The 57,671-nt window shown below is 66.1% G+C and carries 45 protein-coding genes (1 of these 45 running past the window's edge); 31 read left to right on the top strand and 14 right to left on the bottom strand.

What is annotated here, in order from left to right; translation table 11 throughout:
* On the bottom strand, nucleotides 1–492 hold the beginning of the coding sequence (gene aroA, locus LX81_RS04310; protein WP_111536074.1) for a 3-phosphoshikimate 1-carboxyvinyltransferase. Its footprint begins 861 nt before the window's first position; the window shows 492 of its 1,353 coding nt (coding positions 1–492); the start codon lies at nucleotides 490–492; its stop codon lies beyond the left edge, outside the window.
* A gap of 366 nt (nucleotides 493–858) precedes the next feature.
* Here aroA and LX81_RS04305 point away from each other — a divergent pair, with 366 nt between their 5' ends.
* Nucleotides 859–1,569: a VPLPA-CTERM sorting domain-containing protein gene (locus LX81_RS04305; protein WP_211322706.1), complete on the top strand. Its 711-nt coding sequence runs from the start codon at nucleotides 859–861 to the stop codon at nucleotides 1,567–1,569.
* Between the two features lie 354 nt (nucleotides 1,570–1,923).
* Here the strand turns inward: LX81_RS04305 and LX81_RS04300 are convergent, their stop codons facing one another.
* The 5 genes from LX81_RS04300 to LX81_RS04280 all read right to left on the bottom strand — a co-directional run bounded on the left by LX81_RS04300 (nucleotide 1,924) and on the right by LX81_RS04280 (nucleotide 10,067).
* On the bottom strand, nucleotides 1,924–4,527 hold the full coding sequence (locus LX81_RS04300; protein WP_170133844.1) for an aminotransferase class III-fold pyridoxal phosphate-dependent enzyme: 2,604 nt from the start codon (nucleotides 4,525–4,527) through the stop codon (nucleotides 1,924–1,926).
* 458 nt (nucleotides 4,528–4,985) lie between these two features.
* A complete protein-coding gene (locus tag LX81_RS04295; RefSeq protein ID WP_111536071.1) occupies nucleotides 4,986–6,614 on the bottom strand; it encodes an ABC transporter ATP-binding protein in 1,629 nt (542 codons plus the stop codon).
* On the bottom strand, nucleotides 6,614–7,435 hold the full coding sequence (locus tag LX81_RS04290; protein ID WP_111536070.1) for an ABC transporter permease: 822 nt from the start codon (nucleotides 7,433–7,435) through the stop codon (nucleotides 6,614–6,616). The genes LX81_RS04295 and LX81_RS04290 overlap by 1 nt, the downstream gene beginning before the upstream one ends.
* Entirely contained in the window at nucleotides 7,432–8,478 is a 1,047-nt protein-coding gene (locus tag LX81_RS04285) for an ABC transporter permease (RefSeq protein WP_111536069.1), read from the bottom strand. Before LX81_RS04285 ends, LX81_RS04290 begins: the two co-directional genes overlap by 4 nt.
* Nucleotides 8,478–10,067, bottom strand: coding sequence for an ABC transporter substrate-binding protein (locus LX81_RS04280; RefSeq protein ID WP_111536068.1), 1,590 nt, complete (start codon nucleotides 10,065–10,067; stop codon nucleotides 8,478–8,480). The genes LX81_RS04285 and LX81_RS04280 overlap by 1 nt, the downstream gene beginning before the upstream one ends.
* A gap of 225 nt (nucleotides 10,068–10,292) precedes the next feature.
* On the opposite strand from LX81_RS04280, the gene sucC reads away from it, so the two are divergent.
* From sucC to LX81_RS04230, 10 genes are all read left to right on the top strand, one after another.
* The gene (gene sucC, locus LX81_RS04275) at nucleotides 10,293–11,486 is read left to right on the top strand and encodes an ADP-forming succinate--CoA ligase subunit beta (RefSeq protein WP_111536067.1); all 1,194 of its coding nucleotides are present in this window, start codon (nucleotides 10,293–10,295) and stop codon (nucleotides 11,484–11,486) included.
* Nucleotides 11,487–11,528: 42 nt separating this feature from the next.
* Nucleotides 11,529–11,825, top strand: a complete 297-nt coding sequence (locus LX81_RS04270) for a hypothetical protein (protein ID WP_111536066.1) — start codon at nucleotides 11,529–11,531, stop codon at nucleotides 11,823–11,825.
* Nucleotides 11,826–11,870: 45 nt separating this feature from the next.
* The gene (gene sucD / locus LX81_RS04265; RefSeq protein ID WP_111536065.1) at nucleotides 11,871–12,752 is read left to right on the top strand and encodes a succinate--CoA ligase subunit alpha; all 882 of its coding nucleotides are present in this window, start codon (nucleotides 11,871–11,873) and stop codon (nucleotides 12,750–12,752) included.
* A gap of 48 nt (nucleotides 12,753–12,800) precedes the next feature.
* Nucleotides 12,801–13,949, top strand: coding sequence for a glycosyltransferase family A protein (locus LX81_RS04260; RefSeq protein ID WP_111536064.1), 1,149 nt, complete (start codon nucleotides 12,801–12,803; stop codon nucleotides 13,947–13,949).
* The gene (locus tag LX81_RS04255) at nucleotides 13,950–15,194 is read left to right on the top strand and encodes a glycosyltransferase family 4 protein (protein ID WP_146259387.1); all 1,245 of its coding nucleotides are present in this window, start codon (nucleotides 13,950–13,952) and stop codon (nucleotides 15,192–15,194) included.
* Nucleotides 15,191–16,270 (top strand): glycosyltransferase family A protein, encoded by a 1,080-nt coding sequence (locus tag LX81_RS04250; protein WP_111536062.1) that lies wholly within the window; start codon nucleotides 15,191–15,193, stop codon nucleotides 16,268–16,270. Before LX81_RS04255 ends, LX81_RS04250 begins: the two co-directional genes overlap by 4 nt.
* A gap of 166 nt (nucleotides 16,271–16,436) precedes the next feature.
* The gene (locus LX81_RS04245) at nucleotides 16,437–16,961 is read left to right on the top strand and encodes a DUF805 domain-containing protein (protein ID WP_111536061.1); all 525 of its coding nucleotides are present in this window, start codon (nucleotides 16,437–16,439) and stop codon (nucleotides 16,959–16,961) included.
* Nucleotides 16,958–19,918: a 2-oxoglutarate dehydrogenase E1 component gene (locus LX81_RS04240; RefSeq protein WP_111536060.1), complete on the top strand. Its 2,961-nt coding sequence runs from the start codon at nucleotides 16,958–16,960 to the stop codon at nucleotides 19,916–19,918. Before LX81_RS04245 ends, LX81_RS04240 begins: the two co-directional genes overlap by 4 nt.
* A 3-nt stretch (nucleotides 19,919–19,921) precedes the next feature.
* A complete protein-coding gene (gene odhB / locus LX81_RS04235) occupies nucleotides 19,922–21,484 on the top strand; it encodes a 2-oxoglutarate dehydrogenase complex dihydrolipoyllysine-residue succinyltransferase (RefSeq protein WP_111536059.1) in 1,563 nt (520 codons plus the stop codon).
* A gap of 84 nt (nucleotides 21,485–21,568) precedes the next feature.
* Nucleotides 21,569–22,351, top strand: coding sequence for a cyclase family protein (locus LX81_RS04230; RefSeq protein ID WP_111536058.1), 783 nt, complete (start codon nucleotides 21,569–21,571; stop codon nucleotides 22,349–22,351).
* A gap of 34 nt (nucleotides 22,352–22,385) precedes the next feature.
* Here the strand turns inward: LX81_RS04230 and LX81_RS04225 are convergent, their stop codons facing one another.
* Complete coding sequence (locus LX81_RS04225) at nucleotides 22,386–22,751, bottom strand: hypothetical protein (RefSeq protein ID WP_111536057.1); 366 nt, start codon at nucleotides 22,749–22,751, stop codon at nucleotides 22,386–22,388.
* Between the two features lie 61 nt (nucleotides 22,752–22,812).
* Between LX81_RS04225 and LX81_RS04220 the strand changes: the two genes are divergently transcribed.
* The 4 genes from LX81_RS04220 to lpdA all read left to right on the top strand — a co-directional run bounded on the left by LX81_RS04220 (nucleotide 22,813) and on the right by lpdA (nucleotide 25,448).
* Nucleotides 22,813–23,112, top strand: a complete 300-nt coding sequence (locus tag LX81_RS04220) for a hypothetical protein (protein WP_111536056.1) — start codon at nucleotides 22,813–22,815, stop codon at nucleotides 23,110–23,112.
* Nucleotide 23,113: 1 nt separating this feature from the next.
* Nucleotides 23,114–23,362 (top strand): hypothetical protein, encoded by a 249-nt coding sequence (locus LX81_RS04215; protein ID WP_111536055.1) that lies wholly within the window; start codon nucleotides 23,114–23,116, stop codon nucleotides 23,360–23,362.
* Nucleotides 23,363–23,507: 145 nt separating this feature from the next.
* On the top strand, nucleotides 23,508–23,903 hold the full coding sequence (locus tag LX81_RS04210) for an MAPEG family protein (protein WP_111536054.1): 396 nt from the start codon (nucleotides 23,508–23,510) through the stop codon (nucleotides 23,901–23,903).
* Between the two features lie 156 nt (nucleotides 23,904–24,059).
* A complete protein-coding gene (gene lpdA, locus LX81_RS04205) occupies nucleotides 24,060–25,448 on the top strand; it encodes a dihydrolipoyl dehydrogenase (RefSeq protein ID WP_111536053.1) in 1,389 nt (462 codons plus the stop codon).
* 12 nt (nucleotides 25,449–25,460) lie between these two features.
* Here lpdA and LX81_RS04200 read toward each other — a convergent pair whose 3' ends face one another.
* Nucleotides 25,461–26,159 carry a M48 family metallopeptidase gene (locus LX81_RS04200; RefSeq protein WP_234822486.1) on the bottom strand — a complete coding sequence of 233 codons (699 nt, stop codon included), beginning with the start codon at nucleotides 26,157–26,159 and terminating at the stop codon, nucleotides 25,461–25,463.
* A gap of 121 nt (nucleotides 26,160–26,280) precedes the next feature.
* On the opposite strand from LX81_RS04200, the gene LX81_RS04195 reads away from it, so the two are divergent.
* Nucleotides 26,281–26,613 carry a TIGR02300 family protein gene (locus LX81_RS04195; RefSeq protein ID WP_111536052.1) on the top strand — a complete coding sequence of 111 codons (333 nt, stop codon included), beginning with the start codon at nucleotides 26,281–26,283 and terminating at the stop codon, nucleotides 26,611–26,613.
* A 393-nt stretch (nucleotides 26,614–27,006) separates the two neighbouring features.
* Here LX81_RS04195 and LX81_RS04190 read toward each other — a convergent pair whose 3' ends face one another.
* The gene (locus tag LX81_RS04190; RefSeq protein ID WP_111536051.1) at nucleotides 27,007–30,750 is read right to left on the bottom strand and encodes a calcium-binding protein; all 3,744 of its coding nucleotides are present in this window, start codon (nucleotides 30,748–30,750) and stop codon (nucleotides 27,007–27,009) included.
* 593 nt (nucleotides 30,751–31,343) lie between these two features.
* Complete coding sequence (locus LX81_RS21840; RefSeq protein ID WP_146259386.1) at nucleotides 31,344–31,559, bottom strand: hypothetical protein; 216 nt, start codon at nucleotides 31,557–31,559, stop codon at nucleotides 31,344–31,346.
* A gap of 21 nt (nucleotides 31,560–31,580) precedes the next feature.
* Between LX81_RS21840 and LX81_RS04185 the strand changes: the two genes are divergently transcribed.
* Complete coding sequence (locus LX81_RS04185) at nucleotides 31,581–33,074, top strand: fused MFS/spermidine synthase (RefSeq protein ID WP_170133842.1); 1,494 nt, start codon at nucleotides 31,581–31,583, stop codon at nucleotides 33,072–33,074.
* Between the two features lie 13 nt (nucleotides 33,075–33,087).
* On the opposite strand, the gene LX81_RS04180 is transcribed toward LX81_RS04185, so the two are convergent.
* The 3 genes from LX81_RS04180 to LX81_RS04170 are packed head-to-tail and all read right to left on the bottom strand — an operon-like array spanning nucleotide 33,088 to nucleotide 37,190.
* Nucleotides 33,088–35,319 carry a xanthine dehydrogenase family protein molybdopterin-binding subunit gene (locus LX81_RS04180; RefSeq protein WP_111536050.1) on the bottom strand — a complete coding sequence of 744 codons (2,232 nt, stop codon included), beginning with the start codon at nucleotides 35,317–35,319 and terminating at the stop codon, nucleotides 33,088–33,090.
* A gap of 3 nt (nucleotides 35,320–35,322) precedes the next feature.
* Nucleotides 35,323–35,802 (bottom strand): (2Fe-2S)-binding protein, encoded by a 480-nt coding sequence (locus tag LX81_RS04175; protein ID WP_111536049.1) that lies wholly within the window; start codon nucleotides 35,800–35,802, stop codon nucleotides 35,323–35,325.
* The gene (locus LX81_RS04170; protein ID WP_111536363.1) at nucleotides 35,787–37,190 is read right to left on the bottom strand and encodes a cytochrome c; all 1,404 of its coding nucleotides are present in this window, start codon (nucleotides 37,188–37,190) and stop codon (nucleotides 35,787–35,789) included. Before LX81_RS04170 ends, LX81_RS04175 begins: the two co-directional genes overlap by 16 nt.
* Nucleotides 37,191–37,660: 470 nt before the next feature.
* Here LX81_RS04170 and LX81_RS04165 point away from each other — a divergent pair, with 470 nt between their 5' ends.
* Nucleotides 37,661–39,973 carry a PAS domain S-box protein gene (locus LX81_RS04165; RefSeq protein WP_111536048.1) on the top strand — a complete coding sequence of 771 codons (2,313 nt, stop codon included), beginning with the start codon at nucleotides 37,661–37,663 and terminating at the stop codon, nucleotides 39,971–39,973.
* A 16-nt stretch (nucleotides 39,974–39,989) separates the two neighbouring features.
* The gene (locus LX81_RS04160) at nucleotides 39,990–40,379 is read left to right on the top strand and encodes a response regulator (protein ID WP_111536047.1); all 390 of its coding nucleotides are present in this window, start codon (nucleotides 39,990–39,992) and stop codon (nucleotides 40,377–40,379) included.
* A gap of 240 nt (nucleotides 40,380–40,619) precedes the next feature.
* Here LX81_RS04160 and LX81_RS04155 read toward each other — a convergent pair whose 3' ends face one another.
* A complete protein-coding gene (locus tag LX81_RS04155) occupies nucleotides 40,620–41,507 on the bottom strand; it encodes a LysR family transcriptional regulator (protein WP_111536046.1) in 888 nt (295 codons plus the stop codon).
* Between the two features lie 92 nt (nucleotides 41,508–41,599).
* Between LX81_RS04155 and LX81_RS04150 the strand changes: the two genes are divergently transcribed.
* The 12 genes from LX81_RS04150 (at nucleotide 41,600) to LX81_RS04095 (ending at nucleotide 57,339) form a co-directional block, all read left to right on the top strand.
* Entirely contained in the window at nucleotides 41,600–42,685 is a 1,086-nt protein-coding gene (locus LX81_RS04150) for an aldo/keto reductase (protein WP_111536045.1), read from the top strand.
* 463 nt (nucleotides 42,686–43,148) lie between these two features.
* Complete coding sequence (locus tag LX81_RS04145; RefSeq protein ID WP_111536044.1) at nucleotides 43,149–44,213, top strand: glycosyltransferase family 4 protein; 1,065 nt, start codon at nucleotides 43,149–43,151, stop codon at nucleotides 44,211–44,213.
* A 924-nt stretch (nucleotides 44,214–45,137) separates the two neighbouring features.
* Nucleotides 45,138–46,094 carry a zinc-dependent alcohol dehydrogenase gene (locus LX81_RS04140; RefSeq protein WP_234822485.1) on the top strand — a complete coding sequence of 319 codons (957 nt, stop codon included), beginning with the start codon at nucleotides 45,138–45,140 and terminating at the stop codon, nucleotides 46,092–46,094.
* Between the two features lie 9 nt (nucleotides 46,095–46,103).
* The gene (locus tag LX81_RS04135; RefSeq protein WP_111536043.1) at nucleotides 46,104–46,499 is read left to right on the top strand and encodes a 6-pyruvoyl trahydropterin synthase family protein; all 396 of its coding nucleotides are present in this window, start codon (nucleotides 46,104–46,106) and stop codon (nucleotides 46,497–46,499) included.
* A 3-nt stretch (nucleotides 46,500–46,502) separates the two neighbouring features.
* Nucleotides 46,503–47,285, top strand: coding sequence for a class I SAM-dependent methyltransferase (locus LX81_RS04130; RefSeq protein ID WP_111536042.1), 783 nt, complete (start codon nucleotides 46,503–46,505; stop codon nucleotides 47,283–47,285).
* Nucleotides 47,278–48,114, top strand: a complete 837-nt coding sequence (locus LX81_RS04125) for a RibD family protein (RefSeq protein WP_111536041.1) — start codon at nucleotides 47,278–47,280, stop codon at nucleotides 48,112–48,114. The genes LX81_RS04130 and LX81_RS04125 overlap by 8 nt, the downstream gene beginning before the upstream one ends.
* Before the next feature lie 539 nt (nucleotides 48,115–48,653).
* The gene (locus tag LX81_RS04120) at nucleotides 48,654–49,568 is read left to right on the top strand and encodes a fatty acid desaturase (protein WP_373280267.1); all 915 of its coding nucleotides are present in this window, start codon (nucleotides 48,654–48,656) and stop codon (nucleotides 49,566–49,568) included.
* A 526-nt stretch (nucleotides 49,569–50,094) separates the two neighbouring features.
* Nucleotides 50,095–50,916 (top strand): transglutaminase-like domain-containing protein, encoded by an 822-nt coding sequence (locus LX81_RS04115; protein WP_111536360.1) that lies wholly within the window; start codon nucleotides 50,095–50,097, stop codon nucleotides 50,914–50,916.
* Between the two features lie 461 nt (nucleotides 50,917–51,377).
* A complete protein-coding gene (gene cls / locus LX81_RS04110; RefSeq protein ID WP_111536040.1) occupies nucleotides 51,378–52,811 on the top strand; it encodes a cardiolipin synthase in 1,434 nt (477 codons plus the stop codon).
* A 128-nt stretch (nucleotides 52,812–52,939) separates the two neighbouring features.
* Nucleotides 52,940–53,836, top strand: a complete 897-nt coding sequence (locus LX81_RS04105; RefSeq protein ID WP_111536039.1) for a mechanosensitive ion channel family protein — start codon at nucleotides 52,940–52,942, stop codon at nucleotides 53,834–53,836.
* A gap of 411 nt (nucleotides 53,837–54,247) precedes the next feature.
* Nucleotides 54,248–54,658, top strand: coding sequence for a hypothetical protein (locus LX81_RS21835; RefSeq protein ID WP_146259385.1), 411 nt, complete (start codon nucleotides 54,248–54,250; stop codon nucleotides 54,656–54,658).
* Nucleotides 54,655–57,339, top strand: a complete 2,685-nt coding sequence (locus tag LX81_RS04095; RefSeq protein ID WP_111536359.1) for an MGH1-like glycoside hydrolase domain-containing protein — start codon at nucleotides 54,655–54,657, stop codon at nucleotides 57,337–57,339. Before LX81_RS21835 ends, LX81_RS04095 begins: the two co-directional genes overlap by 4 nt.
* Nucleotides 57,340–57,671 lie beyond the last annotated feature (332 nt).

The following is a 57,671-nucleotide window of genomic DNA, read 5'->3' as shown; positions in this document are numbered from 1 at the left end:
AACGGGATCGCGCGCGCCGGCGAGCGTCATCGGCAGCTTTCCACCCCGACGGCCGATGGCCCGTGCCCCGAAGAGCGACAGCGGCTCCGTGACCCGCCCCATCGGACGCGAGGCGAGCGACCTGTCTCCCGTGAAGGTCACGGACATGTCGTGGGTCGCGACGGCCCCCATCAGAAGACGCACGCCGGTTCCGGCATTGCCGCAATCGATGACGTGGTCGGGCTCCGAGAAACCGCCCACCCCTACGCCGTGGACCGACCAGGCATTGTCCCCGTGCGAGGCCACCTCCGCACCAAGGGAAGCCATGGCCCGTGCCGTCGCGAGGACGTCCTCTCCGCCGAGTAGCCCGGTGATCCTCGTCTCCCCGACCGACATGGCGCCTAAAATCAAGGCACGATGACTGACCGATTTGTCACCGGGGACGTTGGCGATTCCCGAAAGGGGGCCGCCTGAGCGTGCAATAATCGTGAAAGTCTTACCACTAACGGACATTTCGCCTCGCGCCTTCCGGGTCACGTGACGTTACATACCCGCTCGCCGGGTGCAAGCAGGGCCAAAGAAGAGGCCATGCCGTCGCGAGCAACGCGGAATTGTCACACGGGGAATGGTTGATGAGGGACCGGCAAGCCCATGATCCGTTGGGACTAATCGGGAACATAGCCGAACATGGTCCGGGATCGGGACACCGGCCGCGCCCCTCTCCGACCATATCAGGGGTGAAATCCGCCTGTCGGTCGCGAGACCCCGCTCACGTTCGATCGATCCATAAACTCAATGTTATTTCGGCGAATGCCCATCTTGCCGCTCTGCAGCAGCTTCGTTAAGAAAGTCTCAATGCCAGTAAACGGAGACTTATCCATGCGTACAAAAATGTTTGCTTCTGTTGTCGGTACGGCTCTTGCGGTTTCGGCCGCTCCGGCCCTCGCCGCCACCCTTACGATCGATAACTTCGACACCAACCAGCGCGTCACCGACGTCCCCTCGGGTTCGTTCGTGAACTCTTCCGAGGTCACCGGTTCCGACATCCTCGGCGGTGCGCGTGATCTGAGCGTGACGAACACCGCGTTCAACGGCGACTCCACCGACGCGACCGAGCTTCGCGTCGCGGGCAGCGCGCTGTCGTTCTCGAACATCACCGATGCGCGCGGCGAAGGCACGATCACCTATGACGGTGTCGGCAATGCCGGTCTGGGCGGTATCGACCTGATCATCGGCGACAACCCGTCCTTCTTCTTCGAGGTCGGCGACTTCGACCGTGAGGTCAACATCACCGCGACGGTCATGGACACGATGGGCGGCACCTCGTCCTATTCGGAACTCCTGACCCTCGGCTTCAACCCGAACCTGGGCTTTGCCGAGTTCACCGGCAATGCCGATTTCGGGTCGATCGACTCGATCGAGTTCTTCGTCTCCTCGACGGACACGCAGACGGCGGTCGACGGCTCGATCCTGTCGATCAGCGTGCAGGCCGACGACATGGCCCCGATCCCGCTGCCGGCCTCCGGCCTGCTGCTTCTCGGTGGTCTTGGCGGTCTGACGGTCCTGCGCTCGCGTCGCAAGAAGGCCTGATCCAGAAAAGTACGGACCCGCACCCTGCGGGTCCGCTACGGTACGAATTCAGAATGGCCGCGCACGAAAGTGCGCGGCCATTTTTGTTCTCTCGAATGGTTCGAGGGATATCGTCAACAGGTTCGCAGAACCATCGACACCACGACCCCGACCGATGTGCTCTCAGGTGATATGTGGAAAGTCAGGCGTATAAGCGCTCAAGGACCCACATACGTTTGAATCGATGCCCGTGGCCGTCCCGCGAGAACTTCGAACTGAGGTCCGTGACGCCCGCCCGGAATCGAAAGACGGGCGATCGTGTCGCCCGTCTCGTGTCTATTATCCGCAGAGAGGTCGAGGGCCGTTGATCGGCCCCTACTGAAGCTGCGCCAAGGGAAGGACGGTGGGCGAGGCCAGCCGGTTCGCCGGGATGTCGCCGACGTGAGCCGCGAACCGGTCGAGCTCGTCATCCGACCATGCCGTCCCGTACCATTGGGGCGCGGCGGGCTCGAAACCGTGCCGCTCGGCAAGTTCCGCGACAAGGTCGGCATCCTCCAGCGGAAGGCGCGATCCGATGCTGAAATCGCCTTCCTGGCGGGCGAGGGTGAGAAGGATCGTCTCGCCGAGGCAGCCCCAGCAGAGATCCGTGGGCAGGGTCTGGAAGACGCCCAGATCGACCGTGGAGGGGGGCCGGACGAGGCCGCCGTCGAAGACCATCACGCCGCAATCCGAGATATCCTCGTGTGCGACATTGGGCGGGCGGGCCACGTCGCAGACAAGCGTGCCGGGGCGCAGGGTCCGCGGATCGACGAGGACGGTTTCCGAACTCGTGGCGACGACGACAATGTCGGCCGTGCTCAGGGCTGCGTCGATATCGGTGGTCCATTCGATCGGCGAGGCCTGGCCAGTGCTGCGGAATGCCGTCGCGAAACGCTCCGCCAACCCCTTGCCCGCGGAGATGCCGGTAAGCCCGAACCGGCGCGATGCCGAGGCATATTGCAGCGCGAGCGCCCCGCGCCGGATTTTCCTGGAGGGGGCCCGCAGGCTCGCGCAAACCTCATCGGCCACGTTCGACAGAAGCCGCGGGGAGAACGGGTTGCCGGCATTGCCGACGAGGCTGAGACGGCCTGCCCGGCGCGCGAGCATCAGGCTCGCGAGGCGACCAATCGCGCCCGACGCCCCGACGACGGCGACATGTGCCGTCTCGAGCTCGATCCCGGACCGCTCCGCGACCCGCTCTATGCCCTTCACCGCCGCCACGGTCGTCAACGTGTTGCCGCTGGTGATCGGAACGTCACGTCCCGTGACCATTTCGCCGCCGCGCGTGACGATCGAGGTGAAGGCGCCGAGGCCCAGTCGGGAGACACCGTCGGCAGCCGCCATGTCGACCGCATGCGTGATCATTCCGGCCGCGACGCCACGTCCACGACCCCGCATGTCGTGGGGCAGCATCGGCACGGACATGATCCAGCCCTCCGCGACGGCACCCGTTTTCGAGGTGATCTTCGGCACGCGCCGCGCGAAGCCCGGCCCGAACTGCTTGACCCAGTTGCACCAGTTGGTGAGCTCCGCGTCGGTGAACTGCCGGAACGAGGGGTCGGAGCGGAAGATATCCTCTTCTTCGGTGTAGTGGACGAGGAACGCGAACTTGCCATCGTCGGCCGCGCATTCGGGGCGCCCGATGGCTTCGCCGACGCGCGGCGCCTCCCCGGAGGCGATGGGTCGCGCGACGAGATGGCGAACGAGCGCATAGTAGTTTCGGGTCGAGATGATCTCGCAGACCGCACGCAGCGCCGCGACGGCACGGTCGATCTCCGCCCGCCCCGCGACGAGGGGGGGCTGGAGCCGCAGGACATGCGTCTCGTTGAAGAGCGGCGCGGTCACCACGCCCTCCACGTTCATCAGATAGGAACTGATGAGGGGGGTGATCCCGCCATTGAGGCTCGAGAAGGCCATCAGCGCCGAATCCCGGCGCTCGTCGAAGCGCTCAAAGTCCAGACCGAGCATGTAGCCGCGGCCGCGGACCTCCCGAATGACCTCAGGATAGTTCATCTGCAGATCGAGAAGCGCTTCCTTGAGGTAGGCGCCGTTCTCGGCCACGTCGCGGATCAACGCCTCGTCGTCCTCGAGCAAGAGGTCGAGCGCGACATTGGCCGCGCGGCAGGCGAGGTTGTTGTTGGCGAAGGTGGAGCTGTGCAGGCGGCCGAACCGGTCGTCCCAGGCGGAGGGGCGGCAGATGCAGGCGCCGATCGGCATCATTCCGCCGCCCAGCGCCTTGGCGAGAAGCAGCATGTCGGGCGTCTCGCGACCGTCCGAACAGGCGAAGAGCTTGCCCGTGCGGCCGAGCCCGGTCTGGATCTCGTCCACGATCACGAGCACATCCCGCGCCCGGCAGATCGCGATGGCGCCGTCGATATAGCCCTCGGGCGGGCAGACGACACCGCCCTCGCCCTGGATCGGCTCGACGATGAACGCGGCGATCTGGTCGGCGGCCGCGTCGATCTGTGCCTCGAGCGCCTCGAGATCGCCGAAGGGCACGTAGTCGAAACCCGGGGCCGGCGCGGAGAAGCCCTGCTGGTAGAGCGGCTTGCCGGTCGCGGAAAGCGCGCCGAGCGTCTTGCCGTGGAAGCCGTTCTTCGTCGACAGAATTCCGTGCTTTCCTGTGCGAACCCGTGCGAGCTTGATCGCCGCCTCGACGGTCTCGGCCCCGCTATTGGCGAAGGTCGTAATGGCGAGATCGCCGGGAGTGATGTCCGCGAGACGTTCCGCGAGGCGCTCGGCCTCGATCGCGCGCAGCGGTTGGACGAGGGATGGAAGCGCTTCCTCCTGGGCACGGTTCAGCCCTTCCCAGACACGAGCCGGGTTGTGCCCGAAGGGCAAAGCACCGTATTGCGCGAGAAAGTCGAGATATTCCCGGCCGGATTCGTCGAAAAGGCGAACCCCCGTTCCTCGGACAATCGGCGTATCCAGGGCGAACATCTTCAAGAGCTCGGCGCGAGTCGGATTCAAGGCAGACATTGATATTCCTCTCCGTCCCAGGCGGACATCTTTGGGTCGAGATCACCGGGCTTTCCATGCGGGAGCGGCAGCTCTCCGGCACAACCCCGGCTTCGATGCAACAAATTCGCACGAATGCCGTTAAAATTTGTTGAAAGCCTTTCAGGGCTGGCAGCGCCCCTGGGGACATCCCGACGGATCTTCGTGCCGCAGATGTGCGGCACATGCAGTTTCGAGACAATGGCCGATGCGTAGCGGCGCGCCTGCCAAGCCGTTTCTCGCCGAAATTGCGATGATTTGGCGAAAACTCGCCAAGATGCCGCGGCGCCCCTTTGACTTTGCGTCATTTCTCGGAACGGACCCCGCCGCGAACCGCACTCACGGCGTTGTCCGCAACCTTCCGCCTCGTGTCATCCGTCGCACCTTGTGCTGCACCGTCATCAATGTCCGGCGCTCCCCATACGGCGGGTGCGGAGCACGCTCTCGAGCCAGCCCGTCCGCAGTTCCGGAACCGATTCCAGCAGCAGGTCGGTATAGTCGTCGAAGGGCGGTGCGAGCACCTCGCGTTTCGGTCCGAACCGCACGACCCGGCCCCGATGTAGGACCGCCACGGAATCGGCGATGGCGCGGACGATGGCGATGTCGTGCGTGATGAAGAGATAGGAGGTCCCCGTCTCGGCCTGCAGGCGCAGGAGGAGCTTGAGGATCCCATCGGCGACGAGCGGGTCGAGCGCCGAGGTCGGCTCGTCGCAAAGGATGATCTCGGGCTCCGCGGCGAGGGCGCGGGCGATCGCCACGCGCTGCTTCTGACCGCCCGAAAGTTCCGCCGGGTAGCGATGCGCGAGGCTTGGGTCGAGCTCGATCTGGTGCAGGAGTTCCGCCACCCGGTCCCGGCGTCTTCGACTGCGCAGGCCGAAATAGAAGCGGAGCGGCCGGCCGATGATCTGGGCCACCGTATGGCGCGGGTTCATCGCGGTGTCGGCCATCTGGGAAATCATCTGGATCGCGCGCAGATCGTCCCGCGTGCGGTGACGCAGCGCGGGAGGCAGCGGCCGGCCACGATAGAAGACGCGACCTCCGGCAGGCGGCAGGAGGCCGGTGACGACCCGCGCGAGCGTCGACTTGCCCGACCCGGATTCACCCACGACCGCGAGCGTCTGCCCGCGCGGCAGGTGCATGGTCACGTCGGAGAGAACCGTCAGTTCCCCGTAGCGTGCCGTCACGCCGTCGATATCGAGAAGCCGGTCCGACTGATCCTCGGCCTCCGCACCTTCGGCCGTACGGACGGTCACGAGCCGGCGCGTATACGCGGCCTCGGGGTCCGTGATGATCTTCTCCGCCGGGCCATGCTCGACCATCCGTCCCTGCCGCAGAACCATGATGTCGTCGGCCACCTGCGCCACGACGGCAAGGTCGTGGGTGACGTAGATCGCCGCCGTTCCGGTCTCCGCGATCGCGGCCTTGATCGCGGCGAGCACGTCGATCTGCGTCGTGACGTCGAGCGCGGTCGTGGGTTCGTCGAAGACCACGAGCTCCGGGCCGGGCAGCAGCGCCATCGCGGTCATCGCCCGCTGCAACTGGCCGCCGGAGACCTGGTGCGGATAGCGCGCGCCGAACCGCTCAGGATCGGGCAGACCCAGAACCTCGAAGAGATGCGCGGCGCGGCGTCTCGCCGCGGCCCGGTCGAGAATCCCGTGCCGGATCGCGGCCTCGATCACCTGATCGCCGATCCGGTGGGCGGGATTGAAGGCGGCGGCGGCCGATTGCGCGACATAGGCCACCCGCGCGCCCCGCACCGAGCGAAGCCCACCGCGGCCGAGCGACAGGATGTCCTGCCCGTCGAGCCGGACTTCGCCGCCCGTGATCCGCACGCCGCCGCGCCCGTAGCCCAGCGCGGCGAGCCCGATCGTGGACTTGCCCGCGCCCGATTCGCCGATGAGCCCGATCACCTTTCCCCGCGCGAGGGTGAAGGAGATGTCATCGACGATCGGCACGTCGCGCGCTGCCTCGCCCGGCGGCCAGATCGTCGCCTCGATCCTGAGGTTCCGGATCTCGAGAAGCTCCGCCATCAGCTGCGCCCGCCCTTGAGGCTCGCCGTGCGGTTCGAGAGCCAGTCCACGACGAGGTTGATCGACACCGTGAGGACCGCGATCGCCGCCCCGGGGATGAGCGCCGCGGGAATGCCGAAGATGATGCCGTCCTTATTGTCGCGCACCATCCCGCCCCAATCGGCGGCGGGCGGCTGAATGCCGAGCCCCAGGAAGGACAGCGTGGAGAGGAAAAGGATCGAGAAGGCGAAGCGCAATCCGAATTCCGCGAGGAGCGGCGTGAGCGCGTTGGGCAGGATCTCGCGGAAGATGATCCAGACCGTCCCCTCCCCGCGCAGCCGCGCCGCCTCGACGAAATCCATTACCGCGATATCGACGGCGACGGCGCGCCCGAGACGGAAGACCCGCGTCGAATCGAGGACCGCCATGACGAGGATCAGGATCCACATCTCCTGCGGCAGGACGGCGAGCACGACGAGCGCGAAGATCAGCGTGGGGATCGACATCATCAGGTCGTTGAGCCGCGACAGCGCCTGGTCCGGCCATCCGCGCAGCACGGCGGCGGTGAAGGACAGCAGAGTGCCGAGCGAGAACGACAGGAGCGTCGCCGCCATCGCGACGAAGATGGTGGTCCGCGCCCCGTAGATCATCCGCGAGAGCAGGTCGCGGCCGATATTGTCGGTGCCGAGGACGAAGTCGCCCCCCACGGGCTGCCAGATGTCGCCGACGATCTCGCTCTCGCCGTAGGGGGCGAGCCACGGGGCGAAAGCCGCGCAGACGAGCGCGAGCCCCACGCCCGCGAGGCCGATCCAGGCGCCGACGGGAATTCCGCGCGCCGTCATCGCGGATGCCTCAGCCGCGGATTGGCGAGGATGCCGAGGATGTCGGCCACCATGTTGAGCACGATGTAGACGGAGGCGAAGATCAGCCCGCAGGCCTGCACGACCGGCATGTCGCGCACGCTCACGGCGTCGACCATGTATTGCCCCATGCCGGGATAGACGAAGACGACCTCGACCACGACGACGCCCACCACGAGATAGGCGAGGTTCAGCGCCACGACGTTGATGATGGGCGCGAGCGCGTTCGGGGCGGCGTGATGGGCGATGATCCGCATCGCAGAGAGCCCCTTCAGCTCGGCCGTCTCGATATAGGCCTGCGACATGACGTTGAGGATCGCGGCCCGCGTCATCCGCATCATGTGCGCGAGGACGACGAGGACGAGCGTGGCCACCGGGAGCGCCACCGCCTGCAACCGCGCCCCGAAGGGCATCCCCGCATAGACGGTCGACGGGAAGGAGACCCAGCCGAGCTGGATGCCGAAGACGAGGATCAGCAGGTAGCCCACGAAGAATTCGGGCAGCGAGATCGCCCCGAGCGACAGTACATTGATGAAGCGGTCGGCGAAGCGGTCGCGGTAGAGCACGGAGAGCATGCCGAGGCCCACGGCGAGCGGCACCGCGACGATGGCGGCGCAGAAGGCCAGGAAAAGCGTATTGCCAAGGCGCCCGGCGATCTGGTCCGACACCGACAGGCGGCTTGCCCAGGACTGGCCGAAATCACCCCGGAGCACGCCGCCGAGCCAGTCGAGGTAGCGGGAAACGGCCGGCTGGTCGAGGCCGAGCTCGGCGCGGATATTGGCCACCGCCTGAGGCGTCGCCGACTGGCCGAGATAGGTCTGCGCGAAATCGCCCGGCAACGCCTCGACCCCCAGGAAGATCATCAGCGAGACGGCGAGCAGCAGCCCGGCACTCAGCGCGATCCGCTGGCCCAGGAGGACGAGGAGCGGATACCGGGCGCGAAGCGACCGGACCGGGCCGCCCGAGATGCGGGCCGTCACGATCCCGCCGATGCCGGATGCCCGCCCCTTGCGCGGCTCGGCCATCAGCTTGCGAGCCAGACCCGCGTGGCGACATAGCCGTTCGACATGTCGTTGCCGATATCCGGGACGAAGCCCCGCACCTCCTTCGTCGAGGCGTTCACGAAATCGTTGAACATCGGCAGGATGAGCCCGCCGTCGTCGCGCACCATCATCGCCATATCCCGGTACATCTCGCGCCGGCGCTGCTCGTCGAGCTCGGCTCGTGCGGCGAGGAGCAGCCGGTCGAAATCGTCGCGGAAGAACCGCGTGTCGTTCCAGTCGGCCTTCGAATAATAGGCGGTCGTGTACATCTGGTCCTGCGTCGGGCGACCGCCCCAGTAGGATGTGCAGAAGGGCTGCGTGTTCCAGACGTTCGACCAGTACCCGTCGCCGGGCTCGCGGCGGACCTCGATCTGGATCCCCGCGGCCGCGGCGCTCGCCTGGTAGAGTTGCGCCGCGTCGACCGCGCCCGGAAACGCCACGTCGGAGGTGCGGAGCAGAATTGAACCGTCATGTCCCGACTTGCGGAAATGGAATTTCGCCTGGTCGGGATCGTAGCCGCGCTGCTCGATCCCCTCGGGAAAGAGCGCATAGGTCTCGTTGATCGGGAAGTCGTTGCCCACCTGCCCGTAGCCGCGCAGGATCGTGTTCACCATCGTCTCCCGGTCCATCGCGTATTTGAGCGCGAGGCGCAGGTCGGGATTGTCGAAGGGCGCCGTGTTGCAATGCATGATGAAGACGTAGTGGCCCCGCCCGGAACTCGAGAGGATCTCGATGTTCGGCCCCCGCGCGAGCAGGTCGACGGTCTTCGGATCGACGCGGTTAATGAAGTGGACCTGTCCCGAGGAGAGCGCGGCGACGCGGGCCGTCGCGTCGTTGATGACGATGATCTCGACCGACGCGACGTGGCCGCGGTCGTCGCGCCAGTCGTTCTCGTTCTTTTCGAAGCCCGCGCGCACGCCGGCCTCCCATTCCGTCAGGCGGTAGGGCCCGGTCCCGATCGCGGCGTTCGGATCCTCGACCCCGCCGCCCGGCTGGATGATGAGGTGGTAATCCGACAGAAGAAGCGGCAGGTCGGCATTGCCCTCTTCGAGAGAGACCACGAGATTGCCGCCATCGGCCTGGATGTCGGAAATCGTCTGCATCACGCCGAGCGCGCCCGATTCCGACTGCTCATCGGAATGGCGGCGCAGCGTCGCCACGCAATCCTCGACGCTGAGCGTGCGGCCGTCGTGAAACTCCACGCCCTCGCGGATCGTGAAAGTCCAGGTGCGCGCGTCGTCCGACGCCTCCCACGACGCGGCGAGCGCGGGCAGCGCCTCGCCCGTCTCCGGGTGCGTCTCGATGAGCGTGTCGCCCCAGGTGCGGCCGACGCAGAAGCAGACCTGCGAGAGATATTTCGCGGGATCGAGCACGTCGGTCGCCGAGCCGCCCTCGAGCCCGAGCTTCAGGTGCCCGCCCGGCTGAGGCGTCTGCGCCGTGGCCTGCCCGGAGAAGATCGTGCCGGCCGTCGCGGACGCGACGCCCATCGCGGCCGCGCGGGCGAGGAAATCCCGTCGGCTCAGCCCTTCTTGGACCGCGAGCCGGGCCAATCGTCTCATCGCATCGTTCATCGTCGTTCCTTTCCGCACCCCCCGGATCCGCGTCTTTCCGCGGGCCGTACCCGCCACGTTAGGAATTTGCGGCCCGCGCGACAATCCGGCGCGGCGCCGCGCCTCGATCCTGTCGTCTCGCGGATGCATGGCGCTAACAGGCCGGATGACGCAGCAAACGGCTTTAACTCCGCGGCGATATGCGGCATCCACGTGCCGAACGAACCCAGACGAGGGACTGTGCCGATGAACATCCACGAATATCAGGCCAAGGCCCTGCTCCGCGATTACGGCGCCCCGGTCTCCGACGGCCGCGTCGTCACCCGGGCCGAGGAAGCCAAGTCCGCCGCCGGAGAGCTCGACGGCCCGCTCTGGGTGGTCAAGGCGCAGATCCATGCGGGCGGCCGCGGCAAGGGCAGCTTCAAGGAAGCCGATAGCGGCGAGAAGGGCGGCGTCCGCCTCGCCAAGTCGGTGGAAGAGGCGGCGGCGGAGGCCAAGAAGATGCTTGGCCGCACGCTCGTCACGCACCAGACGGGCCCCGCGGGCAAGCAGGTCAACCGCATCTACATCGAGGACGGCTCGGGGATCGAGCGCGAACTCTACCTCGCTCTGCTCGTCGACCGGCAGACGAGCCGGATCAGCTTCGTCTGCTCGACCGAGGGCGGCATGGACATCGAGGAGGTCGCCTCCTCCACGCCCGAGCGGATCCTGTCGTTCTCCGTCGATCCCGCCACCGGCTATCAGCCCTATCACGGCCGCCGCGTCGCCTTCGCCCTCGGGCTCAAGGGCGGACAGGTCAAGCAATGCGTGGGTTTGATGGCCACGCTCTACCGTCTCTTCGTCGACAAGGACATGGAGATGCTGGAGATCAACCCGCTCATCGTCACCGATGGCGGCGATCTGAAGGTGCTCGACGCCAAGTTCGGCTTCGACGGCAACGCGCTCTACCGCCACAACGACATCGCGCAGCTCCGCGACGAGACCGAAGAGGATTCGAAGGAGCTGCAGGCGTCGAAGTACGACCTCAACTACATCGCGCTCGACGGCGAGATCGGCTGCATGGTCAACGGCGCGGGCCTCGCCATGGCCACGATGGACATCATCAAGCTCAAGGGCGCGGAGCCCGCGAACTTCCTCGACGTGGGCGGCGGCGCGACCAAGGAGAAGGTGACGGAGGCGTTCAAGATCATCACCTCCGACGAGAACGTGAAGGGCATCCTCGTCAACATCTTCGGCGGCATCATGCGCTGCGACGTGATCGCCGAGGGCGTCATCGCCGCGGTGAAGGAAGTGGGCCTGAAGGTCCCGCTCGTCGTCCGCCTCGAGGGCACGAACGTGGAGAAGGGCAAGGAGATCATCGAGAGTTCCGGCCTCGACGTGATCGCCGCCGACGACCTCTCCGATGCGGCCGAGAAGATCGTGAAGGCGGTGAAGGGGTGAGCGTCGCGCCGACATCGTCCGATTGCCGGGGGCGGTCGCGAGATGTTTGAGCCCTCCCCCCGGACGTCTCCGCTCTTCACGGGCGCCGTCCTTCTGGGCGCGGGCCTTCTCCTGCGGCAATGGCAGCCTTCCGCGCTGACCCTGCCCGAACGCCCGGAGATCTCGATCCGCGACCGCGGGATGCACCGCGCGGCGCGCAAGGCCCGCGACGGGATCGCCCAGATCCTGCCCTCGAACCTCACCGCCTCGCTCGGCCGGACGCTGATCGTGGCGGGGCTGGGCCTGCTGCTCGTCCGCCTGCTCGACATGGCCGTCGACGACGACGCCGCGCTTTACTGACACGCGGGCACCCGCCCCGCGACCTAGACATTCGAAGGAGCCCCGATGGCCATTCTCGTCGATGAAAACACCAAGGTGATCTGTCAGGGTCTGACCGGATCGCAGGGCACGTTCCACACCGAACAGGCGATCGCCTACGGCACCAGGATGGTGGGCGGCGTCACGCCCGGGAAGGGCGGCCAGACCCATCTCGACCTGCCCGTCTACGACAGCTGCCACGAGGCGGTGCACGAGACCGGGGCCAACGCCTCCGTCATCTACGTTCCGCCCCCCTTCGCGGCCGATTCGATCCTCGAGGCGATCGACGCCGAGATCCCGCTCGTCTGCTGCATCACCGAAGGCATTCCGGTCCTCGACATGATGCGCGTGAAGCGCGCGCTCGAAGGGTCGAAGACCACGTTGATCGGTCCGAACTGCCCCGGCGTCATCACACCCGACGCCTGCAAGATCGGCATCATGCCCGGCCACATCCACAAGCGCGGCAAGGTCGGCGTCGTCTCCCGCTCGGGCACGCTCACCTACGAGGCGGTCAAGCAGACCACGGATGTGGGCCTCGGCCAGTCGACCTGCGTCGGCATCGGCGGCGACCCGATCAAGGGGACGGAGCATATCGACGTGCTCGAATGGTTCCTCGCCGACGACGAGACCGAGGCCATCATCATGATCGGCGAGATCGGCGGCCAGGCAGAGGAGGACGCGGCACAGTTCCTCGCCGACGAGCGCAAGGCTGGCCGCTGGAAGCCCACCGCGGGCTTCATCGCCGGCCGCACCGCCCCTCCGGGCCGCCGCATGGGCCATGCCGGCGCCATCGTCGCGGGCGGCAAGGGCGACGCGGAAAGCAAGATCGCCGCGATGCAGGAAGCCGGCATCACCGTGGCCGACAGCCCCGCCTCGCTCGGCGAGGCCGTCCTCAAGGCGATCGGATGAAACGCGCCCCGCGCATTTCGGCCCGGTCGTCCGAATGCGGCTGACCGCATGGACGATCCGACGACACGGGTCGGCGCCCGGCCGACCTGGACCCTCTGCATCGCGACCATCAATCGTGCGGACATCCTGCACCTGGCGATCCGTCACGCCCTGACGCAGACGGTCCCGCCGGAGGAGATCGTGGTCATCGACGCGAGCGCCGACTGGGAGGCGAGCCGCGATGCGGTCCGCGCCCTGACGGATGCACAGGGCGTCCGGCTCGTCTACGAGAAGGCGGAGAAGAAGTCCCTGACCGCCCAGCGCAACCAGGGCGCGTCCCACGCGACGGGAGAGATCCTCTTCTTCTTCGACGACGACACGCTCATGTATCCCGATTGCGCGGAGCGGGTTCTCTCCGTCTACGCCGCCGATCCGGACCGGGCGCTCGCCGCTCTCGGCGCGATCTCCCACCCCATGCCGCCCGCACCCGGCGCCGGGACGCCGCAGTCGCCGGAGCCGGCCGGGACGGAACGGGCGAAGGAGGAAATGGCCCGGCGCGAGTCGGTCCTGACACGTAACCGTGATACCATTTCCGGGGCGACGCAGAAGTCGCGTCTGCTGCGTTTCGTCAAGACCGAGGTCCTGATGATGTCGATGGACCGGGTCCTCGTCCCCTACGACGCGCATCGCGCGCGCGCCCCGCTGGGCGTGCCGCGCGCCGTCGCCGCCTTCGGCCTGCGTGCCGTCGGGAGGCTGCCGGGCTTCGGGATGACGGTGCGCCGCGCGGTCTGGGAGGCGGAACCCTTCGACGGCGCGCTCCTCGCCTATTGCCCGGCCGAGGATCTGGATGCCAGCTACCGCTGGGGTCGCCACGGCGCGGTCGTGATCGATCGGGCGGCACGGATCCACCATTACGAGGTCGCGGCGAGCCGTCTGAAGCGGCGGCAGGTGACGCGCCTGTCGGTCCTGAACTCCGCCTATCTGCTGGCGCGGAACTCCGATGCGCGGGGGCGCCACGTGCCGGCCTTCTACCTCCTGACGCTCAGGAAGGTGGTCGCCGAACTCATCAAGGATCTCGGGGCGGGACGCTACGCCATACCGCAGGCCCGCGGCGCGGCCGCCGCGATGGCCCGGTCGGTCTCCATCTTCCGCCAGCCCCCCGACGCGCTGCCCGGCTGGTACACGAACCTGCAGCAGAAGATGCTGACGGGGGGCTGAGTGCACCGAACCGATCCTCCCGCTCTGAGAAAGGTGCTCTTCGTCACCCACCGGATCGGCGTCTCGCCCCCGGGTGTCGGCGGCTGGCAGCGCAGCAAGATGTTCTACGACGCCGCGCGCCGGCTTGGTCCCACGGAGATCGTACTCGTCGACAGCGAGTCCGCCAATCCGATCCGCGATTTCGAGGGCGCGGCGGAGCGCCACGTGCTCGAACCCGACCGCTTCTATCTCAAGCGCGGCATCGAGCGGCAGCTCATCCGCATCCGCCGCGTGCTCGGCAACGCCGAATATGCGGAAGAGGCGCGCCTGTCAGACCTCGTCCGCCGCCTCGCGGGCGACGCGCCCGACACACTCGTCGTCATCCGCTACGCCAAGACCTACTGGCGCACCGGGCTCTGGCGGCGGCCGCGCGTAACCGGACCGCTCATCTGCATCGACGTGGACGACCGCGACGACCAGCGCATGACCTCGCGGCTCACCGCCGGGTTCGGCCGGGCCGCGGCGGCGGCGGCGCAACCCTACATCCGCCTCTTCGCCGCCGCGCTGAAGCGCCGCCTCGCCCGCGCCGATCTCGTCTGCTTCGCGGCCGGCGCGGACCTCTGGTCCTTCGCGGCGCCGACGCGGTCGGTCGTCATCCCCAATGCCCCCGGCCACGCGCCCGCGGAGCTGCCCGAGGCCAAACCCTCTTCGTCCCGCGCGCTGCTTTTCCTCGGCACCTTCGCGCATGCGCCGAACCGGACCGGGCTGTCGTGGTTCCTGCGCCATTGCTGGCGGGGGATCCTCGAGAAGCATCCCGACGCGCGGCTGCGCATCGCGGGTTACGGTCCGTGGGAGGAGAACATGCGGGCCGAGACGAAGGAGCTCGCCAATGTCGATTTCGTCGGCGCGGTCGACGATCTCGGCGCGGAGTACGGGGCGAGCCGCATCGCACTCTGCCCCGGCTTCGAGGCGAGCGGATCGAAGGTGAAGCTTGGGGAGGCGATGGCCTTTGGGCGCGCGGTCGTCTCCACGACGGCATCCTCGCGCGGCTACGAGCTTCCGCCCGGACCGGCGTTGCGCATCGCCGACGATCCCGAGGCGTTCGTCGCGGCCTGCTGCGCGTATCTCGCCGATGACGCACTCGCCGATCGGGGTGGCGCGGAGGCGCGCAGGCTGCAGCAGGAGACGCTCTCGGCCGCGGCCATCACCGACCGGATCGAGGCGGAGCTGCGAGCCCTCGTCTGCGCGCGGAGCGACGCGCCATGACCGCCGCCCCGCTGAGCTGGGCGCTCTGCACCGCCACGCTGAACCGCATCGACGTGCTCGAGGAGAGCGTGCGGCTCGCCATCGCCCAGACCCGGCCGCCGCTCGAGATCGTGATCTGCGACACCTCCGAGACGTGGGAGGCGCATCGCGACAGGATCGCGGCGCTCGTGCCCGAGGGCGGGCCGCGCCTGATCTACCTGTCGTCCGAGCATCCCTCCTCCGCCGTGCAGCGCAACGTCGCGATCCGCGCGGCATCGGCCGACGTGCTCTTCGTGCTCGACGACGACAGCCTGATGTACCCCGACTGCGCCGACGCGATCATGGCCGTCTACGAGGATCCGGCCGGGGCGGACATCGTCGCCGTCGGGGCCGTCGGACAGCAATCCCTGCCGGAGGGCGCGGCGCTCGCCACGGCCCGCAAGGAGAAGGGCGGCGCGACGGCACCGGCGCGCCCCGGTCCTGCCGCTCGGCTCCGGAGCTCGGGTCCGGCACGATGGATCATGCGCGAAGTGTTCCTCATGTCCGCCGCACGCAATCTCGTGGCCTACGACGACCGGCCGATCGAGTCCGAGCCGAAGGGCGACATCCCCGCGGATACCGAGCCCGCCACGCTCCTGTCGGGCTACAGGCTCACCGTCCGCCGCACGACGGCGCTCGCCGAGCCCTACGAGGAGGCGCTGCTCGCCTATTGCCCGGGCGAGGATCTGGATGCGTGCTACCGCTACGGGCGGCACGGGCGGATCGTCACGGCGCGCCGTGCCCGGCTCCACCATTTCGAGGCGGCGGCGGGTCGCATCAAGCGGCGCAAGGCCACCGCGCTCGGGCTTCTCAACGTGGCCTACGTCACGCGCCGCCATTCCACCGATCCCGCGCGGCACGAGCGGGCCTGGTACGTCTTCGCGCTTCGCCGCCTGCTCGCGGACGCGCTGAAGGACACGGCGAGCCGGCGCTGGGATTATCCGCAGCTCAAGGGCGTCGTGACCGCACTCCGCCACGGTCGCCGGGTCTTCCGCGAGCCCGAGCCGACGCTTCGGGACTGGTATGTTGAACTGCAGCGGAAAATCCTGAAAGCGTGATCGGACCGACACGCTTGATAGGCCTGTTTTTGGGCCAATCGGCCGACCTTCAAATTGAACTCGCCGCGGTGCATGTCTAAAAGCGGGCCAGCGCCACGACGCGCGCCAAGTCCGGACCGCCAGATGCCCTTGCCCGTTCTCTCCCGCACAGGTCGTAGATAGTGTCATGCTGACGGCCATCCGACGCGGTCTGCGCAACGCCGCGACCTTCTCGGGACGGACATCGCGGTCCGACTACTGGTATTTCATCCTCTTCGTCTTTCTCGGCGATATCGCCGCGGGCTTCCTCGATCGCGCGTTCTTCGGGACCACGGTCGTGGAGACCGCGCCCGGCCGGGTCGATTACCGCTCGACCGGCCCGCTGGCGGCGATCTTCTCCCTCGCCATGCTGCTGCCAATTCTCTCCGCGGGATGGCGGCGCATGCACGATACGGGAAGATCTGGCCTCTATCTCTTCTATCCATTGATCGTGGTCATAGGTATCGCCACCTTCATGGGTGCGATGGCGGGGTTCAGCCCGCTCTTCGCCGGGGATTTCAGAACGGTCCTCGAAAGCGGCAGCTTCGTGATCCTCGCGGCCGCCTTCTTCGTCTTTCTGCTGTCGCCACTCATCGTCCTGTGGTGGCTGACACGAGCGAGCCAGGACGGTACGAACGCATACGGCCCCAATCCGCACGAGGTGTCCTCATGACCGATCAATCCCCGAACGAGCAGTTCCGCGCCGAGAGCTTCATGCAGGGCCACAACGCGGAATATCTCGAGCATCTCTACGCGAAGTTCGCCGAGGATCCGGAGGCCGTGGACGAGACCTGGCAGGCCTTCTTCCGCGAGCTCGGCGACCAGGGCGATGCACGCGCGGAGGCGGAGGGCCCCTCCTGGGCGCGGACCGACTGGCCGCCCGTGCCGGGAGACGAGCTGACCGCCGCGCTCGACGGCCAGTGGCCCGCCGACGCCGCGCCCGACGGCAAGGCGCTTGCGAAGAAGATCGCCGACAAGGCCGAGAGCAAGGGCGCCACGGTGAGCGAGGCGCAGGTCCGCCGCGCGGTCATCGACAGCCTGCGCGCACTCATGCTGATCCGCGCCTACCGGATCCGCGGCCACCTGATCGCCGATCTCGATCCGCTCGACATGCGCAACACGAAGCCGCATCCCGAGCTCGACCCGAAATCCTACGGCTTCTCCGAGGCCGACATGAAACGGCCGATCTTCATCGACAACGTCCTCGGCCTCGAGGTCGCGACGATGGAGAAGATCCTCGCCATCGTGCGCCGCACCTATTGCGGCACCTTCGCGCTCCAGTACATGCACATCTCCAATCCCGAGGAGGCGAGCTGGCTCAAGGAGCGGATCGAGGGGCTGGGCAAGGAGATCAGCTTCACCAAGGAAGGCCGCCGCGCCATCCTCAACAAGCTCGTGGAAGCGGAGGGCTTCGAGAAGTTCCTCCACGTCAAGTACATGGGCACCAAGCGCTTCGGCCTCGACGGCGGCGAGAGCCTCATTCCGGCGATGGAGCAGATCATCAAGCGCGGCGGCGCGCTCGGGGTCGAGGACATCGTGATCGGGATGCCCCATCGCGGTCGCCTCTCGGTGCTCGCGAACGTGATGCAGAAGCCCTATCGCGCGATCTTCAACGAATTTCAGGGCGGCTCCTTCAAGCCCGAGGACGTCGACGGGTCGGGCGATGTGAAATACCATCTCGGCGCGTCCGACGACCGCGAGTTCGACGGCAACAGCGTCCACCTGTCGCTCACCGCCAACCCCTCGCATCTCGAGGCGGTGAACCCCGTCGTGCTCGGCAAGGCGCGCGCCAAGCAGGACCAGCTCGGGCGCGAGGACCGGACCAAGGTGCTGCCCGTGCTCCTTCACGGCGACGCGGCCTTCGCGGGCCAGGGCGTGGTCGCCGAATGCTTCCAGCTCTCGGGCATCCGCGGCCACCAGACCGGCGGCACGATCCACATCGTCGTCAACAACCAGATCGGCTTCACGACTTCGCCCGCCTTCTCGCGGTCCTCGCCCTATCCCACCGACATCGCGCTGATGGTGGAGGCGCCGATCTTCCACGTGAACGGCGACGATCCGGAGGCGGTGGTCCACGCCGCCAAGGTCGCGACGGAATTCCGTCAGCGCTTCAAGAAGGACGTGGTGATCGACCTCATCTGCTACCGGCGGTTCGGCCATAACGAGGGCGACGAGCCCATGTTCACGAACCCGCAGATGTACAAGGCCATCAAGAAGCAGAAGACCACGCTCACGCTCTATTCCGAGCGGCTGATCCGCGAGGGCCTGATCCCCGAGGGCGAGATCGAGGAGGCGAAGCAGGCGTTCCAGTCGCATCTGTCGGAGGAGTTCGAGGCGGGCAAGGAATACAAGCCCAACAAGGCCGACTGGCTCGACGGGCGCTGGTCGCACCTGCACCGCCAGGGCGACAAGTACCAGCGCGGCAAGACCGCGATCGAGCCCGAGACGTTCGCGGAGATCGGCCGCGCGCTCAGCAAGGTCCCCGAGGGCTTCAACACCCACCGGACGGTCGAGCGCCTGATGGAAGCCAAGGCCAAGATGTTCGAGACCGGCGAGGGCTTCGACTGGGCCACGGCGGAGGCCCTCGCGTTCGGCTCGCTTCTGACCGAAGGCTACCCGGTCCGTCTCTCGGGCCAGGATTCGTTGCGCGGCACCTTCTCGCAGCGCCATTCCGCCCTCGTCGATCAGGAGACGGAGACACGCTACTATCCGCTCAACCACATCCGCGACGGACAGGCGCATTACGAGGGGATCGACTCGATGCTCTCCGAATACGCAGTGCTCGGCTTCGAGTACGGCTATTCGCTCGCGGAGCCCAACGCCCTCACGCTCTGGGAGGCGCAGTTCGGCGACTTCGCCAACGGCGCGCAGATCATGTTCGACCAGTTCATCTCGTCGGGCGAATCGAAATGGCTGAGGATGTCGGGCCTCGTCTGCCTGCTGCCCCACGGCTACGAGGGACAGGGGCCGGAGCATTCCTCGGCGCGCCTGGAACGGTTCCTGCAGCAATGCGGTCAGGACAACATGATCGTGGCGAACTGCACGACGCCCGCGAACTACTTCCACATCCTGCGCCGGCAGCTCCACCGCTCCTACCGCAAGCCGCTGATCCTGATGACGCCGAAATCGCTCCTGCGCCACAAGCTCGCCGTCTCCAAGGCGGAGCATTTCACCAACGGGTCGAGCTTCCACCGCGTGCTCTGGGACGATGCGGATGGCGGCCTCTCGGAGACGACGCTGAAGTCCGACGACAAGATCCGCCGCGTCGTGGTCTGCTCGGGCAAGGTCTATTACGACCTGCTCGAGAAGCGCGACGCCGAGGGGCTCGACGACGTCTATCTCCTGCGTCTGGAGCAGTTCCACCCGTTCCCCGCCCATTCCCTCGTCAAGGAGCTCGAGCGCTTCAAGCAGGCGGAGATGGTCTGGTGTCAGGAGGAACCGAAGAATCAGGGCGGCTGGTCCTATGTCGAGCCGAACCTTGAATGGGTGCTGACCCGCATCAAGGCGGAGCATAACCGCCCGGTCTATGCGGGCCGCGCCACCGCCGCGTCGCCCGCCACCGGCCTCGCCTCGCAACACAAAGCCCAACAAGCGGCGCTGGTGAATGCCGCGCTGGGAATCGAAGGATAAGTCATGACCGAAGTTCGCGTGCCCACACTGGGTGAATCCGTCTCCGAGGCGACCGTCGCCAGCTGGTTCAAGAAACCGGGCGACAGCGTGGAGGTCGACGAGATGCTCTGCGAGCTCGAGACCGACAAGGTCACGGTCGAGGTTCCCTCCCCCGCCGCGGGCGAACTCGCCGAGATCGTCGCGGCCGAGGGCGAGACCGTCGGCGTCGACGCGCTCCTCGCCAACATCGCGGAAGCCGGCAATGCCGGACCCGAGGAGACGAAGCCCAAGGCCAGCACGGAGAAGAAGACGCAGGACGGCTATTCCGGCGCCGACACCCCCGAGCCGGAGGAGAGCGGATCGACCGAGACGGCCAAGGGCGGCGGCGAGGTCGACGTGATGGTCCCGACGCTGGGCGAGTCGGTCTCGGAGGCGACGGTCGGCACCTGGTACAAGAAGGAAGGCGACACGGTCGAGGCCGACGAGATGCTCTGCGAGCTCGAGACCGACAAGGTTTCCGTGGAGGTTCCGGCGCCGCAGGCCGGCACGCTCGGCAAGATCCTCAAGGCCGAGGGCGATACGGTCGAGGCGGGCGGCAAGCTCGCGACCCTCCTCGCGGGCGGGGCGGCCGCGTCTTCCGCGCCGAAGGACGACGCCCCGGAACCCTCCGCCTCCTCCGACGCGAAGGACGGCGGCGACACGGAGGACGCGCCTTCTGCCAAGAAGCTGATGGCGGAGAAGGGCCTCTCCCCCGACGACGTGACCGGCACCGGCAAGGACGGCCGGATCATGAAGGAGGACGTGCTGAAGGCCGCCGAGGGCGGCGCGAAGCCGAAGGCCGAAGCGCCGAAGCCGACCCCCCGCGCCCCCTCCCCCGCGGAGGACGCGGATGGCGAGGAGCGGGTGAAGATGACCCGCCTGCGCCAGACCATCGCCAAGCGCCTGAAGGAGGCGCAGAACACCGCCGCGATGCTGACCACCTACAACGAGGTGGACATGACCGGCGTGATGGAGCTCCGCAACGAGTACAAGGACCTGTTCCAGAAGAAGCACGGCGTGAAGCTCGGCTTCATGTCCTTCTTCACCAAGGCCTGCTGCCACGCGCTGAAGGAAGTGCCGGAGGTCAACGCGGAGATCGACGGCACCGACGTCGTCTACAAGCACTTCGTGCACATGGGCATCGCCGTCGGCACGCCCACGGGCCTCGTCGTGCCTGTGATCCGCAACGCCGACGACATGTCCTTCGCAACGATCGAGAAGTCGATCAATGAGATGGGCGTGAAGGCGCGCGACGGGAAGCTGTCGATGGCCGACATGCAGGGCGGCACGTTCACCATCTCGAACGGCGGCGTCTACGGCTCGCTCATGTCCTCGCCGATCCTGAACCCGCCGCAATCGGGCATCCTCGGGATGCACAAGATCCAGGAGCGGCCGATGGTCGTGAACGGCAAGATCGAGATCCGCCCGATGATGTATCTCGCGCTGAGCTACGATCACCGCATCGTCGATGGCAAGGGCGCGGTCACCTTCCTCGTCCGCGTGAAGGAAGCGCTCGAGGATCCGCGCCGGCTCCTGATGGACCTCTGAGACGGCGCACGGCCCCTCGGGATTGAGGGGCCGTGCGAACCTGCTAGGGTGACCTTCGGTAAGGATGAAACCGGAGGAGCCCCCATGATCAGATACGCCCTGGCCGCGAGCGCCGTCTGTCTCGCCTGTCCCGCGCTGGCGCAGGACCTGTCCACGGGAACCTGGATCGACCTCACCCACACGCTGAACGAGGAGGCGGTCTTCTGGCCGACCGCCGAGATGTTCGAGCAGGAGACCGTGGCCGAGGGGGAAACCGAGGGCGGATATTACTACAGCGCCTACAAGTTCTCCGCCTCGGAGCATGGCGGCACGCATCTCGACGCGCCGATCCACTTCGCCGAGGGCGGCGACAGCGCCGACGAGGTGCCGATCGAACGCCTCATCGGCCCCGCTTTCGTGATCGACGTCACGGCGCAGGCGGCCGAGGACGTGGATTACCGCGTCACCGCCGCCGACATCGAGGCGTTCGAGGCGGAGCATGGCGAGATCCCCGAAGGCGCGATCGTGCTTCTGAACACCGGTCGCGCGGGGCTCTATCCGGATCGGGAGCAATACATGGGGACGGCAGCGCGCGGCGCCGACGCCGTGGCGGATCTGCACTTTCCGGGCCTCGGGGAGGACGGGGCCGCCCTCCTCGTCGAGCGGGGCATCGGTGCGGTCGGCCTCGACACGCCGTCGATAGATTACGGCCAGTCGACCGATTTCGCCGCGCATGTCGAATTGATGACGAACGGCATCCCGGCCTTCGAGAACGTAGCCGACATGTCCGCCCTCCCCCCGACCGGCGCCTTCGTCGTGGCGCTGCCCGTCAAGATGGAGGGCGGATCGGGCGGCCCGCTCCGGATCGTCGCCCACCTGCCCGAATAGAGAGGCGACCGGCAGGCGCCGCCGTCGCTGCCCGTCAGTTCCCGCCCGTCAGGCTCGGCAACTGATCGATCACGGGACGGACGGCCTGCAGGCATTCGGACATCGTCTCGTCCCCGCAATTGACACGCAGGCTGCGGTGCCGGCCGAGGTCGAGGACGAAGCCCTTCGCCGCGGCCTGCTCCATCGGTCGGGGCCGCGGCGGCCCGCGGCGCCCCTCGCCACCCGGACCTCCGGGGCCGCGCGCCTCCGGCCTGCCGGGTCCGCGCGGCGGGCCGTCGGGAAAGGTGGAGGGAGAGGCGCCGGTTTGGCCTTGCGCCGGGGGCGGCGGCGTGGCGTCCTGCGCGAAGGCGGCTCCCGCCATGAAACAGGCAAGAATTGCGAATGGGATCGGCTTCGGCATGACAGGTAATCCTCCAGTTGAACGGCGGACCAACCCCGCATCCCTGCGACCGTTCCGCCTGTTGACGCTGCTGCCGCTTCTGGGCGCCTGCGCCATGCCGGTCGACCCTTCCGTCACCGTCCGCCACGTGGCCTCCACCGAAAGCGCGGGCGACGGCGCGCGCTGGCATCTTTTCCTCTTCGATCCGCGCGAGGAACGCAGCCTCGACGAACGCCTCCGCCTCGCCCGGGCGGAGGTCGCGCGGGAGGGGAGATGCGAATGGGTGAACCGACCGCGGTCCGAGATCGTTGAGCAGACGGAAAACCAGGGTGCGGCCTATGCGGAGACGCTGCTCGCCGCGCCGCTCAGATGCGAGGTGTGAGATGCAGGTGCTGATCCGGTTCGACGTGAGCGACCCCGACGCCTTCGGGTCCGTCTGGCAGGAAACGGGCGAAAGACGCGGCCAGGCGGGACTGACGCAGCTCCAGATGTGGCGCGAAGAGGGCGCCTCCGCAACCTGGGTCCTCTTCGACGCCGGCGGGCGGGAAAGCGTCGAGGAATGGCTCTCCTCCGAAACCGCCCTGCGCGACCAGATCGGTGGATCGAAAGCGCATTATCTGCGCACCGTCTGAAAGCGGCGCCGAGGCCCCGGATCAAGTCCGGGGCAGGTCGCGCCCCCTCCTCCCGTCACCGCGCCGCCCCGGGCTCGACCCGGGGCCTCCCAGAGCGCTCTGGCCGCCGCCCCGCGCCCATACTGCCCGAACCCCCAGGTGCCCCATGACCCACGAGCTTACCGCCCTCGTCCTCGCGGCGCTTCTGCAATACGTGCAGTTCGCGCTCTACGCCCTGCCCGCGAACCGGGAACTCGGCCCGGGCTACACCATGTCCGCGCGCGACCGCGATCCGTCCCGCGCGCTCTCGGAGCGCACCGCCCGGCTCGGCCGCGCCTTCGACAACCATTTCGAGGGGCTGATCCTCTTTTCCATCGCCGCCCTGGTGATCTCGGTCTCGGGGCAATCGACGGGGGTCACGGCCGCCTGCGCCTGGACCTATCTCGCCGCCCGGATCCTCTACATCCCCGCCTATGCCCACGGCTGGCGCCCGGGACGATCGATCATCTGGGGCCTCGGTTTCGCCGCCACGCTGTTGATGCTGCTCGCCGCGCTGCTATGACGTTGCGCGACGCGTGCGCACGGGCGGTGTACGGCGGATGCACGTTCGCCACACATCGGATGCACGGCGTATGTACGGGTGCTGTACGGCCCGTGCACGCGCGGTGTACGTCCCGTGTACGCGCAGTGTACGCCTGAAACAGCCTGAGGGTCCCCCATGTCCAGCTACGACGTCATCATCATCGGTTCCGGCCCCGGCGGCTATGTCTGCGCCATCCGCTGCGCCCAACTCGGCCTGAAGACCGCCTGCGTGGAGGGCCGCGAGACGCTCGGCGGCACCTGCCTCAACGTCGGCTGCATCCCCTCCAAGGCGCTCCTCCACGCGACCGAGATGCTGCACGAGGCGCAGGAGAACTTCGGCAAGATGGGCATCGAGGTCGAGGCGCCCAAGGTCGATTGGGAGAAGATGCTGGCCTACAAGACCGACACGATCGGCCAGAACACGAAGGGGATCGAGTTCCTCTTCAAGAAGAACAAGGTCGACTGGCTGAAGGGCTGGGGCTCCATTCCCGAACCCGGAAAGGTGAAGGTCGGCGACGAGGTCCACGACGCGAAGAACATCATCATCGCGACCGGATCGGAAACCTCCACCCTCCCCGGCGTCGAGATCGACGAGAAAACCGTTGTCAGCTCCACCGGCGCGCTCGAGCTCGAGAAGATCCCGTCCAAAATGGTGGTGATCGGCGCCGGCGTCATCGGCCTCGAGATGGGCAGCGTCTTCCGCCGTCTCGGAACCGAGGTCACCGTCGTCGAATACCTCGACACGATCACCCCCGGTATGGACGGCGAGGTGCAGAAGAACTTCCACAAGCTGTTGAAAAAGCAGGGCCTCGACTTCATCCTCGGCGCCGCCGTGCAGGGTGTGGAGACGTCCGGCGACGGGTCGAAGGTCAGCTACAAGCTCAAGAAGGACGACAGCGAGGCGAGCCTCGAGGCCGATATCGTCCTCGTCTCGACGGGCCGCCGTCCGGTGACCAAGGGGCTCGGCCTCGACGAACTGGGCGTGGAGATGACCGATCGCGGGCAGGTCAAGACCGACGATCACTTCGCTACGAACGTCAAAGGCATCTACGCCATCGGCGACTGCATCACCGGTCCGATGCTCGCCCACAAGGCCGAGGACGAGGGCATGGCGGTCGCGGAGATCCTCGCGGGCAAGCATGGCCACGTGAACTACGAGGTGATCCCCTCGGTGATCTACACCCACCCCGAAGTGGCCTCCGTCGGACGGACGGAAGAGGCGTTGAAGGAAGCCGGCGTGCCCTACAAGGCAGGCAAGTTCAGCTTCATGGGCAACGGCCGCGCCAAGGCCAACTTCGCCGCCGACGGCTTCGTCAAGATCCTCGCCCACAAGGAGACGGACCGCATCCTCGGCGCCCATATCGTCGGACCGATGGCGGGAGACCTGATCCACGAGCTCTGCGTCGCGATGGAGTTCGGCGCGGCCGCGCAGGATGTGGCGCTCACCTGCCACGCCCACCCGACCTATTCGGAAGCGGTGCGCGAGGCCGCGCTCGCATGCGGCGACGGCCCGATCCACAGCTGATCGGGCAGACTGTCAGCCGTCGAAACGCCAGGCGTGGAGCGCGGCCCCGTGCTCCTGCAGCCATCGGCGCGGTGCGGCGTGATCGGGCATCAGCCGGGTCACGACCGCCCAGAACGCCCGCGAATGGTCCATCCGGACGAGATGGGCGACCTCGTGCGCGGCTACGTAGTCGAGCACGGGCCGGGGCGCGAGAACCAACCGCCAGCTGAACATCAGGTTCCCCTCCGAAGAGCAGGACCCCCAGCGTGACCGTGTATCGCGGAGCGTGATCCGGCCGATCCGGCGCTCCTCCCGCGCCGCGAACCCTTCGGCCGCGGAAACGAGAAGCCGCCGCGCATGGTCGCGCAGCAGGGCCGCCGCCTGCGGGCCCGGCCCTCCGTCCGGCCTGACCGCAATGAAGCCCGCACCGAGGCCCGCGCGGGGCGCCGTGACGACCTCGTGCGGTACGCCCGCCACCGGCAGAACCACGCCCGGCACGACCGCGACCGGCTGCGCCTGCCTGTCGAGCTGTGCGCGGATCCAGTCGGCCCGGTCTTCCGCGAAGTCGAGCGCCGTGGATATCGCAGTGCCGCGCGGCACCGTGAGGGTCACGCGCCCGTCGAGCGCAGAGACGCGAAGCGTGATCCGCCGCGCCTGCGCGCTCGGCCGCACGAGGAGCGGGACGCCCGGCAATGCGGCGATCGCCTTGCGCATCGTCGCGGCTTTCCCCATATCGACCTCCTAGGCGAGAGCCCGCCCGGAGGCCAGCTTTCAAAGGCTTTGACTATGCCACGGCGCTGTGGCACGTGCCCCCGTGATCTCGCGAAATCGAATGTGACGGAAGGGAATTTCGATGCCCAAGGAAGAATGGGGAACGAAGCGGCTGTGTCCGACGACCGGAAAGCGCTTCTACGACCTCAATCGCGATCCGGTCGTCAGCCCCTATACGGGCGAGGTCGTGACGCTCGATACCGGCAAGAACAGCCGGACGATGGTCGCCGACAAGCCCGACAAGGACAGCGCGAAGAAGGATCAGGTCGAGGACGATGAAGTCGTCCTGGATGACGACGACGATGATTCGACCGATGTCGATCTGGGCGACGACGTGCTCGAGGACGACGACGATGACGACAACGTCTCCCTCGACGATCTAACGGACGTCGCCGGCGAAGACGACGACAACTGATCCCACGACGCGCCGGGGCCTCTAACTGAGAGCCCCGCGCCTGCGGCCGGATCTCTTGGTCGGTGCACGTGTCTGCCATCTCACGCGGGGCAGATTATCGGGGTCGCAAACCTCTGGATAACTTCGCCGGCGCGACCCTCTTCTAAGATAACGACGCCCAGAAGAGGCGATTGCCCTTCTGAAGCACGAAAAACGCCGCCCGGATCGACCGGGCGGCGTTGAAGTCGTGTTCGCACGGAATTCGCCCGACCGCCTGCATCCGATGCATCAAGGGGTTTGCCCTGCGGTCATTTAGTCGAAAGAGGCGCTTCGAGGGTCGATGTAACCCCCGGTCGAAAATCGTTGCTCCGTGCCGGACGACAGGGTCCGGCACGAAGTCGTTCACGGAACGGATCAACCGAAGATCGTGTACTCCCCGGCTTCCGTGACCGTCTTGAGCGCGTCGAGATCGGAACCGAAGATGTAGGCGACCTCGATATCCTCCCCGCCGCTTTCGACGCTGAGCGTTGCCATTCGGGACGTGACGTCGACCGTGAAATCGACCGCGTCGGGTCCCATCGCGACGATCGTGTCGCCCTGACCGCCCTGGAAATCCCAGACGACATCGAACCAGTCCTGATCGGAGACGGACGGGACGTCGAAGACGAACTGGTCCGCTCCCCGTCCGCCGACGAGTTCGTCATTTCCGGAACCGCCCAAGAGAATATCGTCCCCGGCGCGACCCTGGACCATGTCGTTCCCGGAACCGCCCAGCACCGTGTCGTCCCCGTCTCCACCGTCGACGAAGTCCCGCCCGGCGCCGCCGATCACGACGTCGTCGCCCAGTTCTCCGTAGAGCTGGTCCGAACCGTCGCCGCCGATCACCGTGTCGTTGTCGTTCTGACCGTAGATCTCGTCGTCGGAGCCGCCGCCGTAGAGGACGTCATCGGCGGTACCGCCGTAGATGGTGTCCTTGCCCTCGCCGGCTTCGATCCAGTCCATGCCATCCTGGCCGACGATCTTGTCGTCGCCCCCGCCGGTCCGGATCAGGTTTCCGATGCCGGTCTCGCCACGGAGATCGTCCCCGCCATCGGTTCCGATCACCACGTTCATGTCGGCAAGGTCGAACCGGCCCGAGGGATCCGCGATCTGGATCACGGCATTGTCCCCCTCGGCTCCGTCGGAGAGGACAAAGGCCGGGGCCTCGACGGTATCCTCGTCGGTTTCGGACGGTTCTTCGCCGGCGTCGGGCGTGTCGTCCGCCTCGTCGGACGGGGTTTCCGTATCACCCCCGGTGTCGGTCGGCTCTTCCGGCTCGGGCTCGACGGGCTCCTCGGGCTCTTCCGGTGCAGGTTCGACCGGCGTCTCGGGCTCCTCCGGTTCTTCCGGCGCGGGCTCGACGGGTTCCTCGGGCTCCTCTGGGGCAGGTTCGACCGGCGTCTCGGGTTCCTCGGGCTCTTCCGGCTCGGGGGCGTCCGGCTCGCCGGCACCCTCGTCTTCTGGAAGCTCGGCCTCCGGAACGTCGACCGTGTCGTCAGGCGTCTCGGCTTCTGGCAGATCGACACCGGAGACGAGAGCATCCCACTGACGGGCCGCCGATGACGCCTCCTGATCGCTTTCGGAAACGACGGTGATCGAGGTCTGCCCGGAACCGCCGCTTAGGCGGAGCGACAGAATGTCGGCCTCGTGATCGAGCACGATCTCCGCGTCGCGAGAGCCGAGACCGGCGATGCGCACGTCCTCCAGAGTGCCGATCAGGGCATCGACCTCGATCAGGTCGAAGCTCCCGTTACCGTCGATCCCGCCCGCATTGATCGCGAGATCGCCGCCATCGAGATTGACCAGGGAGACGACATCGCCACTCGGGAACGCGCCCGTACGGAACTCCGCGATTTGCGCGAACTCTCCGGCACGCGCAACGAATTCCAGCGTTCCCCCTTCGGAGAGACCGAAGCCCGCGGAACCGGATTTTCCATCGAAGCCGACCTTTGCGGTGTCACCGTCGATCCGGAGCGTGCCGTCGGTCAGGTCCATCAGGCTGCCGCCCGTCGCGAGGACGACCTCGCCACCGGTCGCGAGGATGTCGATCGCGCCGTTCATCCCGCCGTCATTGACGAACCGGCCGCCGCTGATCGTGACGTCGATTGACGCGCCGTCCTCGAAACCGCCGAACCAGATCTGGCCCGCGCGATGGATCTGCAGGTTGCCTTCGCCGGAAACGCTTTCCGCGTAGAGCGATCCGGCATTCGCGGCGAGAATGCCGCCCGGTCCGAAATCGAGGCCATCGACACGCGTGGTTCCGAGGTACTGAACGAAGCTTCCGTTCAGATCGACCGAATCACCTTCCACCGATCCCGGCAGATCGTCCGTGTCCCAGTTGAGCCGGTTGTCCCACCGTGTTCCTTCGCCAAGTTCGTTCGGCACGAAGGTCAGCGTCGTCGCCTGGCTGCGCGAACTCGTCTCGATCTCGAAGGCGTCCCGGAAGAAGTCGAGGACGTCCTGGATATCGACCTCGCCGCCGCGCGCGGTCAGACCGCGCCAGTAATCTGCCAGATCGTCGATCGTGGCATCCGACTTGCCGAGCAGTTCTGCCGCGTAGTTCTGGATCGTGGCCTCGTTCATGGCCGCGGGATCGAGTCCGTCGGTGTTGCGCTCCTGAACGGTGCCGCGGGGATAGCGCGGCGTATCCCAGTTATGAACGATCGTGTCATCGAAGACGCGGCTGCCGTTCTCGGTGACCGCAGCGGTCTCCCAGACCTTCCGCTCGATCTCCGCGGGATCGTCGGGATTGGCGACATGGGTCACGAGGTTCGACACGAGCGCCGACATGCGGGCGTAATCGTCGATGCCGAGCGTCATCGCGCCGATCCGGTCGGCGTCCTTGTGCGCCCCCGACGTGACCACGTTGCCGTTTAGCAGGGTGTAATTACCGGATTTCTGATCCCCGACCGCGTAGCCGCCACCGAAGTTGAGCGCGGCATTGTTGTCGAGGAAAAGGTTGTCCTCGGCCAACGCACCACCGCGGAGCTGCGCCCCAAAGGAGGCCGCGCGCATGCTGACGGTATCGCGGAGGGTCACGTCCGTGGTGCTGTACTGGATGTACATGTTGTGGGAGAACTTGCTCGGCGGATGCGGATCGCTCGGATCCCCATCGGGGTCGTAGCCCGCTTCCCAGCCGCTATGGTCGAAGAAGTTCTGCTCGAGTAGCAATCCCTCCACGTCGGACGCATAGACGCCCTGCACGCGATCGTTCAACGCATCCCACCCGCCGGGATTGACCGGCGCATCGCGGAAATTGTCGATGAACTCGCTCTGCCGGATCGTGATGTGGTCGGAGCCCTGCATCGTGAAGAAGTCCTGGGAGAACTTGACGTCCTCCATGATCAGGTTGTCCCCCGACAGGACGCGGATACCGTCGGTGAAGGCCACGTCGCTGACGACCACGAAGTCGCTGCGCGCCTGAAGGATCTCGAACATGGACTGGAGTTCCGGGAGATCGCCGTTCCCCCAAGAGGTCACGTGGACGGGATGCAGCCCGTCCTCTCCGGATACGCCACGCCCGATGATCCGGCCGGGTTCGTATTCGTAGCCCTGCTCGAAGAGCAGCCAATGAGACGTCGGCTCCTCGGACTGGGTGGTGATCGTGTTCCAGAGCTTCATGGCACTGTCGGTGTCCAGCGCACGCCCTTCGCTCCCACCATACTCGGGATGATCACGGAGCCATTCGCCGTAATCTCCGGTGATCTTGCCTTCGATCGCCTCGATATCGGCGCGGCTGAGCGCGGCGTCGGATTCAGACACGTAGACTTTGCGGTGGTTCTCTCCGGTCTCGACGATCGACTCGTCGTTGCTGTCCGTCTCCAGCATGTAGATGCCGTTGCCGCCGCCCCAGCCGGACCGTTCCGGGCCGGTCTTGAGATCGAGGACATGCTCCACGACCTCCGTCTCGCCATCCGCGAAGGTCAGCTCGACACGCGCATTCACCCGTCCGGTCGCCGTCGGATCGGTCGAGACGTAGGCCAGGGTCTCTTTGCCGGGATCGACGCTCAGATATCCACTATCCGGGCCGTCGACGATCCTCGCCGAGTCTATTTCGCGCTCCGATCCAATATCGAAACGCGTCACACGACCGGCTATCGCATCCGTCGAAATCGCCATCGTTTATCCCCACACTTTACCCGTCGCCTGAATTCGGAAGACTCAGGCATGACGTCACATTTCTAATTTCGAGGCGGTGAATTCGGTGCGGCATTTCATTTATAAAGAAATGCCAAACCTAAACGTTATACGCCTGTCCTACAGTGCACCCGACATAAATTCCGACCTGGCATTCAATCCCATCAATGCTTCCGAAAGCCGAAGCGCACTCGAAAGCGGGTATCCCAATTATTCCCTCGTGCAAACGACCTATCTCTCAGAGCGGGCGATTGCGCGGAAACCGGCTGAATGAAGGGGCACTCGTTCGCACGCGAACGCAATTCCACGCGCTGGACGATGACGCGAAAAACGAAATATTTCTGAAACTTACGGGATGTCGCAGAGGACTTTCACACCGTGCCAGCCACCCTCTTCCGAGACGGATCGGCGGGCGGAACGCCGCGCATATCGGGTCCGATGAGCGGGGATGCGACGTTATGGCGGCTATCCCCGATCGAACGACCCGCATGAGGCGAACGGCACGTCCCGGCCCGCATGGCGCTAGTTTTCGCTCGGAGGGAGATCGCTGATCCCAGAACGGGATCTGACGAACTTCACGACCGGATACGTAGTACGATCTGCCGGTCCGGCGTTTGGATCGAGATGCTGAAAACATTGTCGTTAGGTAAAGTAGAAGCAATGTCGCGGATATCGCCATTCGACTTGGCGCGGACATATGGAAATGCGAGATCGCGGCATATCCTCGTTATCACGTGCGATCCGGCAAGGACGTTCGATCCGTTCCCGGCAAGACCGATCTTCGTCAGCACCGAAGCCCCTGGGAGAACGACATGCGGTTCTGGATTGCCATCGGCCTCATTCTCGTGCTGTCGGCCATCGGCCTGACCTACGAGATCGCCGCCGGCCGCGTGCTTGCGCCCTTCTTCGGAACCTCGCTCCTGACCTGGACGGTGGTGATCGCCACGGTCCTTGCAGGTTTCTCGCTTGGCAGCGCCCTGGGTGGGTTCGTCGCGGAACGCCCCCGCCGTACCGCGATCGGCACTGTCCGCTCGGCGCTCGTCGCGACGGGTGTCCTGATGGCCCTCTCGCCGGCGGCGCTCGGGCTCATGGAATCGTGGGGCGCGCGCGGCACGGGCGGCATGATCGCGAGCGTGATCGTCGCGTTCTTTCCCGCATCGGTCTGCGTCAGCATCCCGTCCCCGTTCCTCGCCAAGGCGGCGATCGAGGCGCGCCCCGGTCGGGAGGGATCGTCCCTGGGCGTCGTTCTCGCGGCAGGATCTGTGGGTGCCATCCTCGGGGCCATCCTCGCCGGGTTTCTCGCCCTCCCCCTCATCGGATCGGCGGCGACCTTCACGGCCTGCGGCGCGGCAGCCCTGCTCTGCCTGATCTTCGTTCGAAACCTCCCGCTGCCTGATGACAAGGATCCGGTAGCTCCGAATGCCGGGTCCGGACCGCCGACGGGCATCGTCGTCTCGGCGGCATGCTTCGTCGGCCTCGCAGGGATCGCGGGCGATCCGGTTTGCGAGTACGAATCCGGTCTCTCCTGCCTCCGGGTCGTCGAGGATGGCGACACGGTCTATCTTTATTCCGACGGGATCGCACAGGCGGCCGAGCCGATCGCCGGAACCGATGGCGGGACGGGAACCGCTCCCGAGCTTGCCTTGCCCTATACCCGCCGGATCTGGGCGCGGATGAACCGGGACCTCGACCGCGCCCCGACGGTGCTCTTCATCGGCGGAGGGGGCTATTCGCTGCCGGCGTCGCTGCTCGCGTCCCGTCCGGCCGCACGGGCCGTCGCGGTGGAGATCGATCCGCTCGTCACGGAGGTGGTGCAAGAGAACCTGCCCCGGGCAGCTGCGGCGATCGAGCGGACGGGCTACGTTGCGTCCGGTGCGTCGTCGGACACCGAAGGTCGGCTGGGCATCGTTCATGCCGATGGGCGGGTCTACCTGAACCGGACCAGCCGTCGCTTCGATGCCGCGGTCGTGGACGCCTTCTCCTCGAACTCGGTTCCAGCTCATCTGGTCACACGGGAGACCTTCGAGCGCCTGCGGGAGATCGTCGACGGCCCGGTCTACGTGAACCTCATCGACAGGCCCGACGGGTCGCTCGTCCGTGGTGTCCATGCCGTGCTCGAAAGCCTCTACCCGCATGTCGAGGTCGAACAGGGCGAGGTCGGGCCGAACGGACTTACGAACATCCTAATTGCGGCGTCCCGGGAGGCGCTTGTGGAACCGGGCGGTGGGCCGGACGACTACGAACCTGCCCGGATTTCTCCGGCACGCGCCTTTACCGACGATCGGGGGTGGGTCGGGCTTCGATAGGGATGCCCGGCACCTACACGCCGAGCGTGGCGGCGAGGCGATCCGGGGAAAGCGGCAGATCCTTCATCCGGACCCCCGTGGCCGACCGGATCGCGTTGCCGAGCGCGGCGGCCGTGGGCCCCTGCGCCGCTTCGCCCGTCCCGAGGAACGGGTCGCCTGGACGGTCCATCACATGCACGTCGATCCGCTCCGGCACGCTGCCGAAGCGCATGATCGGATAGGAGGACCAGTCGATCGAGGTCACGCGCGTCTCGTCGAAGACGATCTCCTCGAAGAGCGTCCAGCTTAGGGATTGCACGATACCGCCCTCGGTCTGGTTGCGGATGCCGTCGGGATGAACGGCCTCGCCGGAATCCACGGCGGCGACGACATCGTGCACGCGGACGCGGCCCGTCTCGGGCTCAACCGTGATGCGCATGGCGAGCGCGCAATAGGCCGCGAGGTTCTTGTATCGCGCGAAGGCGAATCCGCGGCCCTCGTTGCGGGGCAGCGGGTCCTGCGACCAACCGAACTCCGTCGCGGCCCGCTCGATCACGTCGCGGTCCCGCTGGTCCTGCAGGTGGCGCAGTCGGAACTCGACCGGGTCGGTTTCCGCGACGAGGGCGAGCTCGTCGACGAAGCTCTCCAGCGCGAAGATGTTCGCATGCGCCCCGAGCGCCCGGAGCGCGGAGGTGCGCATCGGCATGGGCTTCACGAAATGCCAGAGGATCCGCTTGTTCGGGATCTGGTAGAGCGGCACGGCGTTGCGGTCGCCGAGGCCGGGGGGCACGATCTGCAGGTCGGGCAGCTCGAACGGGAACGGATCGGCGAGGTGGTTGGCGGCCAGGAGCTTGTTCGCTCCGCCGGGCCGCGCGACATGACTGCCCGACCAGAGGTCGTAGGTCCAGTCGGTGATACGACCCTCCTCGTCCACCTGCCCCGCCACGTCCATCGACATCACGGGCCCGAACGGCTCCCAGGCATGTTCCTGCTCCCGCATCCACTGCACGCGAACGGGTCGGCCCGGAACCGCACGCGCCACCAGCGCCGCATCGGCCGCCGCGTCGTCGGCACCGTTATGGCCGTAGCAGCCGGATCCCTGGACATGGCTCACCCGCACGCGGTCCGGCTCCATGCCGAGCATCTCCGCGATCGCGGCCCGGTCGGGATAGACGCCTTGGGTATGGGACCAGACATGCAGGTCCTCCCCCTCCATCACCGCGACCGCGCAGGAGGGTCCGATCGAGCCGTGGAGCGTGTAGGGGCGGGTAAAGGTCATGCGCACGCTGCGGGCCTCGCCCACCTCCGGTGTGCCCGCCGCGTCGACGGTCCCGACCTCGCTGACGTTGTCGCGCTGCCAGGCATGGATGTCGCTTTGCCGCGGAAGGGTCGCGGGGGTCTCCCATTCGGCCGCATCCTCGAGGGCGCGCATCGCCTGGATCGCCTGCCATTCGCGTTCCGCCACGACCGCGAGGAAATTGCCGTCGCGCACGACTGTGACCACGCCCGGCATCGTCTCCACATCGTCCGCGTTCGGGGCGGTGAGCGTGGCGCCGGGGCTTGGCGGACGGACGATGCGCGCATGGACCATGCCCTCGGGGCGGAGGTCCTGCACGAAGATCGGCTGCCCGGTGACCTTCGGCGGAATGTCGATCCGCGTCATCTCCCCGCCCATGACGCTGAAATCCGAAGGATCGCGCAAGGGCACATCGGGCCGCGCGGCGACCGCGAGGTCGAGCGATCCCGCAAGCGCGCCGTAAGAGAGCGTACCGCCCGGCCCGCGGATCTCGCCGTCCCGCGCCTCAAGTTCGGAGATATCGGCGCCGAGGCGCTCCGCGGCCGCCTCGAGCAGCAGGAGGTACACGTTCGCCGCGGCGACGCGGATCGCCATGCCGCTCTCCTCCATCGAATGGCTGGCGGCGGTATAGCCTTCGTCGGGGGTGAGCGCGGTGTCGGCAGACACGATCTCGAGCTCGCCCGGGGCGACGCCCAGTTCCTCCGCGGCGACGAGGAGAAGCGCGGTCTTGATCCCCTGTCCCAGCTCGGCCTTGCCGGTGAAGACCGTGATCGCGCCCTCCGGGTCGATCCGGATCCAGCTGTCGAGCTGCGAGATGTCGCCCAGGCTTCCGGGCAAGCCCTCGGTCGAGGTGACGTCGGCCTCGCCGCCCGCCTGCGCGTCGGCACGGGCCATCGAAAAGGCGACGACGAGCCCGCTTCCGGCGGCGCCGACGAAGCCGCGACGGGTCAGGCGGAGATGTTCGGTCATCGCTCAGGCCTCCTCGGTCGCGTTGCGCATCTCGTCCTGCGCCCGGCGAATGGCGCGCAGGATACGCATATGCGTGCCGCACCGGCAGAGATTGTATTCAAGCGCCTGCCGGATCTCGACCTCCTTCGCATCGGGATTGGCCGTGAGCGTCGCCTGGGCCCGCATCATCATGCCGGGGATGCAATAGCCGCATTGCGCCGCGTTCTCGGCGATGAAGGCGCGCTGCATCGGGCCCGGCTCCTCGAGCGTCCCGAGACCCTCAACGGTCGTGACCTCGCGCCCCTCGACAGTCAGGAGCGGCATGAGACAGGAAAGCACCGCCTCCCCGTCGACCATCACCGTGCAGCTTCCGCATTGACCGAGGCCACAGCCGTATTTCGCGCCGTTGAGACCAAGCTCGTCGCGCAGGACGTAGAGGAGCGGCGTGTCGGGGTCGGACCGCGCCTCCACCGCTTCGCCGTTGACCGTCAGTCCTGTCGCCATGGCTGTTCCTCCGCTCCAAGGTTGCCCGGCGCCCGCTCGATCATGTCCGCGGGCCGGACGCTGACGTGATGCGCGCCCGACCGGGTGTCCGCGACGCGCTCCTCGAGGCCCTCCCAGGCGGGCTCGTCCGTGAACGTCTCCCGCATATAGCTCATGAGCGCCACCATGTCGTCGTCCGAAAGGACCCCGTGGAAGGCCGGCATGATCGGGCTCGCCGCGCCGTCCGCGGGCGGCAGGCCGTAGAGCGTGACATTGATGATGTTCTGCGGATTGTCCGAATGGACCGCGGTCGAGAGGCGGAAGTCGAGCCCGCCATAGGGCTGCGGACGGCCCGCCGAATGGCAGCTGGCGCAGGCCCCTGCATAAAGCGCGGCGCCGCGATCGCCCTCCGCGGCCGGGATCGCGGCCATCGTGTCGGCGGATTGCCCCGACCCCCGTCCATTCTCAACGGCCGCGAGAAGGTCGTCAGCGGCAGTCTGCCGCGCCGCATCGGGCTCGCCCATGACCGCGTCGGTATAGACGGCGATGGCATGGATGTCGGAATCGGGCAGCCGCCCGAGATTGCCCGTCACCTCCGCCATCGGCCCGCGCGAGACGCCGTGCGCCGGATGCCAGCCGTGGCGCAGGTAGAAGGCCAGCGCGTCGGTGTCCCAGGGCACGGGGGCCGGGTTGCTCTCGTTGATCGCGTAGGCCGTCCAGCCCTCGGCCTCGCCGCCCGCCCAATGCTCGTCGTCGATCGTCGCGCCGAGCGCGTTGCGCGGGGTGTGGCAGCCACTGCAATGACCGAGCCCTTCGGCGAGGTAGGCACCGCGATTCCAGTCATCGCTCTCCGCCGCCACAGGCTCGAAACGACCGTCATCGAAGTAGAGCAGCTTCCACCCCGCGAGGAGCGGCCGGAAGCCGAGCGGAAACACTAGATCGTTCTCCGGCGCCGTCTTCTCGACCGGGGTGCGGCTCATCAGGTAGGCATAGAGCGCGGCCACGTCCTCGTCGGAGGTGAGCGTGTAATGCGTGTAGGGAAAGGCCGGGTAGAGATGGCTTCCGTTGCGCGCCACGCCCTCGTGCAGGGACCTGCGAAACGCGGCCTCGCTCCAGCGGCCGATCCCGGTCTCGGGGTCCGGCGTGATGTTGGTCGAGTGGATCGTTCCGAACGGCGTCGGCAGCGGCAGGCCGCCGGCGAATGCCTCTCCACCCGGCACGGTGTGACACGCGATGCAGTTCCCGACAGCCGCGAGACGCGCGCCTTCCTCGACAAGGTCGGGATCGAGTGAGGAGGGGTCCACCGGTTCGGCGACATCGATTTCCGGCTCGGCCGCCCAGACGAACGCGCCGGCCAGGACGAGGAGCCCTGCGAGGCCTAGCCCCCCGAGGAGACGTGACTTTCTCATGGAGAGCCAATCAACCGCAGAGCGTATTGTTCCCTTGAGGGCAAGATCAGGATGCGCAAGCATCCGGTTCAGCGCCGCGACAAGCCGGCGGAACGCGGTATTATCCCGAACGGCGTTCATCGAAGTATCGATGGCACGGCTGCCGCCCCGCTACCGTACCGACCTCGATGGGTAAGCTGCACGGGAGCCGTGTTCGAGGCTCACACGGGCGGCTATCGTCTCGGCATACGTCATTTGGATGCCGCCGGGACCCGCAATGCAGGATTGCCTCAGGTCTCTCCGAACGCCGGTCATCGCTACGGGACATGCGAACGGTGACTCCGTCGAATTTTTCGATAATCTCGAAGAATCGGCGAGGATTACCCAAAATCAACTCGGAAACGCCGCCGGATTGCTCCAACCATCGAGAATGGCTACCGTGACGGCCAGCGTGCCGAACGAAACAAGCTTCCAGAGGTAGCGAGAAATGCATGCATCATTTCCCGACCGGTGACAGCCAGCAGGCGCGGCGCCTGCGCGAGCAGGACTGGAGCGTGTCATCACTGGGCCAGCCGGAACTCTGGCCCACATCCTTGCGAACACTGGTCAGTCTCATGCTGGATTCGCGTCAGGCGATGTTCCTCGTCTGGGGAGAACAACAGATCCTCCTCTACAACGACTCGTTGATACCGATCCTCGGGGATAGACACCCGGATGCTCTGGGGCGTCCGCTTCCGGAGGTCTGGCAGGAAATCGAAGCCGAGATGCGCCCGATCGTCGAAGCGGCCTGCGCCGGCACCGCGACACAGATTGACGACATCGAGGTGGTCGTCCGGCGCAACGGCCGCCCGGAGGAAACGCGTTTCAGCTTCTCGCTCACGCCGATCCGTTCGGAGCGAGGCGCAACCGACGGCTTCCTGTGCGTCTCCACGGAGCCAACCGAAGCTCTCAAGGCCGAGCCCGATCTCGATGCGCGGGCACGGGAGCGCGACCGGTTCATCCGTCTGACGGAGAACAGCCATGATTTCATCGGTATGGCCGACAGCGATGGACGCTTCTTCCATCTCAACGCATCCGCCCGCCGCCTCGTCGGACTGGAGAATGCGGACATCACGCGGATCGACATGGCGGAATGCTGCTCCGCGGAGGATGCGGGAACCTTCGTCGAACGGGTACGACCGGCACTTGCCCGACAGGGGCACTGGTCGGGTGAACTGACATTCAAGAACCTGCGAACCGGAGAGAAGATCCCGGTGCTCTACCACGTCCTGCCGATCACCGACGGCACCGGCGACACGATCGGCTTCGGCGCGGTGATCCGTGATTTGCAGGAGCGCCAGAAGATCGAGCAGGCCCTCATCCGCAACGAGGCCAAGTGGCGCGAGCTCTTCGAGACGCTCGATGAGGGCTTCATCCTGGGAGAGCTAGTGCGCGACGCCTCCGGCAATGTAGTCGATTGGCGCTACGAAGCGGTCAACGACGCCTGGTACGAACTCATCGGGACCACGCGCGGACGGGCTGAAGGCAGGACGATCCGCGAACTCTTTCCGGACATCGAAGACGAATGGATCTCCGACATAGCGACCGCCGTCGAAACCGGAGAAGCCGTTCGTTTCGCGAGGCCGGTCCGTACGCTCGGGCGCTGGTACGAGGGTGCGGTCCAGCATGCGGGAGGCGAACGCTTCACCGCCATCTTCCGGGAGGTCACCGATCGCATCTTCCAGGATCGTCGTCAGGCGGCGCTGTTGCGGTTCGGCGACGAGCTGCGCGATCTCGGTACGATCGAAGACATCGTACGAGTGGCGACGGACTGCATCTCGGAAGGCCTCGACGCGGACAGGTACGGTTTCGGCTTCGTGGATCAGGCTACGGAGACCGTCGACATACCTCCCGATACATGTGCGCCCGGCGTGGCGAGCATCGCCGGGCATCACGCCTTCCGGGCTTTCGGCTCATTCATCGAGGATCTGAAGCGGGGCGAGACGGTCGCGATCCCCGACGTGGCCACCGACCCCCGGACGCAGGCCTCCGTCGACGGCTTCGCCGCCCTCCAGATCCGCGCGCTCCTCAACCTGCCGATCCGCGAGAGCGGCCGTCTGGTTCTGGTCATGTTCGCACATGGAATCACGGCCCGGCCCTGGACCGACAACGAACTGCGCTTCGTGCAGCAGGTCGGCGACCGCCTGCAGGCCGCCATCGGGCGGCTACGGGCCGAGGCTCGGCAGATCACGCTCAACCACGAGCTGGCTCACCGCATGAAGAACACGCTCGCCATCGTGCAGGCGATCACGACGCAGACCCTCCGTCAGGCGGAGAGCATGGAAGCCGGACGCATCGCCATCGCCTCGCGCCTGTCCGCGCTCGCCCGCGCGCAGGACATCCTGACCCATACCTCGTGGGAGGAAGCAGATGTCCGCGCCGTGGTCAGCGCCGCCATCGAGCCCTATATCGGCGAGGGGGATCGCATCACCGCTTGCGGGCCCTTTCACCGACTGAGCGCGCAGCAGGCCCTCGGCCTCAGTCTCGCGATCCACGAATTGGCGACGAACGCCGCAAAGTACGGCGCGTTGTCGAGCGATGACGGCCGCATCGACGTATCCTGGTCACGGCGAGACGGCAAATTCGTCTTTCGATGGATCGAAATCGGTGGTCCGCCCGTTGCTATGCCAACACGGCACGGTTTCGGCTCCAAGCTGATCGAGCGGATCGTCGGCTCCTATTTCGACGGGACCGGTCGGCTGGATTTCGATCCCGGTGGCGTGCAGTTCGAACTAGTGGGGACGGCATCGTCTCTGACGTCCTGAGGGTGCTCTCTTCCGTATGTCCCGACTTCCCGATCCGCCCCGATACGCCGTCCTCGTCGTGGAGAATGACCCCGTCATCCGGGCCGAGGCGATGGACCTCGCGATCGAGGCGGGCTTCAAGGCCTACGGGGCGCGCGATGCCGAAAGGGCCATCCGGGCGCTGGAGCGGCACGACGAGATCCGCATCTGCTTTACGGATGTCGACATGCCGGGATCGTGCGACGGCGTAAGGCTCGCGGCGGCGGTACGCGAACGCTGGCCCCCGGTGGAGTTCATCATCGTTTCGAGCCAGGCGAAAGCGACACCCGACGAGATGCCGGCGCGGAGCGTGGCCTTCTCCAAACCCTATGACCCGACCGAGATCCTGCACGCACTGGGAAACTTCGGGCGACGGATCCAGGCCTGATCTCGTCGGGGTGGTTCGAGGGGTTCGTGTACCGCAGACGGGACGGTTCGCGAGGCATCAAACCGACGACGCGTCGCCGGTCAGGGTAGGCACCAAGGTTCACCGCAGCAGGGTCTAGAAGATGCCCCTTCCCGCCCGCATCCAGCGTTGCGGCACGATCCAGCAAATCGACACTTTAATCGTACCTCCTCGCGCTTCCTCCCTCATATCGTACAGGTGCGGAACGGCGCGGACCGGCGGCTAGCGCCTCAGGAAATCGATGAGGGCGCGCAGGGCGGGCGGTGTCTGCCGTCGGCTGGGATGATAGAGGAAGACCCCGTCGAAGGGGGGCGACCAGTCTTCCAGAACCGCCTCGAGCGTTCCCGAGGCGAGATCGCCCGCGATGTCGTCCTCCATGTGCAGGCTGACGCACCCTCCCCGGCGCACGAGCGCGAGGCCGAGATCGGTCGAGTTGCAGATCAGCGGCCCCTCGATCCGCTGGCGCACCCTGCGCCCCTCCTTTTCGAACTCCCAAGGGCTGATCCTGCCGGTGCTCATCTCGAGATAGCTTACGCAGGAATGGCCCCTGAGGTCGCGGGGATGGGTGGGACGGCCGTGGCGATCCCAATACTCCGGCGTAGCCACGACGAGATGCCGCAGCGCCGGTCCGACGCGCACCGCAATCATGTCCTTCTCGACATCCTCGCCGAATCTCAGGCCCGCATCGAAACCGCCCGAAACGATATCCTGAAAACCGTCGTCGACCGTGACTTGGACCGTGATCCCGGGATGGAGTGCGAGGAAGTCGGGCAAGCGGGACGTGAGATAGCCCGTGGCGATCCAGTGGAACGTGGTGATCCGCACGAGGCCCTCCGGCTCGTCGCGGAATGCGGCGAGTTCTTCAAGCCCGGCGTCGATCTCGGCAAGGGCCGGGTCGAGACGCGCGAGCAGAACCGACCCGGCCTCTGTCGGGGCCACGGAACGGGTCGAGCGGGCGAGCAGCCGCACGCCGATCCGTTCCTCCAATCCGCGTATCGCGTGGCTGAGCGCGGATGGCGATACGCCCAGTTCCGCGGCGGCGGCGGTGAAGCTGCGAGCCCGGGCCACGGCCGAGAAGCCGGCCAGATCATTGAGCGGTATCCGCGCCATTGCTGAACATTCCTCAGAAGCTCATCGCAGAGGTAGCCGCTAATCCGTCCCGGTGCAGCCTCTTATCTTCGGGTCAACAGAAGGAGATACCCATGCAGATGACCCATTATCGCCCCTTTGGCCGTTCCGGCCTGATCGTCAGCCCGATGGCGCTCGGAACCATGACATTCGGAGCGGGCCGTTGGGGCGCCGACGAACCCGCCTCCCGCGAAATACTCGACACCTATGTCGAGGCGGGCGGCAACCTGATCGATACTGCCGACGTCTACAGCGCCGGCGAAAGCGAAAAGATGCTGGGCCGGTTCCTGAAGGACAGCGGCCTGCGCGACCGGCTGGTGATCTCGACCAAATCGGGCTTTCCGAGAAGCCAGGGCACACCGCTGCACGGTGGCAACGGCGCCTACAACATCCGCCTCGGCATAGAGGGGTCGCTGAAGAGATTGGGGGTCGATCGGATCGACCTCTACTGGGTCCATGTCTGGGACCAGCTCACTCCCGCCGAGGAGGTACTGCGCACGCTGGCCGACGCGACCTCGCGGGGCGAGATCCTCTATTACGGATTTTCGAACACCCCGTCTTGGTATGTGGCCAGGGTCGCCACGCTGGCGGCCGCGCAAGGGTTGCCGGGGCCCATCGGCCTGCAATACGCGTGGTCGCTCGTCGAGCGGGGCGTGGAACTCGACATCGTGCCCATGGCACGGGCGTTCGGCCTCGGAATGATGCCATGGAGCCCCTTGGGCGGCGGACTGCTCACGGGCAAGTACGGGCGCGAGAAACTGTCCGCAGCTTCACAGGAGGTCGTGGTGCCCACCGCCGCCGACGCGGATACGGATCAACCGCGCGAACGTCTGAGCGGTGCGAACCCCTATGGCGGAATGCTGTTCACCGAGCGGAACTTCGATATCGTCGACATCGTGCGCGAAATCGCCGCCGAGCATGACGTATCCTTGGTACAGGTCGCCCTCGCCTGGCTTCTGTCGCGGCGGGCGACGACTGCGGTACTCCTCGGCGCGAGCAAGGCCGCGCAATTGCGAAGCAACATCGAGGCCATGTCCCTGCGCTTGACGGATGCCCAGATCGCACGTCTCGACGCGGCGAGCGCACCGCCTTCGCTCAATCCCTACTCCATCTTCGACCTGCCCCGCGAAATGCTCTTCGGGGGGGTTAAGGTGGAATGACCCCGATCCTGCGCACCCGCATTGGCGCACGTGATATGCTGCACCGCGCAAGCCTATTCCTCGGCGTCTTGCCGATGCGCAGGTCGTCCGTCGCTCCAACCGAAGAGCCCTTTACTTAGGAGCGTTCTCGCCTTCGAATTGGTGCCGAACGCGATGAATATCCGCGAAAGCACGAACCCATGGTTCAGGGCAGGCCACCGTGCCATCTTCAAACGCCAGCCAACCTGAACGGCAAAACGTCGTTTTCCGGCGTGATCTAAGGGCGCACCCCAGCCTGCGGGGTGCTCTCGACCTTCACCGAGCCGTGACTTGGAGTGAACGTGTACGCCGGGTGATCGAGCACCCTCGCGTTGACACCTGACCATTCCGGGCACGACATGATGGCTTCGGACGCCCTATCCGAATACACAATTCCGGAACCAGTCCGGCGTTGCGCCATCACTTTTTGCGGGAGGCACCCTTGATGAACCCCCGACGCGCCGCCTTTGCCGTTCCCGGCGATTTGACCACCCTCACGGGCGGCTACATCTTCGACCGGAAGCTGCTGGCAAGCCTGCGCGCGCTGGATCGTGACGTGACGCATATCGCCCTCGGCGCTTCCTTTCCCGACCCGACCCGGGCCGACATGCAGGACGCCGCGCGCCGTCTGGCGGCGGTGCCCGAGGATTGCCCGGTCATCATCGACGGGCTGGCGATGGGCGCGATGGACCATGAGGTCCTGACCGGCATGTCCGCGCCGATCGTCGCGTTGGTCCATCATCCCCTGGCCCTCGAAAGCGGGCTCTCCGCCGAACGCCGCGACCATCTCCATCGGACCGAGCTGAGGAACCTCGGGCAAGCGGCCCACATCGTCGTGCCTAGTCCGCATATCGGATCGCTGCTGGTTTCGGATTACGGCGTGGCCCAAGACCGCATCACCATCGCCCGGCCGGGCAGCGACCCGCGGTCCGGACAATCCGGGAAAAGCGACCCGCCGCTGATCCTGTCGGTCGGTATCCAGATGCCCCGCAAGGGGCACGACGTCCTGCTGAGGGCGTTGGCACGGGTGTCCGACCGGTCCTGGCAGGCGGTCGTGGCGGGCGCGCCGCTCGACACCGCCCATGCCGGGATGCTGGCGCGCCTCGTGGGTGACCTCGGGCTTGCCGACAGGGTGACCCTGGCCGGGCAAGTGCCGGGCGTGGAACTCACGCGCCTTTACGAACGGGCGCACCTCTTCGCGCTCGCCACGCGATACGAAGGCCACGGAATCGTCTTCGACGAAGCGATGGCCCATGGCCTGCCCATCGTGACCTGCGCCGTCGGCGCCGTACCTGATACCGTCGCTCCGGGCGCCGGAGTGCTGGTCCCGCCCGACGATCCCGACGCGTTCGCCGAGGCCCTCGCGTCGGTGCTCGACGACCCGAAGCGGCATGGGGACATGGCGGCGGCGTCCATCGCGGCGGGAGAGACGCTTCCGGACTGGGCCACCACCGCGCAGGTGGTCGACGACGTGCTGAGCCGCGTCGCTACAGGAGCGCTGACGCCATGAGCGAGAATGAGGGGAGGCTTGCAGCGCATCCGGCGAAAGAGGGTCGGACATAATGCGCTGATATGACCGGCTTTCGGTTCGGCGAGACGTTGAGGTACGCGGACCGTTTCGTCGCCGACTCGTACTGAGCGATAATCTCAAGAGCCCACTCCGTGCTCGCTTCCGTTCACTGTCATGATGTCCGGCTCATTGAACAAACCGGTGCCGCCTCAAGCAATGACCGATACCGGATCGTAGATCCGCCGGTCGGTACCTCGAACTTCTTGCACCGGATCGGGCCTCTGTCGCGGCAGGGCAGTACGCGGGCCTGCAAGAGCGAGAGTGATGACCGGGGGTCGTTGCGGACGGATGGTGCGTCGAACGAGATCGAAGCGTCGACGAGGTATGCGGGCTCAGCGGATCGTCGAAGACCCGGCGGCGGCATGGCAATGTATTTTGATCCTCGTGCGACCTGCATCGAGGACGCCGGCGCAGAACTGCTGCCCGGCAGGCATGATCACAAGATTATCATGGGTCACCAGCGCCCGCTCGAGATCGGGTGGATCATTCGATTAGAGGCTGTCCAGCATGGGTGAACACATCGACAGGACGGTCGAGCAATGCTGGGTGCCGGGGAGTGCATGCGGGTGCCGCACGCACCCGTATGTTTCGCCGATCCGCTAATTGGCCTATTATGCGTGCAATGAATAACGCAACACGGGGCTCCATGTCGCCAAGCCTGCCAATCGCCACCTGGATTCCGAACCCCACCTCCGACCGGCTAAGCCGACGGACCGTGTCACCCGCGGCAGCCCCACGACCGGTGGAATGCTTCAACGGCATCAGACCAGCATCGAAGGCGGCGCGGAAGGCTGGCACAGAAGCCTCGATCACTTCCGCTGGCGGCCGGCGAATGCCGCGTGCTGCGCCATCGGAACACCGGCCGTGAGGACATCGCCCGCGCTCTGGTGCATCGGCCCCGGGCGGGCCGAGGCGCGCCCCGGGCAAATGGGCGACGGCGTGCTCGTCGAGGCGCTTTACTCCGGCATCAGCCGGGGAACCGAACGGCTGGTCCTCCAAGGCCGCGTGCCCGAGAGCGAGCATGACAGGATGCGCGGGCCCGCGATGGAAGGCACGTTCCCGTTCCCGGTGAAATACGGCTACAGCGCTGTCGGGCGCGTGGCGGAGGGGCGGCTCGCCGGACGCACCGTCTTCGCGTTGCACCCGCATCAAACGCGCTTCCGGCTCCCTGAGGAAGCCCTGACACCGTTGCCCGACGGTTTGCCGCCGACCAGGGCGGTACTGGGCGCCAACATGGAGACGGCGCTGACGCTGCTCTGGGACAGTGGCGCGGGCCCGGGAGACCGGATCGCGGTCGTGGGCGCGGGTGTCGTCGGGGCGCTGACCGGTTACCTCGCCGCGCGGCTGCCGGGTGCCGAGGTGACGCTGGTCGACACCAATCCCGATCGCGCGGCTCTGGCGCAGGCCCTCGGCTGCACCTTCGCCGCCCCGTCCGCGGCACCCGAGGATTGCGATGTGGTCCTGCACCTGTCGGCAACGGGCGCGGGGCTTGAGACGGCCGTGAACTGCGCGGGTTTCGAGGCCACGGTGCTCGAAGGGAGTTGGTACGGTGCGGGCACGGTGCCCGTTCCGCTGGGCGGTGCCTTTCACAGCCGCCGATTGCGCATCGTGGGCTCGCAGGTCGGCCGGATCCCCACCGCGCGCGCGCCGCGATGGACCTACGCGCGCCGCCTTTCCAAGACGCTCGATCTGCTGCGGGATCCGGTGCTCGACATGCTCATCTCCGGTGAGACGGAATTCGCTGAACTGCCCGACGTCTACGCCGCGATCCTGTCGGACCCCGACACCCTGTGCCACCGCATTCGCTACGACACACAGTAAGGAGATACCATGTTCGCCGTCGAAGTCCGCGACCACATCATGATCGGCCATTCCCTTCCCGCGCCTGTCTTCGGCCCGGCACAGGGCATGCATGGCGCGACTTTCACCGTAGACGCGGCGTTCTTCACCGAGGGGATCGACGAGCATGGCCTCGTCGTGGATATCGGGCTGGCCACGCAGGCCCTCGCGGAAACGCTGGAGCCGCTGCGCTACAAGAACCTCGACGAGGTCCCCGAATTCGCGGGCAAGTTCACCACGACCGAATTCCTCTGCGGCCATATCTTCGAGACCCTCGCCGCTCAGGTCAGGGCGGGCAATCTCGGCGATGACGGCCGCGTGAAGAAGCTGCGCATCATGCTGCACGAAAGCCACCTCGCCCGCGCCTGGTACGAGGCGGAGATCTGAGGCGTGGGGTTCTCAGCCGAGTGGCTCGCCCTGCGGGACCCCGCCGACAGGGCGGCTCGCGACGTCGCGCTGTTGCAGCGGGCTGCCACCGCGGCGGGACCAGCGCCACTCGTCGTGGACCTTGGATGCGGCACGGGTGCGACATGGCACGCGCTCGCCCCGCTGCTGCCGGAGGACACGCGCTGGCGCCTCGTCGACAACGATCCCGCGTTGCTCGACATCGCGCGTGCCGTCGTGGGCGAGGCTGCCGAGTGCATCGTGGCCGATCTGGGCGACCTCGATGCGCTGCCGTTGGAAGGGGCCACATTGATCACCGCCTCGGCGCTTCTCGACCTGATGCCCGAGGCATGGTTGTCGGGCCTGGCCCAGCGCCTGGAAGCTCCATTCTACGCGGCCCTTTCATATGACGGGCGGATGGAATGGACGCGGCCTGATCCGCGCGACGACGCCGTGACCGCCGCGTTCAATTTGCACCAACGCAGCGACAAGGGGCTCGGCCCCGCTCTCGGCCCCGATGCCGTCGACCGGGCAGAGGCGCTGTTCGCCGCGCAGGGCTTCTCGGTCTTCCGTGCCGAAAGCCCCTGGCGTCTCGGTCCCGACATGGCGGAATTGCAGCACGAACTTACGCGCGGCATCGCCGTGGCGGCCTGCGAGACCGGCATGGCCGACGCCGAAAGCTGGCAACGCGATCGCCACGAGGCGGCGGATCGGTCAAGCTGCATCGTGGGCCATGCGGACTTCCTCGCCGTGCCCCCTGTCCGCCCACGGGAGACCGCGCATGTCTGAAACCGAAGTCACACCGCAGGTGTGGGACCGCCTCCTCGCGATCCGGCAAGGAACGGCGTGCAATTGCTGCGGCAATTGGACCGCGGGCGAGCGTGCGGCGCTGCGCCTCTACGCTCCGCTGGCACGGCGCGATCTCGGGCCGGTCGCCGTGGGGCAGATCGGGCAGTCGCTCGACGGCCGCGTCGCGACCGTCGCGGGCGATGCGCGCGACGTCTCGGGAAAGGACGGCCTCGCGCATCTTCATCGCATGCGGGCGCTGGTCGATGGGGTGATCATCGGCATTCGCACGGTGCTGCACGACTCGCCACGCCTGACCGTCCGGCTTTGCGAGGGGCGGAACCCGGCGCGTATCGTCATCGATCCGCGCGGGCGCCTGCCCGAGGATGCACCGGTGCTGAGGGATGACGGCTCAAGACGGATCGTCGTGCAATCCGTGGACCGGACATGGCCCGCAGGCATCACCGTGATCCGGTTGCCCTCGAACGACGGCCAGATCGATCCGGGCGAGATCATGACGGCGCTTCGTTCCGACGGCCTGCAGAACCTCCTCGTGGAGGGGGGCGGCCTCACGATCGCGGGCTTTCTCGAGGCCGGGCTGCTTTCGCGCCTGCAGGTCGCCATATCTCCGCTCCTGATCGGCGCCGGGCCGCAGGGACTGACCTTGCAAAACCCGGCCGAGAAACTCAGCGATGCGATCCGACCGTCGATGCAAACCTTCCTGTTGGGCAGCGATGTGGTCTTCGATTGCGGTCTCGTTCCGGAGGCCATGCAGGCGACCCGACCGATGCACCCGGCAACGGATTCCTGGAAGCTGGAGGCCAGACGATGACGATGGCGGCACGGACGGTGACGGAAAACAGGTTTGTCAGGGACGCTGCCGCACTCTTGGCGACGGTCGCACGGTCATCTCGGCAGATGCGCCTGCGACCCTCCCCGATCAGCCGACCGGGGCTTATGGAACCTGCATCGAACCCGCAGTGAGGACATCGTCGTATATCGTGGAGGAGTTCGGCGAGGCCCCGACCACGATGCGGTTGAAAAGAAATCGTAACGCGCACGGTGCACAGTGCATGGGACGATACCGCAAAGGACCGCGTGAGGCCGGAAACGCGCGGAGCACCCGTGCAAAATGTCTCATCTAACTTCCGGGACTGGAACGCGGCCCGGGTTCCCCGTAAGTGTCGTTCCGACGTGGCCGATCCATACCGGCCGCATCGGGACATTCGCGATAATGCGATCACCATATTGAAGGTTTTTCCTCCCCTGCCTGATCAATCCATTTCCGCCGGGAATCCGGCCTGGCCGTGGGTCCGGACCCTCTCGGGTTATCGCGATGCGCGGACCTGGCGCAGCTTGTTCGAACTCGTCGTGACCATTCTGCCCCTCGCGCTGCTGTGGGCCGCCGCCTGGTGGGCGCTGTCGCTCAGCGCCTGGCTGGCCGTGGCGCTGTCGTTGCTGAATGCGGGCTTCCTCGTGCGTCTTTTCGCGATCCAGCACGATTGCGGCCACGGGGCGTTCTTCAACAGCCGCAAGGCCAACGACTGGACCGGGCGGTGCCTCGGCGTCCTGACGCTGACGCCTTACGCGGTCTGGCGGCGCTCGCATTCCATCCATCACTCCACCGCCGGTCATCTGGAGCGCCGCGGCATCGGCGACGTCCACACGATGACGGTCAGGGAATACAAGTCCGCCTCCGCGCGGGCGCGCCTCGGCTATCGGATATATCGCCATCCTCTCGTCATGCTGGGGCTGTTCCCCACACTACTTTTCTGGGGGCAGAACCGCTTTCCCGGCTCCCTGAACGCGGGCTGGCAGTTCTGGGCGAGCGCAATGGGAACGAATGCGGTTCTCGCGCTTCTCATCGGTATCTTCGTGTCCCTCATCGGGATCGAGGCGATGCTGCTCGTCTATCTTCCGACCACGATCGCCGCGGCGACGATCGGCGTCTGGCTCTTCTATGTGCAGCACCAGTTCGAGGATACGTCTTGGGACGCAGGGGAGGACTGGCAGCTTCACGAAGCGGCGCTGCATGGCAGCTCGCATTACGACCTGCCTCCGGTACTGCGCTGGATGACCGCGAATATCGGCATCCATCATGTGCACCATCTGCACAGCCGCATCCCCTTCTACCGTCTGCCCGACGTCCTGCGCGACCATCCGCAGCTCGCCGGAACGGCGCGGATCACCCTGCGTGAGAGCATCGCCTGCTTGCGTCTGAAGCTCTGGGACGAGACCGGCCGCAAGCTCGTCAGTTTCGCCGACGCCGCGGCGATCCGGACGTGAATTCGGCGCCAGCGCAGGAGCACGAGGGGAACCGGTATCGGCGGCAACTCGACCGGTTGGCACCCTGACCGGCTGGTCCGCTGCGGGGCAGGTCTCGCATGCAGAAACGTACTGAGCCTATACGTAATGCAGTCGAAGGCGGGATTGCCGGTTGTGGATTAAAGCCTCAATCCGGCAAGACTCCGGATCGCGCCCCAGACTTACGCTCCGGCATCCTAACCCGGATACCTCGCACCTGCCGACCACTTCCGAGATCCAGATCACTCTTCTTGCCGCCACACCCGCGCTACCGTTCGCCGACATGGCCTTCTGACGAACCCTCGTCGACAACGACGAGAGCGACATGGTCATTGGCAACGGGTGGCTGGCGGTTCCTTTGTCCCTCGTGATGGTTTCCGCACGGACGCCATGCCCCTATCACGCGGCCCCCATTGCCAAGCCTCCGCATGCGTTCGATGATCGCCTCGTCCGATGGAAGCGGCGGACACGCGAGGCGCGGATGCAGCTTCACCGATTGGATGATAAGATGAATCAAGAGAATGCCCTCCCGACATCGACGGAGCAGAAGCTCCTGCAGGACATCGATGTCCACCTTGTCTACGACCTCGAGGGGGCGACGGATCTCCTGCTGCAGGTCGAGGTCCCGGATTTCGCCGATCAGCGGATAGAAGACGAGAAGATCGTCATTTCGGAGACCGAACACCTCTATCGCGTTTCCGCCGAGGACGGCATCGGGATGCGGCTCTGGATCCGGGCAGACGGTCGGTTCACCTACGATTATTCCGTCAGGGTCCATGTCGACCGGCCGTCCCTCGACCTCTCGATGCTGGATGCCGTCGCGCCGCACCTTCTGCCGGGAGACACGGTGCGGTACCTCATGCCGTCTCGCTATTGTCCCGCCGAACTTTTCCAGAGTTTCGTCGGCGCGGAATTCGGCCACCTGAGCGGCGGTGCCCGGGTGGTTGCCATGCGCGACTGGGTGCGGAGCGCGTTCAGCTACGTCCCGGGATCGAGCAACGCGCTCACCACCGCTCTCGACAGCTTCATGCAGCGGCAAGGCGTGTGCCGGGACTACGCGCATGTGCTGATCGCGCTCGTCCGCGCCTCGGCCATTCCGGCGCGTTTCGTCAGCGCCTACGCCCCCGGCGTCGATCCGCAGGATTTCCATGCCGTCGTCGAAGTGTTTCTCGACGGAACATGGCATCTCGTCGACGCGACGGGCATGGCCCCTGCCGACACAATCGCGCGCGTGGGTGTCGGCCTCGACGCAGCGGAGGTCTCGTTCCTCACGTCGTATGGACGGATCAGGATGGTGGAGCAGTCCGTGGCGTCCGTCGTCGTGTCCTGACCCGGCGTCGATAAGGACTGCTTTGGGCAAGCAACCCTGCCGCAACGCGGGGCATCATTCGCAACTTTTCGGGTTCGGGCTTCCACCGTATCGAAAGTGCTTGCCGAACGTGAGGGACCGTTTGTCGCCTGAAAATTTCGTCATCACGGCAGGCGGTCCGATCGAACTGGCGAGGCGTGGCGGCACCTGACGCGGTTTGCGTTTGGTAAGATGCTTATCCCGCCAATCGGAGAAAGGCCCAGCATCACACCGGGACTTGTCGAGCGGAACGGTCGCGAGCCAAGTTCCTAGAGAGTTCGGAAAGCTCGCACGAAGTCGGCAGAATCCGACATCCGGGTAGCCTCGTTCAGGAGTATACGAACGTATGCCGCCGCTGCTTGACTGCGATGGGATCAGTTGGAAAGCGGTGGGTGTCCTGACATCGGCAGGTGGCCGTATGTTATATTCACGGAGACTGCACATTGGCGACGGTCCTGCTCGTCCTCCATCTGTCGATCGTCACCGGGTTCACGCTCCGCATCCTGCTGCGGGATGATTATTCCCCACAGGCGCGCCTGGCATGGTTTCTCGTTCTGGCGGTGCTGCCATATGTCGGGGGTATCATCTATTTCCTCTTCGGCGCGAATGACCTCGGCAGGAGAGCGGACGAGCGGCACGAGAAGGTCTTCGCCCAGATCCGCGCCACGGAAACCCGTTTCATGGGTAAGAGCGACGATGTCGACCGACTGATCGATCCGCATTACAGGCCCGCCTTTCGATACGCCGGCTCCATAAACGGCTTTCATCCGGTTGCCGGAAACAGCGCCGACCTGATGGCGGACGCGGCAGCCACGACCGCGCACCTCATCGCCGATATCGACGCGGCCCGTCGCCATGTCCATGTCCTCTACTACATCTGGCTGGATGACCGGACGGGGACCGACGTCGCGCACGCGTTGATCCGGGCCGCAAAGCGCGGCGTCATCTGCAGGGCCATGGCCGACGGCCTGGGATCGCGCGCCATGATCAAGTCGCCGCTTTGGCAACAGATGCAGGAGGCGGGCGTGCGATTGGCCGTTGCCTTGCCGTTCGACAAGCTCATCCGCACGGTTCTGACCAGCCGCGTGGACCTGCGCAATCACCGCAAGATCACGGTCATAGACAGCACGATCACCTATTGCGGAAGCCGGAATTGCGCGGACCCGGAATTCCTTGTCAAAGCGAAATACGCTCCCTGGGTCGACGTAATGATGCGCTTCGAAGGCCCGATCGTCGCGCAGAACGAATTGCTGTTCCTAAGCGACTGGATGCAGGCGACCGGAGAAGGTCTCGATGATTTCAGCCCAGCCGCAAGCCCGGCCCGGGACGGATTTCCTGCGCAGGTCGTCGGGGTCGGACCGACCGAGCGACCAGGCGCCACCCCGCAGCTCTTCTCCACCCTCATCGCCTGCGCACAGGACAGCCTCACGCTGTCGACCCCGTATTTCGTACCGGATACGACGGTCCTGGAAGCCCTGTGTTCCGCGGCTCATCGCGGTGTCGAGACGACACTGATCTTTCCCAAGGTGAACGACAGCTGGATCGTCGCGGCAGCGAGCCGAAGCTATTACGGCCGATTGCTGTCGGCGGGCTGCAGGATACATGAATTCAAGGGTGGCCTCCTGCACGCCAAGACGCTGACGCTGGATGGAATGGTGACGCTTATCGGCTCGTCGAACCTCGACCTGCGAAGCTTCGACCTGAATTACGAAAGCAACATCCTCCTGCAGGACCGGGATGTGACCTCCGCCGTACGAGACCGGCAAAAGAACTATATCGAGCGATCCGATCCGGTAACGCGCGACACGGTCGCCGCCTGGCCCCGGTACCGGCGGGTCTGGAACAACGCGATCGCCACGGTCGGTCCCGTCCTGTAGGCGGCGCGGAAGGATGCGGAGAAGTCCGTCGGGATGGACGCCGGACAGGAAGTCTCCGCTGGAAGGCTATCGTCGCTTGTGCTTGATGAAGCCGGGGTTGCGCGCCCCGGAACGTCGAGGAGGATCCGATGACCTGGACAACGCTGGAAGGCTGGGCGGCGCATCTCCATCCCGACAAGTGGTCGGGTGCGTTGATCATCCTCATGCTCTTCCTGCTGGCCGGGCTGTTGCTGTCGCACCTGCTCAAGCGGACCATCAGACTGGTCGTCGCGCGCGACCACGACAACCGGCTCGACCGCATGTCCATCGGGTTCCTCTCGAAGGTCGCGAGCGCCTTCGTCTGGGTGCTGATCCTCATGCTCTACGCGCACATGATCCCGGCCCTCGACAAGCTCGCCACCGCGCTGCTGGCGAGCGTCTCGGTGGCCTCCGTCGTCTTCGGACTTGCCGCGCAATCGACCCTGTCGAATTTCGTGGCCGGCTTTAGCCTGATCTTCTACCGCCCGTTCCGGCTGGGCGACAAACTCCAGATCAGCGCGCCGACCGGCGTCGAGACCGGCATCGTGGAAGACGTGTCGCTCGGCTACACGATCCTGCAAACCTACGACAATCGCCGGGTCATCATCTCGAACTCCTCGATCTCGAGCGCGACCATGGTCAACCTGTCCGCCACGGAACGGCGGACGATGGCGATGATCCCGATCTCGGTGGGATACGATTCCGATATCGATGCGGCGCGGGCGTTGATCCTGGACGTCGCAGCGGGCATCCGCGAGATCGAGGACGTCGTCAGTTGCCCGGTCGTCAATCTGGGCGGCTCCAGCGTCGATTTCAGCCTGCGCGTCTGGTGCGCGGATTCCGGCGTCGCGGCGGGGGTCCAGAACACCGTGTTCGAAGCGGTCAAGAAGCGCTTCGACGCGGCCGGAATCGAGATCCCCTATGCCTACCAGAACATCCTGATCAAGGAGGTGCCGGCAGCACCGCGTCGAGAAGAGCGCGGCAAGACCGACCGATCGGGGTCGTGACAGCCAGATCGAACCGTCTGCTTCCACTTGGTCGAGCGTGGGCATCGACCGGATCAGCCGAACCTGCGTGAGGGCCGTTGGCGCTGGACCGATATCGCGAGGCCGACCCCGGAAGTGATCGGACAGTGTGTTAAACGTCCGGTCATAAGCGGGAGCAAGTGAACCACGCTGAAGCTCCCCATTCCTGTGGTATCTCTGTCGGTCTGCGTAAGAAGGAGCATTGCCGTGAATGCCGACGCCAGCCGGGACACGGGGTGTCACCGAACCCAGCATTCCACTTTGAATTGCCTTACTAAGGGGGCCTTGCCGCATAGATTTCCTTCGGTATTAAACCGGTGACGTATGCTGCCGAAATCGTACCCGGTGTTCTCGTTTCGACGATGCCTGTGGACGTATCTGATGGGATCCCACATGCCGACGAACGGTCTACCGGAAAGATCGCAACCGGATCATGCCGCGGCGATGGTATCCACACTGCAGATCTCCGGAGCAAGGCTGGCTTTGACAATGCGATTTAATATTTCTTCACCCTACAATCTCGTCTCGCCCCTCATTGCTCGTCTCGGCACGACAGGCCTACTCAATGAGCTGAAGGGGATGTTCCGGCGGATGGTGTCCGAAGAGTACTCCAGCCACGATCTCGCTTCGGCAATCGAGCACAACGCAGCGACCGTCTTCGTCGCGCAGGGTGCCCGAGCGTTTCGCAAAGGTCCATTCATGGGCGAGAAGCCCGTACCGAGCATTCTCGCGATCCCCTTCGCCCGCAGCTTCTGCGAGCCGATCCGGCTTTCCGAACTTGACGCATGGGCCGAGGCACGATGAGCGCTCCACGGCCCGGCGCGCCGATCCTCGAAACCGTGGAAGGACAACGCATTCGGGATGCGGACGCGACCGAATGGCGACGTTGGGGCCCCTACCTGTCCGAGCGGCAATGGGGAACGGTGCGCGAGGATTACAGCGCGGACGGGGATGCCTGGTCCGCCTTCCCGCACGACCATGCCCGGTCCCGCGCCTATCGCTGGGGCGAGGACGGTATCGCGGGCTTCTGCGACGAGGAGCAGACCTGGTGCCTGTCGCTCGGCCTCTGGAACGGTGCGGATCCGATCCTGAAGGAGCGTCTCTTCGGATTGACGAACGCGGAAGGCAATCATGGTGAGGATGCCAAGGAACTCTGGTGGCACCTCGATGCCGTGCCGAGCCACGCCTGGCAGCGTATGCTCTACCGCTATCCGCAGCGCGCCTTTCCCTATGCCGACCTCGTCGAGGAGAATGCGCGACGGCGGGGGACGGACGCGCCGGAATACAAGGTCGAGGACACCGGCATCCTGTCCGACGACAGGTTCTTCGACATCGAGATCGCGTATGCCAAGGCCGGGCCGGACGACGTGCTCATGCGCGTTACCGTACTCAATCGCGGTCCGCAGACGGCCCGCATCCACGTCTTGCCGCAGCTCGTCGCCCGCAACACCTGGAGCTGGACCGAGGATCACGACAAGCCGATGATCGCGCCCGATCGGCCGGGAACGGTTCTGGCGCGGCACCCCCGCAAACCGCCGCTTCGCCTTGAGGCGCTTCAGGATGTCCGCTGGCTGTTCTGCGAGAACGAGACCAACAAACACCGTCTCTACGGCATCGGCCCCGAGGGGCCCTTCAAGGATGCGATCAACGACCATGTTGTCGCCGGCATGGCGGAGTTGCCCGGGTCCGGGACGAAATGCGCGGCGTTGTCCGAGCACGATATCGAAGCCGGGGGATGCGTGACCCTGCGCTACCGCCTCTGCCCCGCCTCCGCGGAGAACATGGATGACGCGGCGTTCGACAGGGTCCTGCGCGACCGCGCGGGGGAAGCGGACGCATTCTACGACGCGCTTCAGCAGGGAATCGACGATCCGGACGAGCGACTGGTCCACAGACGGGCCCTGGCCGGCCTTCTCTGGTCCAAGCAGGTGTACCGTTATGACGTGAAGCGCTGGCTCGACGGCGATCCGGCGGGCCCCGTCCCACCATCCGAGCGGCGGCGCGGTCGCAATGCGGACTGGACGCATCTCGACAATGCCGAGGTGATCCTGATGCCGGACACCTGGGAATATCCCTGGTATGCCTCCTGGGATCTCGCTTTCCATGCCATGGCGGCCGCGTCCGTCGATCCGGCCTTCGCCAAGGATCAGCTCCTGCTTCTCACGCGCGAATGGTACATGCACCCGAGCGGACAGTTGCCGGCCTACGAATGGTCGTTCTCCGACGCCAACCCGCCGATCCATGCGTTCGCCGCCCTGCGGGTCTATCGCGCCGACGCGGCGCTGACCGGCCGGGCCGACCGCGCGTTCCTCGAAAGGGTCTTCCACAAGCTGATCGCCAATTTCACCTGGTGGGTGAACCGGAAGGACGCGTCGGGCCGCAACCTGTTCCAGGGGGGATTTCTCGGTCTGGACAATATCGGGGTGTTCGACCGTTCCGCCCCCGTTCCCGGAGGTGGCACCCTCGAACAGGCCGACGCGACGGCCTGGATGGCGATGTATGCGCTCAACATGATGCGGATGGCGCTCGAGCTGGCCGAGGAAAATCCCGCCTACGAGGACATCGCCTCGAAGTTCTTCGAGCATTTCCTGTCGATCGCGTCCGCCATGACCCATCTGGGGAAATCTGAGGCGGAGAAGGACACGGGCGAAGGCGGCGACGGCCTGTGGGACGAGGAGGACGGCTTCTTCTACGACGTTCTGGTATTGCCGGACGGCTCCACGACGACCCTCCGCGTGCGGTCTCTGGTGGGCCTGATTCCGCTTTGCGCCGTCGAAGTGCTCGACGGTGATCTTGCGCAACGCCATCCGGCATTTGCCCGACGCCTCGACTGGATGCTGCGGCGTCGGCCAGACCTGACGGAACAGGTTTCGAGATATGCCGAGCCGGGACGGAACGACCGCCTGCTCCTGTCGCTCCTTCGGCGACACCGCATGACGGCGGTTCTGGCACGGATGCTCGACGAGACCGAATTCCTGTCGCCGTTCGGAATACGATCCTTGTCGAAGGCGCATGGCAGAGCTCCGTTCGCGATCTCGATCGGCGATCGGAGTTTCTCGGTAGATTACGAGCCCGGCCCCTCGCAGAGCGGCCTTTTCGGTGGGAATTCCAATTGGCGGGGGCCCATCTGGATGCCGCTCAACTTCATGCTGATCGACGCGCTGCGCGAGTTCGAACGCTTCTACGGCACCGACATCCAAGTCGAATGCCCGATGAAATCCGGGCAACCTGTCGGCCTTGGAGGGATTGCCGACGAACTCTCGCGCCGGCTATGCGCCCTGTTCCTGAAAGACGCCGAAGGCCGGCGCCCGTTCAATGGTGGTCCGGCGCCGACGGGTGGAGCCGAGGAGGAAGAACTCATCCAGTTCAACGAATTCTTCCATGGCGAAACGGGCCGTGGCCTCGGCGCCTCCCACCAGACGGGGTGGACGGCATTGGTGGCCCTCCTCATCCAGCCGCCTCGATCCGTTTTCGCGCCCCGCTGAAGGAACGGGCATTGGGATTGAGTGCCGTGATGTGATGGCAAACTGTCATTGCCTAACAAGAAGGGCGGGATACTGGGCTATTCCGTTCGCTCAAGCCGAGGCTCCGTTTTCCGCATTTCGAATAATGTAGCTCAGCGAAACTCGATGCATCCCGAGCCTAGGCTCCAGATTCATTAAATTAGAGCCAGACTGACCTGCCACGGGATTTTCCCTCCACCGTCGATTAGAGTCCGCCCTAACTTGAGGACGGACAATGAAGCGAACGAGCTTCACGGACGAGCAGATCATCGGCATCCTTGGCGAGCACGAGGCAGGCGCGAAGTGCGCCGATC

The organism is Palleronia aestuarii, from assembly GCF_003253995.1.
GTDB classification, from domain to species: domain Bacteria; phylum Pseudomonadota; class Alphaproteobacteria; order Rhodobacterales; family Rhodobacteraceae; genus Palleronia; species Palleronia aestuarii.
This window is presented reverse-complemented; position numbering and strand designations above follow the sequence as displayed.

Bases quoted from the DNA above. Each gene is read 5' to 3' on its own strand.
- LX81_RS04145 (WP_111536044.1), top strand. From the start codon at position 43,149: ATGAACCCCCGACGCGCCGCCTTTGCCGTTCCCGGCGATTTGACCACC.
- LX81_RS04285 (WP_111536069.1), bottom strand. From the start codon at position 8,478: ATGGCCGAGCCGCGCAAGGGGCGGGCATCCGGCATCGGCGGGATCGTG.
- LX81_RS04225 (WP_111536057.1), bottom strand. From the start codon at position 22,751: ATGCCGAAGCCGATCCCATTCGCAATTCTTGCCTGTTTCATGGCGGGA.
- LX81_RS04240 (WP_111536060.1), top strand. From the start codon at position 16,958: ATGACCGATCAATCCCCGAACGAGCAGTTCCGCGCCGAGAGCTTCATG.
- LX81_RS04150 (WP_111536045.1), top strand. From the start codon at position 41,600: ATGCAGATGACCCATTATCGCCCCTTTGGCCGTTCCGGCCTGATCGTC.
- LX81_RS04190 (WP_111536051.1), bottom strand. From the start codon at position 30,750: ATGGCGATTTCGACGGATGCGATAGCCGGTCGTGTGACGCGTTTCGAT.
- LX81_RS04175 (WP_111536049.1), bottom strand. From the start codon at position 35,802: ATGGCGACAGGACTGACGGTCAACGGCGAAGCGGTGGAGGCGCGGTCC.
- LX81_RS04280 (WP_111536068.1), bottom strand. From the start codon at position 10,067: ATGAACGATGCGATGAGACGATTGGCCCGGCTCGCGGTCCAAGAAGGG.
- LX81_RS04165 (WP_111536048.1), top strand. From the start codon at position 37,661: ATGCATCATTTCCCGACCGGTGACAGCCAGCAGGCGCGGCGCCTGCGC.
- LX81_RS04215 (WP_111536055.1), top strand. From the start codon at position 23,114: ATGCAGGTGCTGATCCGGTTCGACGTGAGCGACCCCGACGCCTTCGGG.
- LX81_RS04135 (WP_111536043.1), top strand. From the start codon at position 46,104: ATGTTCGCCGTCGAAGTCCGCGACCACATCATGATCGGCCATTCCCTT.
- LX81_RS04105 (WP_111536039.1), top strand. From the start codon at position 52,940: ATGACCTGGACAACGCTGGAAGGCTGGGCGGCGCATCTCCATCCCGAC.
- LX81_RS04245 (WP_111536061.1), top strand. From the start codon at position 16,437: ATGCTGACGGCCATCCGACGCGGTCTGCGCAACGCCGCGACCTTCTCG.
- LX81_RS04305 (WP_211322706.1), top strand. From the start codon at position 859: ATGCGTACAAAAATGTTTGCTTCTGTTGTCGGTACGGCTCTTGCGGTT.
- LX81_RS04290 (WP_111536070.1), bottom strand. From the start codon at position 7,435: ATGACGGCGCGCGGAATTCCCGTCGGCGCCTGGATCGGCCTCGCGGGC.
- LX81_RS04230 (WP_111536058.1), top strand. From the start codon at position 21,569: ATGATCAGATACGCCCTGGCCGCGAGCGCCGTCTGTCTCGCCTGTCCC.
- LX81_RS04125 (WP_111536041.1), top strand. From the start codon at position 47,278: ATGTCTGAAACCGAAGTCACACCGCAGGTGTGGGACCGCCTCCTCGCG.
- sucD (WP_111536065.1), top strand. From the start codon at position 11,871: ATGGCCATTCTCGTCGATGAAAACACCAAGGTGATCTGTCAGGGTCTG.
- LX81_RS04210 (WP_111536054.1), top strand. From the start codon at position 23,508: ATGACCCACGAGCTTACCGCCCTCGTCCTCGCGGCGCTTCTGCAATAC.
- LX81_RS04095 (WP_111536359.1), top strand. From the start codon at position 54,655: ATGAGCGCTCCACGGCCCGGCGCGCCGATCCTCGAAACCGTGGAAGGA.
- LX81_RS21835 (WP_146259385.1), top strand. From the start codon at position 54,248: ATGCCGACGAACGGTCTACCGGAAAGATCGCAACCGGATCATGCCGCG.
- LX81_RS04170 (WP_111536363.1), bottom strand. From the start codon at position 37,190: ATGAGAAAGTCACGTCTCCTCGGGGGGCTAGGCCTCGCAGGGCTCCTC.
- odhB (WP_111536059.1), top strand. From the start codon at position 19,922: ATGACCGAAGTTCGCGTGCCCACACTGGGTGAATCCGTCTCCGAGGCG.
- LX81_RS04180 (WP_111536050.1), bottom strand. From the start codon at position 35,319: ATGACCGAACATCTCCGCCTGACCCGTCGCGGCTTCGTCGGCGCCGCC.
- LX81_RS04250 (WP_111536062.1), top strand. From the start codon at position 15,191: ATGACCGCCGCCCCGCTGAGCTGGGCGCTCTGCACCGCCACGCTGAAC.
- LX81_RS04295 (WP_111536071.1), bottom strand. From the start codon at position 6,614: ATGGCGGAGCTTCTCGAGATCCGGAACCTCAGGATCGAGGCGACGATC.
- LX81_RS04200 (WP_234822486.1), bottom strand. From the start codon at position 26,159: ATGGGGAAAGCCGCGACGATGCGCAAGGCGATCGCCGCATTGCCGGGC.
- LX81_RS04300 (WP_170133844.1), bottom strand. From the start codon at position 4,527: ATGTTCGCCCTGGATACGCCGATTGTCCGAGGAACGGGGGTTCGCCTT.
- LX81_RS04160 (WP_111536047.1), top strand. From the start codon at position 39,990: ATGTCCCGACTTCCCGATCCGCCCCGATACGCCGTCCTCGTCGTGGAG.
- LX81_RS04155 (WP_111536046.1), bottom strand. From the start codon at position 41,507: ATGGCGCGGATACCGCTCAATGATCTGGCCGGCTTCTCGGCCGTGGCC.
- LX81_RS04115 (WP_111536360.1), top strand. From the start codon at position 50,095: ATGAATCAAGAGAATGCCCTCCCGACATCGACGGAGCAGAAGCTCCTG.
- lpdA (WP_111536053.1), top strand. From the start codon at position 24,060: ATGTCCAGCTACGACGTCATCATCATCGGTTCCGGCCCCGGCGGCTAT.
- sucC (WP_111536067.1), top strand. From the start codon at position 10,293: ATGAACATCCACGAATATCAGGCCAAGGCCCTGCTCCGCGATTACGGC.
- LX81_RS04195 (WP_111536052.1), top strand. From the start codon at position 26,281: ATGCCCAAGGAAGAATGGGGAACGAAGCGGCTGTGTCCGACGACCGGA.
- LX81_RS04260 (WP_111536064.1), top strand. From the start codon at position 12,801: ATGGACGATCCGACGACACGGGTCGGCGCCCGGCCGACCTGGACCCTC.
- LX81_RS04270 (WP_111536066.1), top strand. From the start codon at position 11,529: ATGTTTGAGCCCTCCCCCCGGACGTCTCCGCTCTTCACGGGCGCCGTC.
- LX81_RS04185 (WP_170133842.1), top strand. From the start codon at position 31,581: ATGCGGTTCTGGATTGCCATCGGCCTCATTCTCGTGCTGTCGGCCATC.